The sequence below is a fragment of the Microcoleus sp. D3_18a_C4 genome (assembly GCF_036702415.1).
Taxonomy (GTDB): domain Bacteria; phylum Cyanobacteriota; class Cyanobacteriia; order Cyanobacteriales; family Microcoleaceae; genus Microcoleus.
Genome location: NZ_JAUBTI010000021.1, coordinates 3,033 through 60,703, shown reverse-complemented (window position 1 = coordinate 60,703; position 57,671 = coordinate 3,033). Strand labels below are relative to the sequence as shown.

Annotated in this window: 36 protein-coding genes and 4 pseudogenes; 25 read left to right on the top strand and 15 right to left on the bottom strand. The window is 45.6% G+C overall.

Going from position 1 to position 57,671, the window contains the following annotated elements; all coding sequences use genetic code 11:
• Positions 1–48 precede the first annotated feature (48 nt).
• The 7 genes and pseudogenes from QUB16_RS12590 to QUB16_RS12560 all read left to right on the top strand — a co-directional run.
• Positions 49–345: a hypothetical protein gene (locus QUB16_RS12590; RefSeq protein WP_333316421.1), complete on the top strand. Its 297-nt coding sequence runs from the start codon at positions 49–51 to the stop codon at positions 343–345.
• A 38-nt stretch (positions 346–383) separates the two neighbouring features.
• Positions 384–1,046, top strand: a complete 663-nt coding sequence (locus QUB16_RS12585; RefSeq protein ID WP_333316419.1) for a hypothetical protein — start codon at positions 384–386, stop codon at positions 1,044–1,046.
• Between the two features lie 195 nt (positions 1,047–1,241).
• A complete protein-coding gene (locus QUB16_RS12580) occupies positions 1,242–1,430 on the top strand; it encodes a hypothetical protein (RefSeq protein ID WP_333316417.1) in 189 nt (62 codons plus the stop codon).
• A gap of 93 nt (positions 1,431–1,523) precedes the next feature.
• Positions 1,524–3,698 carry a lipoxygenase family protein gene (locus tag QUB16_RS12575; RefSeq protein ID WP_333316415.1) on the top strand — a complete coding sequence of 725 codons (2,175 nt, stop codon included), beginning with the start codon at positions 1,524–1,526 and terminating at the stop codon, positions 3,696–3,698.
• A 304-nt stretch (positions 3,699–4,002) separates the two neighbouring features.
• Positions 4,003–5,337: a hypothetical protein gene (locus QUB16_RS12570; protein WP_333316413.1), complete on the top strand. Its 1,335-nt coding sequence runs from the start codon at positions 4,003–4,005 to the stop codon at positions 5,335–5,337.
• Positions 5,338–5,659: 322 nt separating this feature from the next.
• Entirely contained in the window at positions 5,660–7,396 is a 1,737-nt protein-coding gene (locus QUB16_RS12565) for a hypothetical protein (protein ID WP_333316412.1), read from the top strand.
• Between the two features lie 140 nt (positions 7,397–7,536).
• Positions 7,537–8,595, top strand: a pseudogene (locus tag QUB16_RS12560) (DUF4419 domain-containing protein); the annotation flags it as partial.
• Positions 8,596–8,667: 72 nt separating this feature from the next.
• Here the strand turns inward: QUB16_RS12560 and QUB16_RS12555 are convergent.
• From QUB16_RS12555 to QUB16_RS12530, 7 genes and pseudogenes are all read right to left on the bottom strand, one after another.
• Positions 8,668–9,882 (bottom strand): transposase, encoded by a 1,215-nt coding sequence (locus QUB16_RS12555; RefSeq protein ID WP_333316410.1) that lies wholly within the window; start codon positions 9,880–9,882, stop codon positions 8,668–8,670.
• Between the two features lie 667 nt (positions 9,883–10,549).
• A complete protein-coding gene (locus tag QUB16_RS12550; protein WP_333316408.1) occupies positions 10,550–15,337 on the bottom strand; it encodes an nSTAND1 domain-containing NTPase in 4,788 nt (1,595 codons plus the stop codon).
• A 791-nt stretch (positions 15,338–16,128) separates the two neighbouring features.
• Positions 16,129–20,997 carry an nSTAND1 domain-containing NTPase gene (locus tag QUB16_RS12545; protein WP_333316406.1) on the bottom strand — a complete coding sequence of 1,623 codons (4,869 nt, stop codon included), beginning with the start codon at positions 20,995–20,997 and terminating at the stop codon, positions 16,129–16,131.
• 687 nt (positions 20,998–21,684) lie between these two features.
• Positions 21,685–23,244 (bottom strand): hypothetical protein, encoded by a 1,560-nt coding sequence (locus QUB16_RS12540; protein WP_333316404.1) that lies wholly within the window; start codon positions 23,242–23,244, stop codon positions 21,685–21,687.
• A 262-nt stretch (positions 23,245–23,506) separates the two neighbouring features.
• The gene (locus QUB16_RS33570) at positions 23,507–23,797 is read right to left on the bottom strand and encodes a hypothetical protein (RefSeq protein WP_445251117.1); all 291 of its coding nucleotides are present in this window, start codon (positions 23,795–23,797) and stop codon (positions 23,507–23,509) included.
• Positions 23,798–23,847: 50 nt separating this feature from the next.
• Positions 23,848–24,021: a hypothetical protein gene (locus tag QUB16_RS12535; protein ID WP_333316402.1), complete on the bottom strand. Its 174-nt coding sequence runs from the start codon at positions 24,019–24,021 to the stop codon at positions 23,848–23,850.
• Between the two features lie 10 nt (positions 24,022–24,031).
• Positions 24,032–24,672, bottom strand: a pseudogene (locus QUB16_RS12530) (IS1 family transposase).
• 185 nt (positions 24,673–24,857) lie between these two features.
• Between QUB16_RS12530 and QUB16_RS12525 the strand changes: the two are divergent.
• Both QUB16_RS12525 and QUB16_RS12520 read left to right on the top strand, forming a co-directional pair.
• Positions 24,858–25,938, top strand: a pseudogene (locus tag QUB16_RS12525) (ISAs1 family transposase).
• A gap of 398 nt (positions 25,939–26,336) precedes the next feature.
• Positions 26,337–26,855, top strand: a complete 519-nt coding sequence (locus QUB16_RS12520; protein WP_333316400.1) for a pentapeptide repeat-containing protein — start codon at positions 26,337–26,339, stop codon at positions 26,853–26,855.
• A 171-nt stretch (positions 26,856–27,026) separates the two neighbouring features.
• On the opposite strand, the gene QUB16_RS12515 is transcribed toward QUB16_RS12520, so the two are convergent.
• Positions 27,027–27,149 (bottom strand): hypothetical protein, encoded by a 123-nt coding sequence (locus tag QUB16_RS12515; RefSeq protein ID WP_006633228.1) that lies wholly within the window; start codon positions 27,147–27,149, stop codon positions 27,027–27,029.
• A 20-nt stretch (positions 27,150–27,169) separates the two neighbouring features.
• Here QUB16_RS12515 and QUB16_RS12510 point away from each other — a divergent pair, with 20 nt between their 5' ends.
• Both QUB16_RS12510 and QUB16_RS12505 read left to right on the top strand, forming a co-directional pair.
• Entirely contained in the window at positions 27,170–27,781 is a 612-nt protein-coding gene (locus tag QUB16_RS12510; RefSeq protein WP_333316399.1) for a DNA-3-methyladenine glycosylase, read from the top strand.
• 49 nt (positions 27,782–27,830) lie between these two features.
• Positions 27,831–28,130: a hypothetical protein gene (locus QUB16_RS12505; protein ID WP_006633230.1), complete on the top strand. Its 300-nt coding sequence runs from the start codon at positions 27,831–27,833 to the stop codon at positions 28,128–28,130.
• A gap of 113 nt (positions 28,131–28,243) precedes the next feature.
• Here QUB16_RS12505 and QUB16_RS12500 read toward each other — a convergent pair whose 3' ends face one another.
• On the bottom strand, positions 28,244–29,740 hold the full coding sequence (locus tag QUB16_RS12500; protein ID WP_333316398.1) for a glycosyl hydrolase family 57: 1,497 nt from the start codon (positions 29,738–29,740) through the stop codon (positions 28,244–28,246).
• A 180-nt stretch (positions 29,741–29,920) separates the two neighbouring features.
• Between QUB16_RS12500 and QUB16_RS12495 the strand changes: the two genes are divergently transcribed.
• The 5 genes from QUB16_RS12495 to QUB16_RS12475 all read left to right on the top strand — a co-directional run bounded on the left by QUB16_RS12495 (position 29,921) and on the right by QUB16_RS12475 (position 34,840).
• Entirely contained in the window at positions 29,921–30,649 is a 729-nt protein-coding gene (locus QUB16_RS12495; RefSeq protein WP_333316396.1) for an AIM24 family protein, read from the top strand.
• Positions 30,650–30,739: 90 nt separating this feature from the next.
• Positions 30,740–30,928: a hypothetical protein gene (locus QUB16_RS12490; protein WP_333316394.1), complete on the top strand. Its 189-nt coding sequence runs from the start codon at positions 30,740–30,742 to the stop codon at positions 30,926–30,928.
• Positions 30,925–31,224: a hypothetical protein gene (locus tag QUB16_RS12485; protein WP_333051746.1), complete on the top strand. Its 300-nt coding sequence runs from the start codon at positions 30,925–30,927 to the stop codon at positions 31,222–31,224. The genes QUB16_RS12490 and QUB16_RS12485 overlap by 4 nt, the downstream gene beginning before the upstream one ends.
• A gap of 198 nt (positions 31,225–31,422) precedes the next feature.
• Positions 31,423–32,898 (top strand): glycogen synthase GlgA, encoded by a 1,476-nt coding sequence (gene glgA / locus QUB16_RS12480; protein WP_333316392.1) that lies wholly within the window; start codon positions 31,423–31,425, stop codon positions 32,896–32,898.
• An 892-nt stretch (positions 32,899–33,790) separates the two neighbouring features.
• Positions 33,791–34,840 (top strand): Fe(3+) ABC transporter substrate-binding protein, encoded by a 1,050-nt coding sequence (locus QUB16_RS12475; protein WP_333316390.1) that lies wholly within the window; start codon positions 33,791–33,793, stop codon positions 34,838–34,840.
• 65 nt (positions 34,841–34,905) lie between these two features.
• Here QUB16_RS12475 and QUB16_RS12470 read toward each other — a convergent pair whose 3' ends face one another.
• Complete coding sequence (locus tag QUB16_RS12470; protein ID WP_333316388.1) at positions 34,906–35,427, bottom strand: pentapeptide repeat-containing protein; 522 nt, start codon at positions 35,425–35,427, stop codon at positions 34,906–34,908.
• 361 nt (positions 35,428–35,788) lie between these two features.
• The gene (locus tag QUB16_RS12465) at positions 35,789–37,495 is read right to left on the bottom strand and encodes an iron ABC transporter permease (protein ID WP_333316385.1); all 1,707 of its coding nucleotides are present in this window, start codon (positions 37,493–37,495) and stop codon (positions 35,789–35,791) included.
• 126 nt (positions 37,496–37,621) lie between these two features.
• Between QUB16_RS12465 and QUB16_RS12460 the strand changes: the two genes are divergently transcribed.
• Positions 37,622–38,710 (top strand): ABC transporter ATP-binding protein, encoded by a 1,089-nt coding sequence (locus QUB16_RS12460; RefSeq protein WP_333316383.1) that lies wholly within the window; start codon positions 37,622–37,624, stop codon positions 38,708–38,710.
• 219 nt (positions 38,711–38,929) lie between these two features.
• Here QUB16_RS12460 and QUB16_RS12455 read toward each other — a convergent pair.
• From QUB16_RS12455 to QUB16_RS12445, 3 genes and pseudogenes are all read right to left on the bottom strand, one after another.
• Positions 38,930–39,040: pseudogene (locus tag QUB16_RS12455) on the bottom strand (Uma2 family endonuclease); the annotation flags it as partial.
• A gap of 145 nt (positions 39,041–39,185) precedes the next feature.
• Positions 39,186–39,956: a TerC family protein gene (locus QUB16_RS12450; protein ID WP_333316381.1), complete on the bottom strand. Its 771-nt coding sequence runs from the start codon at positions 39,954–39,956 to the stop codon at positions 39,186–39,188.
• Positions 39,957–40,090: 134 nt separating this feature from the next.
• The gene (locus QUB16_RS12445; RefSeq protein WP_333316380.1) at positions 40,091–41,257 is read right to left on the bottom strand and encodes an RNA-guided endonuclease TnpB family protein; all 1,167 of its coding nucleotides are present in this window, start codon (positions 41,255–41,257) and stop codon (positions 40,091–40,093) included.
• A 397-nt stretch (positions 41,258–41,654) separates the two neighbouring features.
• Between QUB16_RS12445 and psaM the strand changes: the two genes are divergently transcribed.
• On the top strand, positions 41,655–41,750 hold the full coding sequence (psaM, locus tag QUB16_RS12440; protein ID WP_190660159.1) for a photosystem I reaction center subunit XII: 96 nt from the start codon (positions 41,655–41,657) through the stop codon (positions 41,748–41,750).
• 278 nt (positions 41,751–42,028) lie between these two features.
• Complete coding sequence (locus QUB16_RS12435) at positions 42,029–42,445, top strand: slr1601 family putative cell division protein (RefSeq protein WP_333280242.1); 417 nt, start codon at positions 42,029–42,031, stop codon at positions 42,443–42,445.
• Between the two features lie 223 nt (positions 42,446–42,668).
• On the opposite strand, the gene ctpA is transcribed toward QUB16_RS12435, so the two are convergent.
• Entirely contained in the window at positions 42,669–43,907 is a 1,239-nt protein-coding gene (ctpA, locus tag QUB16_RS12430) for a carboxyl-terminal processing protease CtpA (protein WP_333316378.1), read from the bottom strand.
• Positions 43,908–44,107: 200 nt separating this feature from the next.
• On the opposite strand from ctpA, the gene QUB16_RS12425 reads away from it, so the two are divergent.
• The 6 genes from QUB16_RS12425 (at position 44,108) to QUB16_RS12400 (ending at position 57,394) form a co-directional block, all read left to right on the top strand.
• Complete coding sequence (locus QUB16_RS12425; protein ID WP_333316376.1) at positions 44,108–45,004, top strand: AraC family transcriptional regulator; 897 nt, start codon at positions 44,108–44,110, stop codon at positions 45,002–45,004.
• Between the two features lie 339 nt (positions 45,005–45,343).
• Positions 45,344–52,768, top strand: a complete 7,425-nt coding sequence (locus tag QUB16_RS12420) for a S8 family serine peptidase (protein ID WP_333316374.1) — start codon at positions 45,344–45,346, stop codon at positions 52,766–52,768.
• Positions 52,769–53,107: 339 nt separating this feature from the next.
• Positions 53,108–54,169 (top strand): calcium-binding protein, encoded by a 1,062-nt coding sequence (locus QUB16_RS12415; RefSeq protein WP_333316372.1) that lies wholly within the window; start codon positions 53,108–53,110, stop codon positions 54,167–54,169.
• 599 nt (positions 54,170–54,768) lie between these two features.
• Positions 54,769–55,437: a cytochrome b6 gene (gene petB, locus QUB16_RS12410; protein ID WP_172190423.1), complete on the top strand. Its 669-nt coding sequence runs from the start codon at positions 54,769–54,771 to the stop codon at positions 55,435–55,437.
• Positions 55,438–55,621: 184 nt separating this feature from the next.
• On the top strand, positions 55,622–56,104 hold the full coding sequence (gene petD / locus QUB16_RS12405; RefSeq protein WP_333316370.1) for a cytochrome b6-f complex subunit IV: 483 nt from the start codon (positions 55,622–55,624) through the stop codon (positions 56,102–56,104).
• A gap of 393 nt (positions 56,105–56,497) precedes the next feature.
• Positions 56,498–57,394, top strand: a complete 897-nt coding sequence (locus tag QUB16_RS12400; protein ID WP_333316368.1) for an AraC family transcriptional regulator — start codon at positions 56,498–56,500, stop codon at positions 57,392–57,394.
• Positions 57,395–57,671: the final 277 nt, after the last annotated feature.

Sequence of the window (57,671 nt, the reverse complement as noted above, 5' to 3'; positions counted from 1 at the left end):
CGAGAGCAGGGAAAAGTGCGCTGGCGCACTCTAGCTAACCTCTAAAAATTGCCGGATGATGCCATTGAAGGACTGCGAATTTTACTCAAAGGTGGCAGTGCGCTCGATCGTTTAAAATCCGCCTTTGAAATTCAACGTTCCTTACCCCACGGCCATCTGGCTGCGGTGTTAGGCACGCTCAAAAATATCGGGCTCGAATCATTAATTAGCGATCGAGCCAGCCGCCAACGGGATGCGAGTCACCGCGATACGGGATGGCACGCATTATCGACCCTACCTCAAAATTGGCCAGAGCACGCGGACTATCGCCAGATACCTCTAACAGCACACTTAGTGAAATCTTAAAAGTTCAAGATGCTGATGAATCGGAGCTTTATGAAGCAATGGATTGGTTGTCACAAAGACAAGCAGAAATCGAACAAAGCATAGCAGCCAAACACCTATGTGAAGGGGGCCTAATTATTTACGATTTCACTTCCACATATGAGGAAGGAACCACCTGTACCCTGGCTCAATATGGCTATTCGCGGGACAAAAAGAAAGGGAAATTACCCATCATTTTTGGATTACTTTGTAACGCTGCGGGAGACCCGATTGCTGTCGAACTTGTTGAAGGTAATGTCAATGATGCTAAAATCTTAAGTTTGAGCCTAGAAAAAGTCCGATTTATCATCGCGCAAGCTCACCGAGTGCGATCGCACGTGTTTTTGTGCTTGCTAGCTTATGATGTGGAATGGCAGATGCGCCAGAGATTAGCGCCGTTGCTATTTGAGGAGGAAGATTGGTTAGAGCCTTTTGAACCTACGGAGGTGGTTCTCCCGAATAAATCCCAGACTCCGGCCAAACGGAAGGCTTCAACTCAACGTACTTCGGAAAATTTTCCGGTGCAAAGTTTTCGGACGTTACTCACCAATTTGGCGACGATTACTAAAAATCGAGTGCAGCCTAAATTGGGGCGTGTTTCAGTTAGCTTTGATAAGCTGACGATACCGAATCCTTTACAGCACAAAGCCTTCGATTTACTGGAAGTTGCTCTGACTTTGTAGTCATGTATCACGTGAGGGCTCTCACCCCGAAACACCGCGAGATCGGGGTTTAAAACCTCTGGCGAGCGAGTGTGTGGGGTAAGTTCCGATTAAAGAATGAAAGCTAGTCATAGAGAAGCTTTGAGAGTTTTCGGAGATGTCTAATTAACACCACTCAAGTTTTATCTCCAACACACTCAGGGAATAGAACGAGTGATGAGCTACTATCGCTCTCGCATCGCATCCAACCCCGACGACATCCAATTTTACCATCAGACATTGACAATTAAGCCAGATGATGATACTAGCAATTGGCATCTAGGTAATGCGTTAGCTCGACCAAATCGCTTTGATGATGCGATCGCCTCTTACCAAACCGCACTCCAATATCACGGGGTGAAATGAGCAACCGTACAGAAAGTTATGCGCTTGGCTGAAACGATATGGTAAGCTCAAGCTTAATCGCTAAATAAATCTCTCACCACTACAGGAGGGCATATGCCTTTATCTTCGGGAAATCAAAATTCTGCTTCGAGCAAAAACACCTTAATCAACACTCTCTTAACACTTTATAAGTTCGTCAAATTTGGTTCCAAATTTTTTCCAGGCAAATATAATTATAATTATGATTATATTCCCAGCCTCGCTATGACAACTTCGCCTCCATTGCCTTTGATTAATCTCAACATACCCAGTCAAGAGCTACCCAATATAAAATGGGTAACGCTAGTCATGCAACAAATAACAATTTTGAATGCGAATAAAGCTCGACATTTTGAGAATGACATCCCATCTTTTAGCGTGGGTGATAGCACAGAAGAAAATTCAGGGGTCGATCACCAGATAGAAGTATTAAAAAATACTGAACAAGAAATTGAAGCGGCTGATAGTAAGGAAGATTTGAAAAATATTGCTTGGAAAATAGCCTCTGCTGCCAAAGAAATTACGCAACAGGTTTCTCCTGAGGGAGTATCTTTCAGCGTAGGTGATAGTGACTCAGTAGAAAGTTCTGAAATTGATGAGCAGCTTAGAGAGATAGATGAGCAATTTGCTCAAGCCTACCAATCTAGTGAAACTTCAGAGGCATTAGACTTTAGTATTGGCTCTGACTTGGAAGATACGTCAGGAGACTCGCTGGATTTAGCTTTCAGGGAAATTATTAAAGAAAACATGAAATTGTTGGATTTAGAAAGTGAGCAAAGTGCAGAGGTATCTTTTTCAATAGGAGGAGGTGAAGATTTGCCCAGCCTGGAGGATTACGATCGCTTATTTGTAGATCTCCGCTTACCCCAGATTAGCAAACGCTTTCAAGAAGATTTGATTTTTGCTTATATGCGAGTTGCTGGGCCAAACCCACTTATGCTCCAGCAGCTATCAGAAAAAGATCAACCTTTGCAGGTTACCAACGAAAAATATCAGCAAATAATCCAAAAATTTAAGTTTTCCGACTCACTTGAAGCTGCTCTGCGAGAAGGCCGACTTTATAAAGCTGATTATTCCATGTTAAAAGACATGGCACAGGGGAGTTTTCCAAACAACGTCAAAAAATACCCTGCTGCGCCTGTAGCATTATTTGCGGTTCCCCCAGTTAATAGTTCATCTCGTTCTCTAATCCCAGTAGCTATTCAATGCCAACAACCTTCTGTAAGTAAAAATCCACCAGTATTTACGCCGCTAGATGACGACAACTGGATGGTAGCTAAAACCATTGTTAATATGGCAGATGGCAACTTCCACGAATTAGTTAGTCATTTAGGTCGCACTCATTTATTTGTAGAACCTTTTGTTCTAGCTACTAAGCGGATATTGCCAGAAAATCACAAATTAAGAATTTTGCTAGATCCTCACTTTGAAGGAACTATCTTAATCAATTACGGGGCTCATAAAAAGTTAATTGCTACCGGAGGAAAAGTAGATGAGCTTCTAGCTAGCACTATTGAGAACGATGGAGTTATTGTCGTTGAAGGAGCAAAAAGCTATCTGCAACACTTCAATGATGTAATGTTTCCCAAAACCTTGACAAGTCAGGGTGTCGGCGACAGCGCTCAGTTACCTGATTATCCTTATCGAGATGATGGACGGCTGATTTGGGAGGCTCTTCATACCTGGGTTAGTGATTATTTAAGGATTTACTACCCTAGCAACCAAGAAATACTCAAAGACAAAGATTTACAAAACTGGGCAACGGAATTAGTTTCCGACCAAGGGGGTCGCTTAAAGGAGTTTGGAGAAGATGCTTCAGGTGCGATTAAAACAGTCGATTATTTAATTGATGCTGTCACGAGTGTCATTTTTACCGGAAGTGCTCAGCACGCTGCAGTAAATTTCCCTCAATCCGAATTAATGAGCTATGCGCCGGCTTTTCCTTTGGCCCTCTTCTCCCCAGCACCTACAAGTCCTGAGGAACAAGGGAACTTTATGAGTATGCTACCTTCGGTAGACCGCGCCCAAACCCAAATTGAGGTAGTTGGTTTACTGGGTTCGGTATATTACACGCAGCTAGGTCAATACAACAAAGGACACTTTAAAGATGCCAAAGTCAAGTCATCTCTGGACAAATTTCAAAATCGGCTAAGAGATATTGAAATGGAGATTAGCAAGAAAAACTCTTCCCGGCTCATGCCTTACAAATTCTTGCTACCTTCTCAAATTCCCCAAAGTATCAATATTTAGCTCTACTTTATTGATTCAGGCAGCGCCACCAAAAGTAGATAGCTGCCTGATAACATAGGCCCAGAAGTAGAAACAAAACACCGCCCTCAGAAACCAGGTTCGTTTACCCAACCGTTCATACCAATTTAATGTGAAGTTGCATATATTTCGCTCCCCCTCGCATACCCCCTACTCCCCCTTAATAAGAGGGAGTTTGACCAAGCTCTTGTCCCCCCCCTTAATAAGGGGGGTTAGGGGGGATCAGATTCTATGCAACCTCATATAAAATTGGTATCAGCCAGTTTTTCTTAAATGAGTAAATGCCATGCCAATTGAAAAAGTACCTAATACTTCCTTGAATTACTATCTGATTGCCTGTGATAAGGATGGCAACGAACGCGATGAAGCTGATGGGAAGAAACTCAGCGAACAAATCTTCTCAGCGCTAGCCACTGAGCCAATCACAGATGTATTCCTTATGAGCCACGGGTGGATGGGCGACATTCCCGCAGCGCGACAGCAGTACAACGACTGGATTGGCGCAATGGCTAAACAAACAGCCGATATTGAAAAAATCAAAGAGGCGCGATCGGGATTTCGTCCCTTAATGATCGGGCTGCACTGGCCTAGCAAGCCTTGGGGCAATGAAGACTTGACAAGTGGTTCGGTGTCCTTTGACGTGAACGACGAAGATCCAGTTGAGGGGTTAGTAGATGAATATGCCTCGCGCATCGCTAACACTGAAGCAGCACGGCAAGCCCTGCAAACAATTCTCAGGGCGGCGAGCGAAGACAGCACAATTGATAGCTTGCCACCAGAGGTAGTGAACGCCTACCAAGTGTTGAACCAAGAGGCTGACTTGGGTAGCGAAGGTGAAGGTGCGGCACCGGGTTCGGATTGGGAAGGTTTCGATCCAGAAGCCATCTATGAAGCGAGTAAAGATGAACCAGTAAGTTTCAGCACCGATAGCAGCTCAGTCTGGGATAAGGTTTTAGACCCCCTGCGGGTACTGTCTTATTGGAAAATGAAAGAACGCGCTCGCAAAATCGGTGAAAGCACTGGGTTCAACTTGTTAAAAACACTGCAAGAGAACGCTGCTGAAACGGTGCGATTCCACCTGATGGGTCACAGTTTCGGATGCGTTGTTGTCTCTTCCATGCTCAACGGTCCGCAAGGGAAGGGTACGTTAGTCCGCCCAGTGAATTCTCTGGCGTTGGTACAAGGCGCTCTATCGCTCTGGTCTTACTGTTCAAAGATTTCATACGAACGCGATCGCCCCGGTTACTTTAATACAATCATCGCTCAAGGTAAAGTCGCAGGTCCGATCGTTACAACTCACTCCTACTTAGACTATGCAGTCGGCCGGATGTACCCCCTAGCTGGAAAGACTGCCTTTAGTGCTGTGGACTTTGCCCCCGGTCAATTGCCTAAGTATGGTGGAATTGGCAGCTTTGGTCTAGGCGGAGATGACCTCGCAGCGGAAAACATAAACATGCTCCCCTGCGATGCCTCGTATCACTTTAAACCGGGCAAAATCTATAACCTCGAAAGCAGCGAGTTTATTTGTGCGAACCTGGGAGGGCCAACAATGGGTGCCCATTCCGACATTGCCAAGCCGGAAGTAGCTCATGCTGTGTGGTCGGCAGCTTATTCCAGTTAACCGCCAGAGTTAGACCCAGGAAAACACGAACATCCTCGGCCCACCTGCCTCTTATGATTTTAAACCGGGCAAAATCTACAACCTAGAAAGCAGCCAGTTTATTTGTAACGAGGATCTCGGAGGAATGGGCACAGGCTAATCCGACATTGCCAAGCCGGAAGTCGCTCATGCTGTGTGGTCGGCAGCTTATCCCAGTTAACCGCCAGAGTTAGACCCAATAGAAACTCAGCAAGTCCTTGTTTGAAAGGCTCGTGGGGTTTCTATCTGTTTTATTCACAAATTAAATGCCGATTGTTAGCGCAACCAACAAGGAACCAAAAATATGAACGAACAAGACCTGTTATTTTTCAATGGGATTAATGGCTCGACGGGCGATTATTTGCTGCCTCCTATGACCCCTGAGCAAGTATCTAGGATTGCCCAAGGCGAAGAATTCGATCCAGACCAATTACAAGATATCGAGCTAAAAATTCGAGAAAAACAAGAGCCTGATTTTGCTCCGATAGAGGGAGTAGATCCCAAAGACCTCGCACAAACAGGTTGGGGAGTAGTTTTCCCTGGCGGTGACTCTTCGGAAATAAAGGAAATCCGAGAAGCGCTCAGCGAACTATTAAATCATCGCAAAAAGCAAGCCACCCAAAAGCACGAGCATTACTACAAGGAATACATCGGCGTCAAGGGCTATCGTCCAGGCGAGTCAAAAAAGAACTTCCTGGCGCGTCAGGGAGTAGGGCCAGGTCCTGCCGATCCAGACAAAATGCCGTATTACCTGCTGATTGTTGGCGATCCAGTAACAATTCCCTATGCCTTTCAGTCCCAGCTCAGCGTTCAGTACGCAGTGGGTCGCATTCACTTTGATACGCTACAGGAATACGCGCAGTACGCTCACAGTGTAGTAGAAGCTGAAACTAGCAATTTATCCCTATCCCCTAGCGCTGCCTTTTTCGGTGTGTGCAACCCAGGAGACGCTGCCACTAATCTCAGCACTGAACACCTCATTCAGCCGTTATCTGAATGGGTGGTCAAAGAACATCCCAACTGGGATGTGAAAACGATTCTTAAAGAAGAAGCAACCAAAGCCCGCTTGGGGCAATTGCTAGGAGGCAGTGAAACCCCTAGTTTGCTTTTCACTGCCAGTCATGGCATGGGCTTTGACAAGGGCGATACGCGTCAGTTGCTCCACCAAGGCGCACTGCTGTGCCAAGACTGGCCGGGGCCGGGTCGTCCAGGGGCAAAGCCGATGAGGGAAGATTTTTACTTTTCTGGGGATGATATTGGCGAACAAGCTCGGCTTTTAGGAATGATTGCTTTTTTCTTTGCCTGCTATGGCGCAGGCTGCCCCCAATATGATGAATTCGACGGTCACAAAAAAGCTTCACGACCAGAGATTGCGCCGCGCTCGTTTCTTGCCCGCTTGCCACAGAAACTTCTGAGCCATCCCAAGGGAGGTGCCTTAGCTGTAGTTGGTCATATAGATCGAGCTTGGGGCTGTTCTTTCTCTTGGTCAGATATTAAGGGTTCTACTCGAGATGCCATTCAGACAGCAATAGAGCGCAGGCAGATAGCAGTTTTTCAAAGTAGCGTGAAGCGCCTGCTGGAAGGCCATCCAGTAGGCTCGGCATTGGAGTATTTTGACGAGCGCTATGCGGAAATTTCCTCCGACCTCAACATTGAGTTAGAAGAGATTAAGTTTGGCGCGGAGCCCAATCATGCGAGTTTGGCTGGGATGTGGACGGCTAACAATGACGCCCGCAACTATGCGATTATTGGCGATCCAGCAGTGCGGCTAGTGGTCAGTAGTAGTAAAGATGCCAGCACCACTCGCCCTACGATGGAACCTGTGCAGTTGCCTGCTGGCCTGGAACCAAAGCCCGCAGAAAGCAGCGCGGACTCAGTGGCTGGTGAAATTGACCTCAAGCAGGCTCAGACACAGCTCATAACATCATTAGAGCAATTTGTCAATACGGCGCCAAAGACTCCAGTTGACAGCGCCGAAACCCTGCAAACAGCAACATCAATAGCCATCAATCTGTTGAATGTGTTGAAGGGATTGAGTTAATAGCGATCGCACCTAAGTGACCGGCTGCCGGGACTTCTCCCGCGCAGCTTTCAGGTTGCTAGGGAGCGTGGAACAGCAGACTGCCGTCCTCGTTTTGGTTCGCATAGTGCTACTTGGGTACATAAAGCTGAGTCTAAGATATGGAGTATACGAGTGATTTACCATCTATGTACAATCCAGTCACAAATTCTGAAGGTACCAGCACCGCGATCGCCAGAACTTTTGCTGTTTCAAAGGTATCTCCCACAACCACCCCCTTGCGTGAAATTCCTTACTATGAAGCAGTTGCAGAGTTTTTAGGTAGACCGATCGAGGCTTGTTGTCGATATCGCGGGCAGTTGGTGGAGAGTGTTGATTCGTATCATCCACTCATTGGCGCACTACATACAGCTTTTGCCTTTCATCATCCAATTTGCCTTTCCCCTGACATAATTTGGCTAACGTTAACACAGGGACTAGCACAGCACATTAACATGAATGCCGAAGAACTTCGTCATCACTTTGTGCAGCATTCGGGAAAGTTGAAGATTAAGGTTCGCCGTGATGACTTTGTGAAGGGTTCGGCCGACAACCCTTGGGCAGAAGTGTTCGGGGAGTTTTCCGAACAAATTCACCAACATATTGGCAAAGCACACGAGTTAATTGTGGCTAACTTCTCAACCACAGGCCCTATTGAACGTGCTGCCTCGGAAGTCGTATTGCTAGATGCAATGCAGTCCTACTTTGAGTACGAGGTAAGCAGCTTCTGTGGTATACCTACGATTAAATTGGAGGGAACGGTAGAGGATTGGCGTTCTATTGCACAGAGGGTGGAAGAGTTTGCTCGCTTTGGTTTGGAGTGGTGGATTGAGCCGCTACGACCGATTCTAAAGGAATTTGTAGCCGCCGCTGAAGGCAGTGTGAATACCGAGTTTTGGGATTCCATTTACAAGTACCAAGGACCAGAGGGAAGTGGCTCGCCCTATATTACTGGATGGGTTGCTAAACTATTCCCCTACATTTTGAATAATCAAACATCAAAGTGGGAACGAATGTTTGAAGGCAAAACTCCTGAGCCACCATATCTACGCAATCCCTGGTTAAATTCTGAGCTGTCACCAGCTATAGAAGCACGGGGTGCTTTTCCCAACCTGCCGTCTAAGGTTCCATTCAACTGGGATTACCTCGGGAATGTCTACGAAATGGAGTTTGTTGCTGGATTAATTGGTGTCAGTCAAGAACCAGAATCTCTGTGTCTGCGACCAGAAATTGGCTGGTTGACACTCCTCGACCTAAAGGTGCGAGGATTCTTGCGTCTTCGGGATTCCAATGAATTTACCCTCAACAAGCATCTTGACCGTATGCCCTACGGTTGCAAGTCCGCGTATTGCGACTACTTGAGCGGCTGCAACATCTCTATCAGTTGTATAGCCGCAATTTGAACAAATATGAGTACGTTCTGAAAGCTCTTTCTTCCCTGTTTCAAAACTACAACTTGGGCAGATTTGACTCGTTTTACGGCTATTTACTTTTTGAAAATAGACATCACGCTTCAAACAAGTTTGCTCAAGGATATTGAAGAACTGACCAAACCCTGCATCTAAGCAATGTTTACCCAATATTCCACGAGATAAGCCGACAAGATTTAAGTCCTCAACAAACACCATTCCAACGTTGTCACAGATTTGATGAGACACCTTGCGATGCCAGTCTTTACGGCAATTAGCGACGTACTCATATAACAAAGCAACTTTTTTCTGGGCTTTCTTCCAATTGTTCGAGCCTAATCGTTTTTTGGAAACGCGCTGTTGCAGCAATTTAAGCTTGCGTTCGGCATCTACAAAAAATCTCGGACGGTTAATCAAAAGTCCATTAGAAGTTGCAACAAAACTGGTCAAACCTACATCTATTCCTACTGCATTTCCATGTGGTGTTATTGATGGCACGGATACATCCCATTGGATAGTTAGCATCACATACCATCCAGAAGCCCTCTTAACTACACGCGCTTGTTTTACTACTCCTCCATCTGGGATATCCCGTGATAGACGCATTTTAACTGCACCAATAACAGGGAATTTAACAAAGCCGTTAAGCAATGGGTTTTGCCCTAACTGCGGAAAAGAAAAAGACCTCATCCGTCCAGGTTTTTTAAATCTTGGGAATCCATGATTCTGTTCCCACATAGAGACAAAAGCCTTCTCAAGTCGTCTGAGTGTCTGTTGTAAAGATTGAGCGTTAACACGCTTTAAATACTCGTTATCTTTGCGTACAGCAGTTAAAGACTTACATTGACTTGCAAAGGTTGGACGTGGTGCATCAGCAGGAATGATATAGCAGCTTTGAAGGCTACAAGCGTTAACCTGACAACTACGAGACTTATACCAGTCTTTTCGTTCAGCTAAAGCATAGTTATAAACTCGTCTATGAGTTTCTAACCATTCTTCAAACATCGCTATTTGGCTTTGTGTTGGCTTTAACTTGAATTCGTAAGTTAGGTTAAACACTTTTATTACCTCCTGACCTTATTATATACTATTTATACTAATCGCAGTAACATTTTTTAAAGTCGCCCGCTTAGTGCGAGGCTCTGACCCCAAAATTTTCTGGTAGTAATGGAAGCAGAAAGGGAGGCATTCCCGACGAAGTGAATAAAGTATTTGTAGGGTGTGTCTCCACGCACCCTACAAATGCTGCTACAGGTGAGCGGAAATAAGTTAGCAATTTGAAATACCCACAATCCTTACGGAATTAGCTATTTTGACATACTCCCCTGCCTAAAGGCGAGAGGATTCTTAACACTTCATCGACCAATGCTACCGAAGTAGTCTTACGAGGGCCTCCATGTTCATTTTAAGTCGTGGCAATGCCCTATCCAGACTATATGTATCGTTTTGTTTGAAAAACATTAACAATACTTTTTTTTGCTTCCAGGTTGGATTTTAACCATTGCCCTTGGGTCTTTCCCTATTACTGGATCAGTCCCGGTTTCAACTCAAGATGAGTATATATCGCTGCAATCTTAGGTGGGGATTTCAACCAATTAAACTATAGCATAAAGCCGTCCTAAAAGGACGGGGCTTGCATCCCATTTTCTCGGTCATTGTAGAGATGTCTATTGTTATAGGGCGATCGCCACAGAAGACTTGCGTCCTCGTTTCGGTCTGACGCTTCCTACTTTTTTGGTAAATTACTAGCAGTGCCAATACCATCACAAACGTGACGTTCTTCAGACATAAGTTCGGAATCAGGATTATTAAGATAGTCACGTACCCAAGTGCAACCCCGCACCATCAGCTCATCTAATCCTTCAACCCGCCATAACTTAACAGTCCCATCTTCACCAGTCGTAGCTAAAAGCTTGCCATCGAGACTAAAACCGACGCTCTTGACCTCACCTTTATGACCTTTGAATACAGCTACCTCTTGACCGGCTACATCCCACAGACGAGCAGTTGAGTCAGATCCCGCACTCGCTAGCAGCTTACCATCGTTACTCCAACGGAGTTTCTGTACTGCACCTATATGACCTTTTAATTCCTTTAATTGATTACCTGACAAATCCCACAAACGGATAGTGCGATCGCTACTAGCTGTAGCCAGTTTTTGACCGTCATTGCTCCAAATGACGCTGTTGATCCAGTCTCGATGCGCGGGGAATTCTCTTAGCTTCTGACCAGATAAATCCCACAAACGTACAATGCCATCCGCTCCTGCCGTAGCTAAAAGTTTGCCATTCGGGCTAAAACTGACACTCAGGACGGCACCTTCATGACCTTTTAATTCTCTTAATTGCTTACCAGACAAATTCCACAAGCGGGCAGTGCCATCCTTTCCTGATGTAGCTAAAAATTTACCATCCGGGCTAAAGTTTAGACCCAAAACTGGACCTTTATGACCCTTTAATTCTCTCCGTTGCTTACCAAATAAACTCCACAAGCGAGCGGTGCCATCCTCTCCTGATGTAGCTAAAAGTTTGCCATTCGGGCTAAAACTTACCTTCCAGATTATACCTTTATGACCTTTGAATTCTCCCAACTGCTCACGTGATAAATAATCCCACAGGCGGACAGTGCCATCAGCTCCAGCAGTCGCCAGGATATCGCCATCCGGACTAACACTGACACTCCAGACAGTGCCTTTGTGCCCTTTGAAATCAGTTAACTGCTGGCGGTCTTGCAAATCCCACAAGCGGACAGTGTTGTCGTATCCTGCACTGGCCAAAAGCTTGCCATTTGGGCTGAAAATAACACTTCTAACCGCATCTAAATGTCCTTTAAATTCCTTCAATAGTTTTCCATTCAAATCCCAAAAGCGAACAACGCCGTCTTTGGAACCAGTGGCAAGGTTCTGACCATCCGGACTAAAACTGACGCTAAACACCCAGTCTTTATGTCCTGACAATTCTCTCAACTCTTTTCCTTTCAAATCCCACAACTTGACGGTGCTGTCCATAGAGGCAGTGGCAAGTTTTTGACCATCGGGACTAAAACTAACACTAAACACCGTATCTTTATGGCCTTTAAATTCGCTTAATAGTTTTCCGTTCAAATCCCACAACTTGGCGGTGCGGTCTCCAGAACCCGTAGCGAGAGTCTTACCATCAGGGCTAAAACTGATGCCCCACACTTTTTTATCCTTACTGGTATTATGGGCAGGAAATTCTTTGATTAAATTTCCCTGCAAATTCCACAAGCGAACGATACCATCCTCATAACCAGTGGCGATAGTCTGACCATTAGGGCTGAAAGTGATGTTAAATACCCCCTCCTTCTGCTTAGGAAATTCCCTGATTAGGTTTCCTTTCAAATCCCACAATTTTGTAGTCCCATCCTCACCACCAGTCGCCAGTAGCCGACCATCCGGGCTAAAGTAGATATTTCTAACACGCTCTTTACTCACTCCAAATTTAATTAGTTCTTTGCCATGTAAATCTGACAAACGAACTGTGCCATCAACTCCAGTACTCGCCAGTAGCAGGCCATCAGGGCTAAAACTGACATCAGTAACTGAGCGTTCATACGCTTCTAGGCGATTGAGTTCTCTGACTTCAGAAGTTACTTTGTGCAGCCTGCCCATTACTTCATTGATTAAGGTTGCTTTTGATATCCACAGGTGCTTAACTTCTTTTCCAGCTTGTAAACTTCCTATCAATGCCTTTAATTGATCTGTTGCCAACTTAGCTTCTGAGGAAGCACTTAACGCCTGAATTCGCTCAACTTCTGCTTGCCGCCACTGATATCCCGCAAAGATAGCAAATCCAGCAAAGACAAAAGCTGAGCTGACAGCGGCGAAAAGCAGGCGATGTCTGCGTTGTTTTTCTTGCCTGCGGATGCGATCGCGCAACTCCAAACAAGCCAAGACATATTCAGATTCTTCTTGGTTGAGATGGACAAATTTGGGCTGTTTCAACAGCACTTGTGCATCTTCTAATCTTCCCCCCTGATGGATTAAATAGCTGTTTTGGTCTGGTTGCTCCCGGTGCTGGTGCCAATCTTCTGCCGCCTGATTTATGTTTTCTCGCAGTTGCAAGTCGCTGCGGTTCTGGCTCAACCACTCCTGCAACGTTGGCCAATAGCGGATTAAAGCTTCATGGGCGACTTCTACTTCTTCCTTCCCGGTAGTTTCGTTCCGACTGGTAACGACTAGCCGTACCCCTTCACCAGCTAGCTGCTGTACCAACTTCTTAGTCTCTGCCAGATTGCTCGCACTGGACACGAGATCCTCTAACTCCACTCGCTGGCGGGTGTCCCGTCGCTTCTCTCCCTGTATGGCATTCTTATCCAGGCGAGTTAAGCGCAAGAAAATATTCTGGATTTGCTCTTGTTTCTTAGCTGGTAGGCTATTGTAAAAATCATCAGCAGTTTTAGCGATCGCCTGGTGGACTTTACCAATCGCTTGGTACTCCTCATCGCACAGCCAGCGTCCGCGCCGTCGCTTCCACAGTTCCTGCAACGCATATTGCAGCAGCGGCATCGCCCCTGGCTCCCCCTGCACATCATTGAGAATCGAGTGGCTCAAGCCCGCTTCAAAGCGCAACCCTCCCCTGTCTGCCTGCATCTTCATCGCTGTAATCAGTTCCGCAGGTTCCATCGGCCCAACCAATTTTTGTCGGGTTTCAATCCGCTTTCTCAGTGGGGGGTAGAAGGTACACTCTCCTAAAAAGTCCGCCCGCATCGTTATGACAACTTTTCGGCGTTCGGCAAGGTGAAACAACTTGTCGATAAATTCTTGCCTATTGGCTTTATCCTCGCAGAGGGTGAACAGTTCCTCAAATTGGTCTACCACCAATATTGAATGCTGTTGAGATACCTTTAACAGTATTTCTAATTGTTTCAGCGGCTCGTTGCTCGGTGCGATCCGAACCGACTGTAGGCTTGGCTCCTGCTCTTTAAGCTTAGGAATCAGTCCAGCTAGTACCACCGATGATTTGCCGCTGCCCGAAGTGCCGATAACAGCTAAGAAATTATCCTTAGCCAGTTCATGTTGTAAATCTCTAATCAGCTCATCGCGCCCAAAGAAGAACTTGTGGTATTGTTCCTGGGCAAAGGAAGATAGACCGGGAAAAGGACACTCCGCCTTGTATTCTGGTGGTTGTTTGCCCAAAGCGGAGAGAGCATCAAAGCTAATTTCCAGGACTTGATCGCACAGGTTATCTATCTCTACTATTGCCTGCTGGCGCTGTTCACGCGCTGTGCGTGACTCGGCTCCTTGGGTATCTTTGAGGATCTCTACCTGCGTTTTAAACCTCTGCTTTAGTACCGAAGCATTAGGGGCGCGTTCTACCAGGAGTTTGCTCAGCTTTTCAATACCATACTCGATTTCCTCGTCGGTTAAATCCCGATCGTCAAGCCGATCGCTAAATAAGGGACGCCCACCCAAGCGACTAAACAGAGCCGGGACAGCAATATCGTGGCGTTTTCCCAATCCGGCTGTTGCCTCTTGTAGCGCCGTATCTACCTCTCCTGACTCTCTGAGTCGTCGGTAAAAGTTCTGTCCTAGAGCCAAGCCTGTCTCTACGCTCACCTTGCGAGTCATCGCTACTACCGCAGGCATCCCCAAATTTCTTACCAATCTTTGACCTAATCCACCTAATCCTGCTTCTGCTCTGGGGTCGGCACTTTCGCAAGTGCACAGGAAGGTAAAGTGAGGTAAGCTCCTCTGATGATTACCGATGTTCTTGAGCTCTGCCAGAAAATCTTCTCCCGTAACTGGCTGAACTTGGTTATCTGCTTTTGCCCAGTACAGAACAGTTTCTCCGTTATCCAGCAGCTTGCCGTGGGCGACAAAGTGCAGCAAGGTGTATGGCTTCTTGGCGTTAGTCAGTTGCTTAGACAGTTCTTGTAGGGTTGGGGGCCCGATCGCACCTGCAACATCATTTGCCAAAATTTCGTAAGGAATTTCACCAAGCGCTTCCTTGACTCCAGATAAAACAGCTTCAACGTCAAAAGGTGCTAATTGAAACTTGCCTATATTAGAGGGACTCGCTACCAGCACCAGTGCCCGCAAGTCGCGCCGTCCAATGGGGGGAAAGCGCCGATCGATAATAGTAGGAATGTACAAGGAAAAGGGAACGCGCTGGTTGCGGGCTAAAAGATGCCACTCTCCATCGGCATCAATCGGAGCGCACAGCCTTTCCCAATGCAAGGTTTTGATAGGGTCATTGTCAGCCGCTTCGATCGACAGCAAAATCCGTAACAAGGAGTCCTGACTACTTTTGGATAGGGCACGAACAAAGGTGTCGTACACAGCCCCTTGAAACAAAGCTTTGCCAAGATGGGTGCCGTATTCCCTCTCGTTTTCTTGCTGTTGAGTGAGTTTGTTCAAGTCCTCCTGATTTAGCTCAAGAGTTTCTTTTGAATGGATGGTTAGTCCGTCCGGTTGCTTACACCTGACAACAATGGGCCAGATACTCTCGCCTGATTTGCTCTGAATGGTAATCTCAAACTCAAAGACGTTCATGGGTCATTTCCTCTCATTATTTCTCGCTCTTTATATGGTCAGATAACGAATTATTTTCCATTCTTAAAACTAATTGATTATTAAATATAAAACTGGCATAACCTAATTATTGAAATACCTAGGAACATAGAGAAGGAAGTACATCGCTTTTATTTGTTGATAAAAACCTATTCATGTTTCTCTCTTAACAAAACTTACCCACTTTAAGTTAACATGTGGTAAAATGAGGGGATAAATCCACTGCTATTGAATATATCGACTTTTCGATGGCGACGCAAAACGCATATAGCTGTAACGAAGCACATCGCATTCAACTGATTTAAATTAACGTGACACAACGGATGCAAAAAAAAATGGCAGAATGCGTTGCCAAATTGAAAAATTACACCGCGCACTCAAACACTTAACAGCTAGAGAAGCTTGTCAATGTCGCAAAGCCGTGATTCAAATAAATCATATGGTTTGTGCAATTAGAGGGTGGAATTTCCTCAAAATAACAGCGCGCTTGATGGGAAAAACAGTAGATTACTTAAAGCATAAATTACTGTCCGACTACCCTAAACAAGAAGTTAAAAACTCCACTACTATTATATATAGTCTAATCCTTTAACAGGAAAGTCGGTATTTTTTTGAGCAGTTAAATTTTGATTTTTATGACGTTCGCTCACTTATTTTTCCCAGCCTGCGGAATTTTTAGCACGCTATATAATATAGCGTGCATACGTAAGTCTTGAGGTTTTAGGGGGCGATCGCAACAGAGGACTTGTGTCCTCGTTTCGGTCTGACGCTAACTACTTTTTTGGTGAACTACTAGGAGGGGGGATATCCTTACAAAGATTGCGATCGCTACTGAGAGCGACATCGGGGTTCTTCAGATAGTCGCGTACCCAATGGCAATTCATTGCTAGGAGTTCATCCAGTCCTCCTCCAATCTGATACAGGCGAACAGTGCGATCCTCTCCACTGGTAGCCAGGAGCTTGCCATCCGGACTGAACACCACGCTTTTAACCATGCCTTGATGTCCCTGGAACTTGGCTAAAGGCTGACCTTCGATGCTCCACAGTCGGGTAGTGCCGTCCCTTCCACCAGTGGCTAGGGACTTACCATCCGGGCTGAATGCCACACTTAATACTTCGCCTGTATGTTTCGCAAGTTTGTCCTTCAACTGCTGGCCTTGATTGTCCCACAACTGGATAGTGCCGTCTTCTCCACCAGTGACTAGAAGCTGACTATCCCGGCTGAACGCCATGCTAGAAACATTCTTTGCCTTGAGTTTTGACAACATTGGATCTTTGGTGTCCCCCAGCCAGACGCTACCATCATTTCCACCAACAGCCAAGTGCTGACCATCCGGGCCGATCGCCACGCTGACGATGATCTCCTGTTCTTGTCCTTGATTTCCTTCGAGTTTGATTGACTGCTTGTTACCTTTGATGTCCCCTAGCCAGACGCTACCATCTATATTTTTACCAACAGCCAATTCCTGACCATCCGGGCCGATCGCCACCTCAGCCCCGGCTTGCTCCCCCGAAAGTGTAACCAGCGGATTGTATTTGGCGTCCCACAGGCGGATGATGCCATCATCTGTCGTAGTGGCAGTTAAGAGCTGATCGCTTGGGCTGAATGCCACGTCGTTGGCCGGGCCTTGATGCTTTGGGAGTAAAGGCAAATCCTTACCTTTGGTATTCCACAACTGGATAATGCCCCCAACTCCCAAAGTAGCTAGCCGCTGACCGTCCGGGCTGAACGCCATTTTCATGACTGGTTCCTCCGTCTGGATTATCGGCCACTGCCGATTAGAGAAGTCCCACAGACGGACGGTTCTATCATTTCCACTCGTGACCAGGCTCTGACTATCTGGGCTAAACGCCACACTATAGACCTCTCCTTGATGTCCTTGGAGTTTAGCCAACACTCGGCCTTTGATGTCGAACAGCCAGATGTTGCCATCCTTTGTAATGGCAGTCAAGAGCTGACTATCTGGGCTGAATGCGACGCTATCGAGCTCATCTTGGTATTGATCAAAGTTTTGAGTAAATTCTGGGACTACTTTCTTGGTTTTGGTATTCCACAACAAAATATTGGATTTGCCATTGTCGTCAACTCCAATAGTGGTCAAGAGCTGGCTATTCGGGCTGAATGCCACTTTAAAAACCTTCTTTTGACTTCCGTTCTCCTCGAGTTTGTCCCGCTTCTTGGTTTTGGTATCCTCTAGGTGGACAGTCCCATCAACTCCAATGGTGGCTAAGAGCTGGCCATCTGGGCTGAACGCCACGCTAGTGACCTTTTCTTGACGACGCTGGAATTTTGTCACATTCTTGGTTTGGGTATCCCACAGCTTGGCAGTGCCGTCATTTGAACTGGTGGAGGCGAGGAACTTGCTATCAGCGCTGAACACTACCTCATAGGCTCCGGAATTGCTTTCCTGGAGTTTGTCCGACTGTTTGGTTTTGGTATTCCACAGGTAAACGCCTCCTCTTGAACCTTGACTTCTTCTACTGATGGCCAGGAACTGGCCATTTGGGCTGAACGCTACCGAAGTGCCTTCATAAGTATTTCCAGAATAATTGCTCTTTGGGAGTGTCTCCCAATTCTGGGTTTTGGTATCCCACAGGCGGACATTGCCCTCATCATCACCAGTAGCCAGCCAACCATCCCGGCTAATCGCCACGCTCGTGACCGTACCTCGATCGATTGTTAAACGATTAATCTCCTGTCCTGCATAAATTGTGCTGGTCAACTTACCGAACACTTGATCCTCTAACCCAGCATGTGGCAACCGGCCTTGCCAGAATGACTGCTTGAGTTCTTTCCCTGCCCGTAAACTGCCTATCCTTGCATCCAATGTTTGATGAGTGACCAAGCCCATCTCAGCGGATTGTAGAAGAGCCTGAATTCGCTCCATTTCTGCTTCCCTCCACTTAATTCCAGCAAAAATGGCAAATCCACCCAAGATAAAAGCGGCGCTCGCAACAGCCATGAGTTGGCGCTGTTTGCGTTGTTCCTCAAGCTTGCGTCGGCGCTCGCGCAACTGGACACAAGCTAAAACATATTCCGCCTCAAGTTGGTTGAGATGCACAAATTTGGGGTGCTTCCACAACACCTCTGCATCTTCTAATCGTCCCCCATGATGGATAAGATAAGTGTCTTGGCCTGGTTGCTCTTGGTGCTGCTGCCACTCCTGAGCTGCCTGATTGATGGTTTCTCGCAATAGCAAGTCACTGCGGTTCTGATTCAACCAATTTTGTAACGTTGGCCAGTAGCGGATTAAAGCTTCATGGGCGACTTCCACCTCTTCCTTCCCCGTAGCTTCGTTGCGACTGGTAACTACAAGCCGCACGCCTCCCCCAGCCAACTGCTGCACCAACTTTCTTGTCACTGCTAGATCGTCGCCTGTTGGCACCAAATCTTCTAACTCCACTCGTCGGCGTGTGTCCCGTCGCTTCTCCCCAGGTAGGGCACTCGCATCCAAGCGGGTTAAGCGCAAGAAGATATTCTGGACTTGTTCTTGCTCAGGGGCTGACAAGCTATTGTAGAAATCATCGGCAGTCTTAGCTATTGCCTTTTGGACTTTACCGATCGCCTGGTACTCCTCATCGCACAGCCAGCGTCCCCGCCGCCGTTTCCACAGTTCCTGCAACGCATATTGCAGCAGCGGCATCACCCCTGGTTCCCCCTGTACATCATTGAGTATCGCGTGGCTCAAGCCAGCTTCAAAGCGCAGTCCCCCCCTGTCTGCTTGCATCTTCATTGCTGTAATCAGTTCTGCAGGTTCCATCGGCCCAACCAATTTTTGTCGGGTTTCAATCCGCTTTCTCAGTTCGGGGTAAAAGGTACACTCTCCCAAAAAGTCTGCCCGCATTGTAATTACGACTTTCCGCCGATCGGCAAAGTTTAATAACTTTTCAATGAACTCGATCCGCTCGGCTTTATCTTCACAGAGAGTGAATACTTCTTCAAATTGGTCTACCACTAATATTGAATGATGCTCTGATACCTTCAATAATCTTTCTAATCGTCTTTTTAGTTGCCTCAGCGGCTCCTTTCCAGGCGTCATGTAAGCCCACTGGAGGCTTAGCTCCTCTTCTTTGAGCTTAGGAATCAGCCCAGCTAGCACCACCGATGACTTGCCACTACCCGAAGTACCGATAACAGCTAAGAAATTATCCTTCGCCAGTTCATGTTGTAAATCTCTAATCAGTTCATCGCGCCCAAAGAAGAACTTGTGGTATTTTTTATCACCGAAGGAAGACAGCCCAGGGAACGGGCACTCAGCCTTGTATTCTGGTGGTTGCTTACCCAAGGCTGCCAGAGCGTCGAAACTGATTTCGATTACTTGCTCGCAGAGGTTGTTGAGTTCTACTATTGCCTGCTGGCGCTGTTCGCGCGCTGTGCGTGACTCGGCTCCCCGTGTATTTTTCAGCGTCTTTACCTGCGTTTCAAACCTCTGCTTTAGTACAGAGGCATTAGGTGCTCGCTCTTGGAGAAGCTGTCGCAGCTTTTCAATACCATACTCGATTTCCTCGTCGGTTAAATCCCGATCGTCAAGCCGATCGCTAAATAAGGGACGCCCACCCAAGCGACTAAACAGAGCCGGGACAGCAATATCGTGGCGTTTTCCCAATCCGGCTGTTGCCTCTTGTAGCGCCGTATCTACCTCTCCTGACTCTCTGAGTCGTCGGTAAAAGTTCTGTCCTAGAGCCAAGCCTGTCTCTACGCTCACCTTGCGTGTCATCGCTACTACCGCAGGCATCCCCAAATTTCTTACCAATCTTTGACCTAATCCACCTAATCCTGCTTCTGCTCTGGGGTCGGCACTTTCGCAAGTGCACAGGAAGGTAAAGTGAGGTAAGCTCCTCTGATGATTACCGATGTTCTTGAGCTCTGAAAGTAATTCTTCCCCAGTCACTGGCTGAACTTGGTTATCTGCTTTTGCCCAGTACAGAACAGTTTCTCCGTTATCCAGCAGCTTGCCGTGGGCGACAAAGTGCAGCAAGGTGTATGGCTTCTTGGCGTTAGTCAGTTGCTTAGACAGTTCTTGTAGGGTTGGGGGCCCGATCGCACCTGCGACATCATTTGCCAAAATTTCATAAGGAATTTCACCAAGCGCTTCCTTGACTCCAGATAAAACAGCTTCAACGTCAAAAGGTGCTAATTGAAACTTACCGATATTAGAGGGACTCGCTACCAGCACCAGTGCCCGCAAGTCGCGCCGTCCAATGGGGGGAAAGCGCCGATCGATAATAGTAGGAATGTACAAGGAAAAGGGAACGCGCTGGTTGCGGGCTAAAAGATGCCACTCTCCATCGGCATCAATCGGAGCGCACAGCCTTTCCCAATGCAAGGTTTTGATAGGGTCATTGTCAGCCGCTTCGATCGACAGCAAAATCCGTAACAGCGAGTCCTGACTACTCTGGGATAAGGCACGAACAAAGGTGTCGTATACAGCTCCTCGAAACAAAGCTTTGCCAAGATGGGTGCCGTATTCCCTCTCGTTTTCTTGCTGTTGAGTGAGTTTGTTCAAGTCCTCCTGATTTAGCTCAAGAGTTTCTTTTGAATGGATGGTTAGTCCGTCCGGTTTCTTACACCTGACAACAATGGGCCAGATACTCTCACCTGATTTGCTCTGGATAGTAATTTCAAACTCAAAGACTTTCATTCGTCATTTCCTCTCATTATTTCTCGCTCTCTCTATGGTCAAATGACAAATAACCTGCCGTTATCAACACTAATTATAACGTAAATATAAAACTCCTAGAACCTGAGTGGAGAAGGGCAGATAAACATACATCTTTAATTATTTTTTTATGGCTAACAGGACTAAACAAATTTTAAGCTCCAACTAACAAAAAACTAGCTTTATAGATAGTAAATACGTCTCTCTTTTCTTGCAGCCCGCGCACAAATCTATAAAATATAGCTGTTTTCAAAGCTGACAAAGCAGAGCGTAAGTATTTCTAGAGCCTTTCTCAGATACATGAGGTCTAATAGCAGAAGTGGGTAAACCACAAGACAGAGGTCTAGTTCGCCAAGAGAACTCACAGGCGATCGCCCAGAACCCTTCGACAATGGTTTATATGTTCTCGTACTCTGACAACAAACAATACCTTTAACTTTTGAGCGTGCATTCTCTGGAGGTAAAAAAATACAAAATAGGGGTAAAATTATGAATTTTTCCCGCATCTTAGAGTTTTTCCTTACTACCCAAACATATTTTAATAGTTTTATAACCACCAGCGTTATAACTATTAAAATATCGAATGTATTCCATCTCTTTCACCTAATAAGTTTACTACTTTCAACACTTAATCGAAAAATCATTTTCTTGAGACCAACGAAGTTAACATCATTTTAATCCAGGTAAACTCCACCCCTGCACCACCTTTGTAACAGCATCTCTGGTAGCCTCGGCTCCAAAACCCCAAGCCATCAGCGCAGAGTAATCGTTCCAAGGATTATCTCCAAAAGTAGGTTTATCAACATAAAGTTGGCTAAAACCTGCTCCGGCTAAAAACACGATCGCAATTATATAGCTAGTCACAGTAAAAACCTTCAAACGTACATTCGCACCCGACGCTTGCTCTTCCCAACTCACTAAGCTAGTAGAGGGTGCGGCTCCCAGTAAATTTATCATTATACCCCGGATTTGGGCTCCTCGGGCCATCATCCCCCCCGCATTTACTCCGAAATCGAGTTCTGCCGGATTTACCATATCTGCTTGCTGGGAAAGCAGTTCTGTAATTTCCGCGATCGCCCCTTCTACCTCATCTCTTAAATTAGCATCTTTTGTTAAATCAGCAGGCTGTAAGCTTTCTATACGCTGTTCTAAATTCTGTAGTTTAGGCTGCCAATTTTTTGCCTGTTCAACAGACAACTCCTCGCTCAAACTATAAAGTTGTTTTATCTTAGCTTGGAGTGAAAGGTAAGAATTCACTTGTTCAGCTAATCCTTGGAGGCGATCGCGCAATTGCACGGGACTGTCTAAATCGGGAGCGTCTCTTAGCGCATCTTCCAAACTGCGATACACCGTCTGTACAAAAGGAACGCTCGGCCCCATATCCTGTAACTGCTGCTTGATTTCATCAGCATAACCTAACTGTGCCAACCAATCAGCACGACCTTTGAGCCATTTACTCTCGACTAACTCTGCTTGCTGAACAGAATTTATAGCCTCGTCCCAGCGTTCCCCTTGAAGCGCCATTTTTACATCAATTAAATGTGCTTCCACTCTCGCTTTAAATTCCTCAAATTTTATAAAATCTGCATCATCTTGCATTTGGATGCGAACTTGGCTGACTCGGACTAAAATCTCATCGCGCGGTCTCCCTTGAGTCCGATAAAGAGAAACACTGATGCCTAATGCTGACCCTACTAATAAGATGAGTAATGGTAAAAACCAATGGTCTTTCACTTTTATAGTTAAAGGGATAACTTGCTCTCCATCTTGGTAACTCAACCACAGCTTTCCGTTAAATTCTCCACTTCTAAGGACTTTATTCAGATCAAACTTTACCAAGGTCATCATGAGATTCTGGTTGGTTGAACTGACCGAAGGTTTTTCCACACTAATTGCCTGTGCCGGAAAAATACTATCCCCATCACTCCTATTCAAATCCAAGGGGATTAACTGCAAATTATTTATCGGCGTATTAGTTTGCAGGACGATATTGCGAGTTGCAACAGTTCCACGCATCCCTGACACTGTGACTTGAGCAGGCTCAGCCACGACTTGACCTTGAGCATTAGCACTCGTAGGTGCTAATATCTCCAAACTTGCTACTAATAATCCAATTGTTACTAACTTCCAATTCAGGGAGGAGAATTTTTCCAAAGTTTTGGCAATAAAACTTGGAAAATAGGTGACAATTTCGGCGATTTGGGTAATTCTTTCTTTGAGGTTAACCATACCTAACTCCTTTTTTTGTATTTATTAGCTAAACTTCTCTAATTGAGAATAAGCTTGAAAGCAAACGCTCTCCCATTTTTTTCACTATTCGCTAAATTTAGCCTGAGAGCGTGGCCCTAACTTAAAGATTCAAGATTGGCCTGTTTATATGGCAGATTACCATACTTTGGTTCCGCTAACACGCCCTAAAAATAGAGACTTTATGTAAGTCCTATATTGTTGATAAAGCTGATACTAGGGGCAAAAAAGTATTCACCGCCTTTCATGGTAACCCGCAAGCTAAAGTCATATTGTGCGGTTTCCGCTTCCCCCACTTTTCCGGCCATTTCTGAGTTCCTATGGGTTGACCAGATCCCTTACCGCTAACCTGACAAATCAGCGGATCAGGCCCCACATTGATTTGGCAGAAGTTTTTTTGATTAGCCCATGCTGATTGCATAAAATTGAATTGATTTTCAATATCAGCTTGAAAGCACAAAAATAGCAATCCTGACCCTGTTTCAGGTTCTTTGGTAACGTCATCTTCTCCATAACTAAGACCACGACGAGCGATGCGATGTCGCCTTTCTAATTGTAAGGAATCTTCGTAACTAACCGAAGATTCTATACGTCCTGTATCTCCTCGCGGGTTACTTTTACGGAGGTGAGAGTGAAAAGGACACTTGGTTCCTTGTGTATCATCACTGCGATCGGGGCGATCGCATCTAAACTTGTTAGTCCTGCACCGCCAGGAAAATCCAGGCTTTTAATTGATAGATAAACGGGCGTTATACTCATGAATCAAATACTAAATAGCCCCAATATGATGGGAGATTTTTTGGGAGAATGAAAGAGTTTTATTTCCCAATCTAGATATTCTTTGTCTCATCGTATTATTAAATATTTCTAGATAGTTTGTCATACCAGTCTCCTTTCCTACTGCCTTGTGTCTTTTTTGAGGAAAAACTGTTCCAGAGGAAATGACAAAAGTCTGTATAACTTACGGCACAGTGACGATAAACGGGTCGCACGTGAATCCCATAATCCTTGATCGCCAGCTTGATCTCTTTTACCAATATACACTCCTACAATTTATGAAAAGTTGATACATCAATTGCCAGCTCTTTCCACTGCTTGTTATCCTTATTGCCTACAAATAACCACATTTCATCACATTGAATTGTGAGCTTCCCTTTCTTTTTGGACTTAACTTCTAATTCTCTTTTTACCGAGCCTCAATTTTTATTAACATAGTATTGCAACCACCGTTCCGAAACCCCAGTCGCCCTCACAATCCCAGCCCGAGATATCTTTTCTAATAAAAGTCGATCGCTCAACTCTTTTGTTGCTAATGAAATCGGTTGATGTCTGGGAGTCATGAGGAATTGTCTTCCACAATCTCGACATTTAAAATTTTGCTAATCGCTAGCGAGTGCGACCATTTTTCAATCGGTTTTCAGAGTTACACTTGGAACAGTTCCTAAGCTAAAATTCAAGGTAGGTTATAAAGAATAAAATTATAACACATTTTCATTGCTATGCAGGACTAACCTAAACTTTATGTTAACATAAGCTCGTATATGGGAGAAGAATTATTGAGTACATACAAAACATTTAATTAGAGTTAACCATGCCTGAAACTTAAACCTAAAATCAGCATCGCTGACCATTTTTTTGACTTAGAACCTCCCAGAATTGAGCGGACTAAACATCATCAATTAATTGACATTATCAGCCTCTCACTTTGTGCCGTGATTTGCGGTGCTGATACATGGGTGGATCTCGAAAGTTACGGGCGAGCTAAATACGAAGGGTCAAATAAAATTTTAGACTAGCCGAATGGCATACCTTCACCTGACACAATTTCACGAGTATTTTTTCGCCTCAACCCGGAGCGATTTCAGAATTTTTTTTGAGTTGGATTAAATCTATTAGTTGCTTCCATCCAGGAGAAGTAATCGCAATTGATGGCAAAACTCTTCGCCATTCTTACCATCGGGGAGGAAATAAAAAAGCACTTCATATGGTCAGTGCTTGGGCGACCAGTCAAAGATTAGTTTGAGGACAAGTTAAGGTTGATAAAAAATCTAATGAAATTACAGCTATTCCGGCTGTACTCAAAGTATTAGAATTAAATAAAAGCATTGTCACCATTGATGCTCTGGGCTGTCACAGGTCAATTGTGAAGTCAATTGTCGAACAATAAGTAGATGGTGAAATCACATTAAAAAAGAACCAAGCATCCCTGTATGCCAGAGGAGACGAGTTGTTTAAACAAGCAATTAGAGAAGGATTTTCTGGAGTTCAACATAGAGCTTATTCGACAAATAAAGAGAGCAATCACGGTCGTTTAGAAATTCGCAGTTCCTTAATTTTAAGTGACATTAAAGAGCAGATTGACATCCAATTAATGGGAAAAATTCATACTAGAGGTTTGATATGATTAGTGAAATAGTGAAAAAAACACCTCTTTAAAGTCGTTATTATATTAATAAGTTACCCAATGATGCTCAAAAAGTTGGTGAATCATTCCGCAGCCCTTGGGGAATTAAAAATTCTTTACAGGGGGTATTATATGTGAGTTTTCGTAAGGCTGATTGTCGGATTAGAAAAGATAAGCCTCCGCAAAAATTTGCTATAATTAGAAACATCTCGGTTAATTTTTTGAATCAACAAAAAACCTCACAAAACACAGCAAGAAATAACCGACTTTGAGCCGGGTGGGATGATGAATATTTGACTAATGTTCTCGCTGTTGCAGTTAACTAAATTTTGAGAAATAACTCCTGGCTAACTATTATACAAGTTGTAAACAGTGCGTGTAATATTTTTAGGGTTTCAAAACTAGCATTAAGTCAAAACCACCATTAATCCGTTCCTTTTTGCTCTAAAAAGTCAGTATAAATCGTGTCTGTAGCTTCTAAAAAGGGTGAATTTATTTCCAAATATACTCACCACTGATGAATAGTGTTCAATAAGATGCGTTCCCCCTGGGGTTGAACTGCTGCTGGGAGATGCCTGCATTTTTTTGGGGAAATTGTGGAAAGGTCGAGCGCACTCTTGTAGAAATGTATTAACCGCGATATAAAGCCCCCGAAGCTTTTCGGATATTTATGAAATTAAAAAATTTAGTTACTGCTGGATTGTCGATCGCAGTTGTATTTACTGCGGTAAAACATCTAACATTTTCCCACCAACAAAACCAAGTCAAGGAATTGCTGCAAACAAAACAGTGTCCGGAATGCAATTTCAGCAATGCCAACTTACAACGGTTAGACTTGCAAGGAGTCAACTTGCAGGGAGCCAACCTAGAAGGTGCTAACTTATCAGGAGCCAAGTTGACCAATGCCAACCTCAAAAATGCCAACTTAAATAGAGCCAACTTGACCGGAGCTGATTTGGGATGTAGCGGCATCACTTTCAACCTTGATGCTAATAGTCAAGGAGCAAATATGGATGTTAATGTCACTGCTGTTCCCGAAAAAAATAACCCAGAAAATGCAGTAGTTGGCTTAAATATGAAAGCAACGGAGCGGGGAGCGACAGTTCGCTTTAATTTGCCGGGATGCGCCGACTTCGAGAATGCTAGCTTGCAAGAAACTAAAATGCCCGATGGCAAAATTCACCCTTAATTGCAGCAAATACAGCAATCTGCTGTGTCATCATTTGTCAACTTATTTTGATTCTTTCCGCTCTCTCTTTCTCTTTCTCTGTGTCCTCTGTGGCCTCTGTGGTTCATAAAAAAAAACCGTCGCCTGACTGACAGGCGGCGGTTTTTTTAAGCAACTAACGATCGCCTAAAATTAGTGAGCAGAACCGTTACCATGATACTTGTCAGTATCGTAGAATCCGTTTTTTGTGCCGAAGAACAGACAGCAAACCGTGAAAACTGCTGTCAAGACTGCTAAAACTAACTTAACGTCCATAATTTACCTGCTGTTGTTGAGTGAGTGCAAATACTCAGATTGTAGAATCTTTTTGGCTGGCGCGGCCATCTACCAGCGTAGCGCCAGATTTGCTGGGCTGTACTCTGGTGCGGCAGTTTCCTGACGGCGAGACGATTCGGGGAATGATTGTCGAAACCGAAGCTTACGGCCCGGGAGATCCCGCTTGTCACGCTTACCGAAAGCGCACTTCTCGCAATGAGGTGATGTTCGGGCCTGCGGGTATGAGCTACGTTTACTTAATCTACGGGATGTATCACTGTTTTAATGTGGTGACGGATGCAGAGAGAGTTGCTAGTGCTGTGCTGATTCGAGCTTTGCAGCTAGATGCGGTTCCCAAAGAATTCGCTGGAATTCCCGATAAGAAGCGATCGCGCCTCGCCGCCGGGCCTGGGAAACTGTGTAAGGTACTGGAGATCGATCGAACTTTAAGCGGTTTTCCCTTGGCTGCAGGCCAACCGCTGCGGTTGGAACACCGGAGCGAGCAATTTCAGCAAGCTGTGGAGGAGGGTACAATAAATTTTGTGCAAACTACGCGGATCGGGATTTCTCAAGGCATGGATTTGCCTTGGCGCTGGTATGTAGGGAACTGTACCGCTGTGTCACAACTCTAGTAATGTCAAAGGTATCAGTGTAAATTTTGTCGCTTATCTTCGTGAAATTATGGCTTACTCTTCTGAAAACCCGATCGTACAACTTAAAAAATGCCTAAGCCTGGTTCAGGATGTTAGCACTCACACCGAAGCCAACCGGGCCTTCGAGCAATTGTGTGGGATTATCGATGCTGAAAACCCAATGGCGGCGCAACTTTTGGAGATGTTGTGGGAAGAAGCAATTATGGCGAGGCGATCGGCTTTATTTTGGCAACAAATGAGCGATGTTGAGAAAGATATGGCTAATAGAATGATGGAAAATATGACGCAGATGCGGCAGAATTATTTGCGGTTGATGCAGGAAATGTAAGATTGGGGAATGGGTAATTGTTCGGACTTTGCCAACAGGCGTAGGGTGCGTCCGCGCTGATATTTGAGGAGGCTCAAACAGTTTGTTTCCGGGGCACCCTACAATAAATTCTGCTACTTCATTAAAGCAGCGCCGCGATTGTAAAGTTCCCGCGCGTAATCAGTCCAAGTTCCCTGTCCCCAATAGCGGAAACAGCTTGTTTGCACCAACAGATTGTAAAGCAAAGCTTGCTGGTATTCAAACTGCTTAGTAACGGCGGCATCTTGCTGCACCAGCGAGTCGTATTTTTTGTGGAATGCAGCGCTGAGTAGATTCATCGGTTCCAAGACGTTTTCGTAGCCTTTCACCCAACTCAAATCGTTAGTCCAAGAAGCACCATCCATGTGAAAATTATGGTCTGTTTGCTTGAGTTGCGCGATCGCACTTTCCACTTTTTCCGGCGTCGCACTATCAGGATCGACTAGGTGCCAGATTTTGTGCTGGTTAATGCCCTGACAAACAGGATAATCATCAGGATTAACCCCCGCCGCTTCAATTATCTCCAAATATTCAGTGCCGTTTAAACCAACCACACCAGATTTCCCCCCGCCTTGTTCGCGGTTTTCGTGCCAAGCTTTGACAAAGGCGCTGGGAAATTCATTCATCATCACGCCACCATTTTCGCCGTCAGCAATCTGAGTAACTAAAGAAGGAACTGTGACATTGCCAATTTGCTGTTTATTGCGTCCTTTCGCTTCGTAATAAGGCTGCATTTGACCCACCAATTTCGTATCCGAACCTTGGGTTTTAATCAAAGCCGTGATGCTGATTGTTTCGCCGCGAGAATTGCGCGCAACCAAACGGTTGGGAATATATTTTTGGTCTTGCGACAATCCCGAACCGTCGGAATTTTCTACAGAATGTTCTTGCACCATCAGCCAGCGATAGCCGCATTCTTTCAAAGCTTTGATGTATTCGTAAAGTGTATCTGGGTGATTGGGAAAGTGCATTTCTGGGGGCGAAAAACCTTTAACGCGCTTGAGGGCATCTATGCCAAAAATGGCAGCAAAATGATGTTGCCATGCTTGAATTTGGAGTTTGATGTCGGGAATGGGAGTTGAGGGAATGACGGCGTGACTCCACATTGTCCCCAGCCATTCTACGTGGGGTTGATATTGAGGATTGCAGGTAATCCGCTTGAGATTGTCGAAGATATCGTCGCGTCCCATTTGGCGCAATCCCCACAATAAGTTGCCCGAATAGTCGAGCATAATGCGCGGGTTGCAGCCTTCCGCAATCAGTTGGGGGATGAATTCTCCCATGCGAGAATAGCACCAAGCAAAGACTGCGGCGTTGTGGTTGTCTCCTTGGTTGGGATGTTCAAACATATGCTGAAGATTGCAGATCAGTTCGCCGTTTGCACCGGCAGGAATTGTGGGTTGGTGCATATGGAGGGCGCAGGCGAATCCGGCTTGAATGTTTTCCAGGCGCAGATTTGTGGTAGGTAGAAAGATTGGTTCGTTGCTATTGGCTGCGGCATTAATTTCTGCTTCGGAGCCGCAAATATTGGGTAATCCTGAGTTGATTTCTTGTAAAATGGGTAAATTGGGAGATTGTGCGATCGCAGGCATAAATTTTTCTCAACAATTGTGGAGGGGCGTTGTCTGCTATTGCTAAGATAGCTAGATACTTTAACAGTAGCAGAGGATGTCTGCAAAAGATAAACTTCACAAGATAAGTCCGGGAGCGCGGCAGATCCTAATCTTGGGTAAAATGTTTAACACATTTCACGTAAATAGGCGAGGTAAATTATGAAATACGAAATCAAGCTTTTGGAACCGACGGATTTGTGGTACGTTCAAAATAACATCAATAAAGAAACCAACAAGTTTTACCATCCCACTAAAAATATTCCCTTGGTTCAGCAAGCGGAAATTAACTTGAACAATTCGGGAGTGATTATTCAAAAAGGTGCGCTGCATTGGTGTATGGGGAAATTGACTTCCGGTGTTTATAAAACGGATAACCGTTTAAAAGATATGTGGGTATCTTTGACAACGGAAATGGACTACAACGCTCCTGTATATCAAGGAACTGGTACGGTGAAACTGGAACCGAGACAAAAAGGGAATTTCCTGCATTATACGCCGATCGAGCTTTTGGATGCAGAGCAGTGGGAATTTGATGACGGTATATTTCAGTTTTGTTCAGACAATGTAGTTATCGGTGCTAAAAAACTGAAATTCCGACAAGTGGCTGCTTCTAATGACGGTAGGTGGAGAATTGCTGTTACAGCTTTGCGCGAGCAAAAAGCTATAGTTGTAGCTGCTACCAATTCACCGGCTAAGGTTGTCGAACTCAAACAAGGTGAAACTTTGATAGCTGATTGCGATTTGGTGAAAGGATTTACCAAGGGGATTGAAGAAGATTATCGAAAATTAGGTCATTTTGGCAAAGGCGGTGGAGAGGGTTATGTTTGGTATTATCAGGGGAAAGGTAAATTATTAGTATGTGAAAATGATGCTATGGGTTTGGGATAAGTTGTTGCATTTTTGTCGAGCGGTATGAGAATGATGAGTGGGAGTTATGTAAGATAAGGAGGAAGAAACATCGCACACAAATTTGCAGGCATGAAAGTGTCTGAGATTCTCAAAGGTAAAAAAGGTAGTATAAAACAAGCACAGCTTCCGGCAAATTCGCCAAGTTGGGAAGAATTTAGCGAAATGATATGGGAGCAAATAGAAAGAGGTGCTGAAGAAAATATCCCCGGCTTTAAGATGGTTCGCAAATTGTTGAGCGATGGGAGATTTGATAGATGAAAAATAATGGATTTGACCAAGTAATATTATTTTTGCAAAAATTGCAAAAACAGGCTATCGATTACAGTTTAGCGCATCATCGCGATGAAGCTCTGATGGTAATTGTAGCTGTACCTGGGGAACGGTGGGAAATTGAATTTTTGAGTGATGGTTCGGTGGAGGTAGAGAAGTTTGTCAGTAATGGAGAAATTGTTGGAGAAGAAGCTTTGAGTGAGCTATTCGATCGCTATTCGGAACTAGACGAGACAAATGGCGATTTGACTCAAAAGATTGAGTTGACAAATGCGAGAAGATGAGTTATGTTTTGCGGAATTTGCGATCGAGTTGCAGCCATGCCGAAACGATATCGCCGATCGCAACCGCCGCAAATTCGGCTTCTGGGAGCCCGATCGCCCTGTATTCCCAATGGCCTACTTGCTTATTTGGCGAGAAACCATATACTTTGTCATGTTAAGAAAATATCTTTTTGATTCATCCAGGAGCGAGAAAAAAAAATGTACATTGTACAAATTGCCTCGGAGTGCGCCCCAGTCATCAAAGCAGGGGGTTTGGGCGACGTAGTTTACGGCTTGAGTCGGGAGTTGCAGAATTCCGGCCACTGCGTCGAGATTATTCTACCGAAGTACGACTGCATGAGGTACGACCACATTTGGGGACTTCACGAAGCCTACCGGGATTTGGCTGTGCCCTGGTACGGCGGCGAAATCCTCTGCGATGTGTTGTGCGGCTGGGTGCACGGGCAGTTGTGTTTTTTCATCGAACCTCGCTCTCAAGATAACTTTTTTAATCGCGGCTGTTATTACGGGTGCAATGACGACAATATGCGGTTTGCATTTTTCAGCAAAGCCGCTTTGGAATTTTTGCTCAGAAGCAACAAACGTCCCGATGTGATTCACTGTCATGATTGGCAAACTGGTTTGGTGCCAGTCTTGCTGTTTGAAATTTACAAATACAATTGGATGGAATATCAGCGAGTCTGCTATACCATTCACAATTTCAAACATCAAGGAATGGGAGGTAGCGATATTTTGGAAGCAACGGGTTTGCACAGACCGGATTATTATTTTGATTACGATCGCCTCCGAGATAACTTTAACCCTTTTGCTATCAACTTTATGAAAGGCGGCATTGTTTACTCGAACTTTGTCACCACAGTTTCGCCGCACCATGCTTGGGAAGCTCACCTCGGCGAGTGTGGCTACGGTTTGGGCCACACATTGCATTTATATCAAGAGAAGTTTCGCGGCGTGCTCAACGGCATTGATTATGATATCTGGAATCCCGATGGCGATCGCTATATTCCGCACCACTACAATCAGGAGGATTTGGCAGGAAAAGCCAAAACTAAAAAAGCTTTGCGCGATCGACTTTTCCTGCGCGATGCTGACAAGCCTATTATTACCTTTATCGGTCGTTTGGACGACCAAAAAGGCGTTCATCTCGTCCACCATGCAATTTATTACTCTCTGAGTAAGGGAGCGCAATTTGTTCTTTTGGGCTCCGCCACCGAAGCGGGAATTAACGCGCATTTCCAGCACGAGAAACAGTTTTTAAATGACAATCCAGACTGCCATTTAGAACTAGGTTTTAATGAGGAACTGTCGCACTTAATTTACGCCGGTGGGGATATGATTGTGGTTCCCAGTAATTACGAACCCTGCGGGCTGACTCAGATGATTGGGTTGAGGTACGGCACTGTTCCTGTAGTGCGGGGAGTTGGCGGTTTGGTGAATACTGTGTTCGATCGAGATTACGACACCCGCCACCTCCCGGAAGAACGCAACGGTTACGTGTTTTACCAAAGCGACTACGGCGCTTTAGAGTCGGCGCTCGATCGGGCGATCGGATTGTGGTATGACTATCATGATGAATTTGAAAAACTCATGCTTCAAGGCATGAATTGTGACAATTCGTGGAAATATCCAGCTAAAGACTATGTGGAAATTTACGAGCTAATTAGACACAAATAATCCGTAGGATGCCAGTGTGCAACTTACTAACTGTAGCTGTGCACTGGTAGCCCGCGTCTTGGTGAGTGTTGAGCCTGGTCGAGAATTCGGGCCGTTGATACCTAGTCAGCAAAAATCTTTGTCAAAAATACAGTCCTGGACGCATCAAGACCTTGATCAGCAAATTTTTTACCTAATTTGCGGGCTAAGGAATGAGAATTAAATAACTTACAATGCGTGATGGTTCTTGTGGGATGGGCGTCCCGCCCGTCCAGAAAGGGCGGGATTTCTGGCCCAACCCCTACTCCCCACAAACTTGTGTAAATTATTTAATTCGCGATCCTAAGCCCAGGCCCATCTAAATTTTACAGTCAAGTTTGATGAAACTGAGATGTTGCACCATTCTCGCTTAACAGGCTTTTCGGCCTGTTCCACCATCAAGTTTATTTTTTGTGGAACGGGCTTCTAGCCCGTTGCTGATATTGGTGCAAGATGTGAGTTTCATCTCACATCTTGCACGATTCTCGCTTAACAGGCTTTCCGGTCTGTTCCACAAGAAACTTCACTCTTTGTGGAACAGGCCGGAAAGCCTGTTCATAAAAGGCTTATTGAGAATGGTGCAACATCTCAGATGAAATTGTTGTGGGGAGTAGGGGTTGGGCGTCCCGCCCGCCCGAAAAATACAACGCAAGATGCCCGACAGCTTATAACAAAATCTTTTCGGAAAAAAATTGCCGGTTGAGCGAAGTCGAGACCGGATTTCTGACCAGCAGTGCGTCAGCCCTAAAATAGTTACGATCTCGATCATCAAATAAGAATTACTTGCATTAATATAGTAAAGCACTGACTATAGATGGCTGTAGAGAGACCATCGTGTCAATTACCAGATGAAAAAATCTATCATTATAGAACAATGAGCATTTCTCGGCGTATTTTTCTTGCCAGCGGTACAGCAATGGCTGTCGTGGCACTGGGGGAACTCAGCAAAAAAGCCCCTGTCGCAGCCCAAACCGGGACTCTCAACCTTTATTCAGCACGTCACTACGACACTGATAATGAGTTGTACCAAAGCTTCACCAAAAAAACTGGGATCAAGGTTAACCTCGTTGAAGCGGATGCTGACCAACTAATTGAACGGATCAGAAGTGAAGGTGCAAATAGCCCCGCTGATGTTTTCATCACGGTGGATGGTGGGCGTTTGTGGCGGGCAAAACAAGCAGGTATTCTGCAACCTGTGTCTTCAACAGTCCTGACATCGGCAATTCCAGCAAGTTTGCGAGATCCTCAAGGTTTCTGGTTTGGCCTATCGCGCCGGGCACGGGTGATTGTTTACAACAAAAGCAAGGTGAACCCTACCCAATTGTCCACCTATGAGGCGCTGACAGAACCTCGGTGGAAAGGCAAAGTTTTAGTGCGATCGTCCACTAATATCTATAATCAGTCTCTGGTTGGGGCTATGTTAGCAGCTCATGGAGCTCAAAAAACAGAAGCTTGGGCGCGAGGATTGGTGGCTAATTTTGCGCGTCCTCCAGAGGGAAATGATACGGCGCAAATCAAGGCTGTTGCTGATGGGGTAGGCGATATTGCCATTGTTAATACCTATTATGTAGCTCGCTTAATGAAATCGAAAGATCCAGCAGAAAAAGCGATCGCGGCGAAAGTAGGTGTATTTTTCCCCAACCAGCGCGATCGCGGTACCCACGTCAACATTAGTGGTGGGGGTGTAGTCAAAACCTCCCGTAACAAAGCAGGCGCGATCAAATTCTTGGAACACCTAGCCAGTCGCGAAGCGCAACAAATTTTTGCTAGGAGTAATAACGAATACCCTGTGATTTCAGGTGTGGCGATCGATCCTGTAGTGGCAAGTTTTGGTACATTCAAATCTGACCCTCTCAACCCTGATGTGTATGGGAAAAATAACCCCGAAGCTTTAAAGGTTGCCGATCGCGCAGGATGGAAATAGAGGCTTTTTGAACAAGAAGCTACTCTTTGTGATTCGGCGGTTGAAACCGCCGAATCCCATCAACTTTAATTTTTAATTTTACCATCCGGCATTATAGCGCCTTTCAGGTTGGCCCCTTTCAGGTTGGCCCCAGTCAAATCAGCACTATTTAAGTCAGTTTCACTTAAATCGGCATTACTAAGATTGGCATTATTCAGTTTTGCCCCTCGCAAAAAAGCCCCCTTGAGATTTGCATTACTCAAATCAGCATTTGTGAGATCGGCAGAAAATAAACCTGCTTTTTCCAGAGAAGCACCTTTTAAATTTGCACCTTTGAGATTGACGCTATCGAGTAAGGCTTCATTAAGTTTGACATTTTCTAGCATAGCACCTTCCAACTTAGCACCGTTGAGATTAGCGCTGGTTAAATCAATGTCACTTAACTTGGTATCAGTCAGGTCACATCCTGGACATTGCTTAGTTTTTTGTAATGTTTCCAGGGGGCCAGCCGCCTGTTTTTGGCATCCAAAGGTGACAAAAATAGTAAGCAGTAACAAGGAAATTGTGCCAGTAGTGCGGTTAAACATTGCTGAATTTTTATTAATCATCTTGATTTATGAAAGAAAAAGGAAGAGGGAAGAACGGTTGATACATTCTCCTGAAACCCGCCAGGGAATAAATTCCCTGTCTAATAGCTAAAGTCGGTTGTAACCGACATCTTGCACCATTGTCAAGAACGGGCAAGATGCCCGTTCCACAAAGAGTAGATTTTCTTGTGGAACAGGCCGGAAAGCCTGTTCCTAAAAGGCTAATTGAGAATGGTGCAAGATGTCAGTTGTAACCGACTGAAATCCTAGCTGTATAGTCGTCTTCAGACGACTTTCGCTATGAGACAGGGGTTGAAACCCCTGTCGGACTATAGCTTTAAAAGAATCAATCACCTCTGCAAGCAGGGAATAGATTTGGGGGTTATAGTGTTGAAGACTTGCGCGATCGCGCAATTTTCCAACTTAATAAAATAACCGGTAACATCCCCACTAAAACAATTGCCAAGGCTGGGCCAGAAGCTTCCGCCAATCGCTCATCTGAGGCAAGTTGATAAGTTCGCACAGCCAAGGTATCAAAGTTAAAAGGTCTAATAATTATAGTAGCAGGTAACTCTTTCATTACATCAACGAATACTAACATCATGGCAGTTAGTAAACCTCCCGTCATCATTGGTGTATGAACTGTAACTAAAGTTTGCATCGGGCTATAACCCAAACTTCTCGCCGCATCATCTAAATTAGGCTTAATTTTGCTCAAACTTGACTCTACCGCATTTAAAGAAACAGCTAGGAAGCGAACTATATAGGCAAATACCAAAGCTGCGATCGTACCACTTAACAACAAGCCTGTAGAAATTCCCCAGTTTTCACGCATCCAACTATCAAATAGATTGTCAAATTTTCCAATGGGAACCATAATCCCCACTGCAATCACAGAACCAGGTACAGCATAGCCCATTGCCGCAACTCTAGTTCCTAACTGCACTCCTAAATTAGGATATAACCGTAAGCCATAAGCCATAATCAAGGCAATAACTACCGCTAAAATTGCTGTCAGGGTGGCCAAAATTAAACTATGACGGGCAAACATCCAAAAACGTTCATCTAAAGTGAGTTGCCAATTAGCTAAGGTCAACTTGAGTAAAAGACCCGCTGGCAATAAAAAACCAAAAAATAGCGGCAGGAAACAAGCCATTACCGCTAAAATTTCCCGGATTCCTTTAAGTTGATAAGTTTGTAGTTGGCGATAGCGACTGCTAGCTTGATAATATTTAGTCCGACTGCGCGACCAGCGTTCTAGTAAAATTAAACCCAGAACAAATAATAATAGCAGGGCAGCTAATTGATTGGCTGCAATTCGTTCTCCCATGCCAAACCAAGTCCGATAAATACCTGTGGTGAATGTATCAACTCCAAAATACTGAACAGTGCCATAATCGTTGAGAGTTTCCATCAAAGCCAGTGCTAAACCTGCAACAATTGCGGGTCTAGCCATTGGTAAGGCAACTGTAATAAAACTCCGCCAAGGGCTACAGCCCAGTATTCTACTCGCTTCTAGCGTACAAGTGGATTGCTCCAAAAATGCAACTCTTGTTAATAGGTAAACGTAGGGATATAAAACTAAGATTAGCATTAAGATTGCTCCAGGGAGCGATCGCACGTTAGGAAACCAATAGTCTCCATAACTCCAGCCAAAAATATAACGCAAAGCACTTTGAACTGGGCCTGAAAATTCTAAAAAGTCTGTATAAGTATAAGCTAACACATAAGCTGGGGCCGCTAAGGGTAACAGTAATGCCCATTCAAATACGCGACTGGCCCGAAAGCGACACATTGTTACTAGCCACGCACATCCTACGCCGATCGCGACAACACCAAAGCCTACACCGATCATTAACAATAAAGAGTTGATGATATAACGGGTTAAAACTGTATCGGTTAGATGTTGCCATGTATCTTTAGCTTCAACAAAGATACTGGATAAGACACTGAAAACTGGTATGGCGATCGGCAATGCTAAAGCGATAACCGCAAGTGTCCACCCACTAGCGGATAAGCCGCGTAAGGTCGATCGCCATTGGATTGTCCTAATTGCTGTTTTTTGTAGTGATTGTTGGGAATTTTTCATCGCTAGTAAATTGTCTAGCTTGCTAGTTTATCAGTACGTGTAAACATTTGTCAAGTCTTTCTGACAATTTATATCACTAAACAGGTTTATTGTAGAATAGTAAGTTGTTGATTATTTATAGCAATAATGGTTCGACCTATAATTCTGCATTTGGATGGTGTAACAAAACAGTATGCCCAAGCAGCATCACCTGCGGTGGCATCTGTCACCCTGACCTTACATCAAGGAGATATACTGGGGTTGTTGGGGCCATCTGGTTGTGGGAAAACAACTTTGCTGCGGTTAATTGCTGGTTTTGAACAGCTACAAGCAGGGACGATCGCTTTAGCAGGAAAAACTGTAGCGGGTGTTAATATGTCAGTCCCGCCGGAACAGCGAGACATTGGTATGGTGTTTCAAGACTATGCACTCTTCCCCCATTTGACAGTCGCGAAAAATGTAGCTTTTGGCTTGACGCATCAAGGAAAAGAGTCAAAGCATAATATTCAGAAAGGTGTCACCGAAGCATTAGCGTTGGTGGGATTAGAAGGATTAGAAAACCGTTATCCCCATGAATTATCGGGGGGTCAGCAACAGCGAGTGGCCCTGGCCCGTGCTTTAGCGCCTAGACCTGCGATTATTTTACTAGATGAACCGTTGAGTAATTTAGATGTACAAGTACGGTTAAGATTGCGTCAGGAAGTCCGCGAGATTCTCAAAGCAACGGGAACCTCTGGTGTATTTGTCACCCACGATCGCGAAGAAGCACTTTCGATTTCAGATTGGGTAGCGGTGATGCGTCAAGGCCAATTAGAACAGTTTGGCACTCCAGAGGAAGTTTATCAAGAACCAGCATCTAGATTTGTGGCTGAGTTTGTGACGCAAGCTAATTTTGTGTCTGCATCGCTGAAGCAGGATTTTTGGGAAACAGAAGTAGGTTGTTTTGCTGTTAAACGAGATTCATGTTCACAAGTTCCCTGTGATGTTTCTACTCAAGGAGAATTGATGATCCGGCAGGAAGATTTAAGTTTATTCTTAGATGAAGATTCGCCTGTTGTGATTTGCGATCGCCAATTTTTAGGTAGAGAAAATCGTTATTGTTTAAAAACACCTTCTGGCGAAAAGTTATATGCACTCACAACCACAGGAAATGTTTTTCCGATTGGTTCTAAAGTTCGGTTATCTTGTGGTGATAATTCTCCCTTAGCTTTCTTTGTCGGTAAGCCTAGGCCATAGCTAATGGCTAATTGCTAATAGACATCTGGCAAAAAAAATCTAAAACCGTTGCCCTATGTTGAAAAGGTTATTCGCAGCCACTCAACAGGAAGGTTACATTTTTTCCCGACAGGTGAAATGCGATCGCCTGCAACTCATTCCCATCGATCGCCCTCTTTCCCTATCCTAAAAAAATACAGCCACCACCAAGGATCAAATCAGATCCGGATCGATCGCCAATCCCGTCAGCCACAAATTCCCCTCGCTATCCCACCAGCGCAACCATTGCTGAGTCTGATTTTGATAACTGCCTTCCCATAGGCCCAATTTTACTTCCATAAGTTCGATCGGCTACTGAAGAAAACGATCTCACAAAATAAAAGCCTTTCATCCCGGTGACTTTAGTCTGGGGATGAAAGGCTTTCGCAGGTTTTAACCAGCCTTTAATCTGGTTGGTTTGACAGATTTAAGCTAATTTTATTCAAATGAAAGTATGTTAATTTTCGGACTTCTGTCCTTGCGATTCTCGCACAGCAACTTCTGAATCCGGCTGAGTGAGAGCCATTTCTAGAGATTTTGCAATCTCGACTGACTCAGGATTACGCTTAGAAAATCCCCAGACAAACATCAACACGATACTGGAAACTAGCAGCCATTGCGGAGGAACTAAATCGGGATTAATTACTTTCACCAACAATCGCATTCCCACGAACCCAACTGTGATGTAACCAGCACTTTCTAGGTGAACGAATTCATCCAGCCAGCGGATGAACAATCCGGCCATGAATCGCAGGGCAATAATTCCAATAGTAGCGCCTGTTACGACGATAAAAGTGTTGTCAGAAACAGCGATCGCAGTAGTAACGCTATCCAATGAAAACGCTAAATCCGTAAAAGCAATCATGGGAATTGCTTGCCACACAGTCGCAAATCTGGGCCCGTGATGTTCTCCTTCGGAGTCTGTCTCTGAAGTAAAATGTTGGAAAACAAGCCACAGCAGGTAGAGAGCACCAAGCAGCTCAAACTGCCAGTATTGGATCACCCAAGTAGCAGTTAAAATTAGGGCTATCCGCAGTACAAAAGCAATTATCAAACCCAAGTTGAGAGCTCTTTGCTGATCCTTGGCATCTTCTAAACCTTTAGAAATAGACGCCAGGGCGATCGCGTTGTCAGCCGAAAGTACAGCCTCCAAAGCCACCAAAACCAACAATAATAAAAAGCCGTCAACTCCAAAATTGGGTGAAGCGTCGAGAAATTGATCTAGCATTAACTATTTTGTGCACCTAAAATTGGCAAGGGTCGAGCGCAGCGCAAATTACCCGCTCTGTCTAACATTAGTGTCACCTTCACGTGAACTACCAGACGCTGACCACTTCATTGGTACAGCGCTGGCTTCCTGATTCAACGGGGCGGCGCGTCCAACAAAACCGAAGTTTTGCCAGATCGACTTACATCCCCTCCACAGGCAGAAGCGCTAGTTCCTAACGCCAAAATCCGCAAGGCTTCATTTCTAATGTTGAGGGCTGCATTTACATCACGGTCATGATGAGTACCACAATGTTTACAAGTCCATGCCCTAACATCAAGAGTGAGATGCTCAACTTGATTTAGGCAGGCATGACAAGTTTTTGAGCTAGGAAACCATCGATCGATCTCAATGTATTGTTTACCTTCACTTTGGGCCTTGTACTTAAGCATTGTGCAGAACATACCCCAGCCAACATCACTAATGGCTTTGGCTAAATTATGATTCTTGACCATGCCTTTGATATTGAGATTTTCTACTGCAATAACTTGGTTTTCGTTAACTATCTTGCGGGATAGCTTTTGTAGAAAATCTTCCCGGCATCGGGCAATCTTGGAGTGAACTTTTGCCACCGCCCGTCTTGCCTTTTTCCTGTTTTGACTGCCTTTCTTTTTGCGATCGAGCTTTTGTTGTTTACGTTTTAAGTTTCGTTGACGTTTGACGAAATACTTGGGATTGCCGAACTTAGAACCATCACTGGTAATCGCAAAATGAGTTAACCCTACGTCAATGCCAATAGCTTTATCTGCTGGGACTAACTCAGGCTGTTCTTTCCCATCGTCAATCAAAACAGAAACAAAATGTTTACCGTCCGGGTTGCGAGATACGGTAACGGTCTTGATATCGCCCTCAAAATCACGATGTCGCCGACAGAAAACTAAACCAATCTTAGGTAGGTTGATATAGTCACCGTCGAATTTGACATTTTGAGGGTAGCCGATCGACTGCCTGCCATGCTTGGCTTTGAACTTGGGCAGCATCGCCATCTTGTCAAAGAAGTTTTTGTAGGCAGTAGATAAATTCAATGCAACCACCTGCAAGCATTGAGAATAAGGTTCTTTTAACCATTCGTATTCTTTTTTGAGTGCAGGGAGCAAGCCTTGTATGTATGCCCTAGATAGTCCTTTGCCAGTATTCTTGTAAGTTTCTTGACATAGATTCAAAGCATAGTTCCAGAACCATCTCGCACAGCCAAAAGACTTTGCAAGCAAGACATCTTGCTCATCTGTGGGATAAATTCTGTACTTGTAAGCTTTATACATTTATCAAGGTTGCAGAATACCGATAAAATTATCATAGCGCACAAAAAGGATATTGATTCGCTCTCGCTCAATTTATTTTCGGGCTGCGTTTTCATCCCGACGCTCACCTTCGGTAGAGCGCAAGACTTCCCATTCGCATTAGTTAAATCTTAACCTAACGCGGTAGTTCTGTGCGAGGCGATCGTCCCAACAACGTCCGAAGGAAGCAGTCCCAGGAAACAAGGAAAAATTCTCCCCCTCCGACACTCAAAAACAGCGCCACTGCGCCACTGCGCTACTGCCCCACTCCTCCCCGGAGGCAGCATTTGTGTTGCAAGTTGTAACAAATGATTCCCAAAAGCGCCAATTTGTCTCAAATTAGTGAAAGCTCGTCCCCGCGAAAAGGAGTTTTGCGAATATGTCTTTAACAGATACCCAAGTCTACGTAGCGCTCGTAATTGCTTTGATTCCCGGAATCATGGCTTTCCGGTTGTCAACTGAACTGTACAAGTAGTTTCCAGGCACCAGCCGCGAACCGCAAAACGCCTGCCTGACCAGTTAAATCTCTCGCATTACAGACAATTGCTGCCCCAGTGCAGTAGATTGTTTGTGTTCCGCAAGACGAGACTGCAAGGGCAGGCATTTTTATGGGAAAATTCCGTCTTAAGCCGTCACCTTTGTCTCAACAATTTTGGCTGTTAGCACCCTGACAAACAGCGGCGAGTGTGCGTTAAGCTCAGAATTTGCTCTTGTGAACTCTAAAACGTCAGTCTCAGGTATTTGAAAAAAATTATGCAAGCGATTCAACCCACCGTTACCCCACTGCGTCCTGTAAAAAACTCCCCTCGGGTTACTCCTCGTCGCAGCAGCAGCCGCCAGCGTTCCTACCCTCACCAAACCCTCGCGGCCGAAACAGGAGTCAAATTCGCAGTCAACATTGTACTTTCAGTCTGTGCCACTTCTGCTTTGGTTCAGCTTTGGCCTCACTACCGGGCGGTGCAAGAAAAATTGCACGAAATCCAAGCTGAAGTCAATCTTACCCAAGGGCGAGTAAATCAGTCGCGATCGGATTTTAACCGCTACTTTGACCCCAGTCTTGCTAAAACTGTGATGCAAGAGCAAAGCAACCAAGCTGACCCGCAGCAGCGTCCGGTGATTTTGCAAGAAGCCGAGGTGCCTGACGCCGAGGAATCAACCCCCCAACCTTAAGGGAAGGGCTGTTTTGGGTTTTGATATCACGTCCGATGTGCATCATTCTTGTATGTCATTGGTTCGCACAGCGAAGAATGACAGATGAATCTGTCGGACTTGATATCACTTTTAAATAAAAGAGTTTTTTTGATGATTCTTGTCTGTCGTGGCGAAGCAAACGCAGAGACAGACAGACCTGCGTATTGTCACCTATTGCAATCTCAAAACTTCCAACTCAGGCTTATACTGACTTGGCCAGCACGGTTTTTTCTTTCAGTAGTTGCAGTGCAGCTTGATATTGCAAGTCTGCTGCGGTGCCGATTTGATCGCGCGCGATGGGTTCCAAAGGCACTACGCGATCGGGCGAAATCCCCAGCTTGTTAATATCTTTATGGTTCGGTGTCTCGTACTTAGCAACAGTCACGGCTAACCCGGAACCGTCAGACAAATCAAACAGCGACTGAATCAGCCCTTTGCCAAAAGTCTTTTCTCCTACCAGTTGAGCTCTGCCGTTATCTTGCAGCGCACCCGCCAAAATTTCGCTAGCACTGGCAGTTCCCTTGTTCACCAAAACAATCAGCGGATCGTTAGTTAGGGCTTGTCCAGAGGCTTCAAAACTGCCGAGAATGCCTTGTCTGTTCACCGTGTAGACGATCGTCCCGGAATCGAGCCACAGGCGGGCAATTTCAATCCCCGCTTGCAGCAGTCCGCCCGGGTTGTTTCGTAGATCGAGAATGTAAGCGGCGGCTCCTTGTTTTTCCAAGCGGTCGATCGCGTGAGCGACTTCTTCAGTGGCGTTAGCGCTAAATTGACTCAAGCGAATGTAGCCCACCGGCAAATTCTCTGACCCCGACTGCAATTCGGCGTAAACCGGATTCAGAGCAATGCGATCGCGCACTAGCTCAATGTCCTCAGCAACGTCCCTTCCCTCGCGCCCCAAGGTCAAGGTAACGGGAGTGCCGATGCGGCCGCGCATTCGAGTTGCTGCTTCGTCTAGGCTCAATTCTGAGGTAGGAGTGCCGTCAATTTTCAGAATGCGATCGAGGGGTTGGATACCAGCTTTATCTGCCGGTGAGCCGGCCAAAGGAGCCACCACTGTCAGGGTATTTGTCTGGGGGTCGATCGCAATTTGCAGCCCCACACCCGTCAATTCTCCCGAAGTGTTGACCTGCAAACTGCGGTACTGTTCGGGTTTCAGCAGTCGAGTGAAGGGGTCGTCGAGATTCGCCAGCATCCCCTGAATCGCCGTGTAAGTCTGCTGTCTGTCGTTAAGCGGTTGCTTGACAGCTTTTTGGCGAATCGACCACCAGTTTTGAGAGTTGAAACTGTCGTCCACATAAGAGCGATTGACAATTCGCCAAGCTTCGCTCAATAGCTGCTGTTCAGGAGTCAGCGCCGCCGCAGGCTGCGCCCACCCACCTAGAACTAGGACGACTTGGAGGCAAAGTACAATAGCAATCTGGAAAACTCGTCTGTGCATGATTTTTCTGTAAAATACCAGTAAGTATTACATTTTATGTATTTTACGTTTGTACGCTCGGAACGCTGTTGCAGATTTAACTCAGATTTGTTTCCCGACGGTCAGTCCCGAAGGCACTCGGATGCTTAGAAGAATCCTCGCCGTAGAACGGCGAGGAGTTGTCAACTACAAAATAGCAACTCGTCCAGTCGGTGCCAGTTATGTCCCCACAGAAACCATTAATTCTTGATTTTGCCAAGACAGACGGGATGAAAGTGATTCTCCCGCGCCCCGCAATCCTGTCGAGTCACGGCACAAAGTGGCAAGGAATTCATGTCGAATATCACTCTCAGCCGCCAAACGAATGTCCCGAACACTGTCTCGAACAGCACACGGTTGGCTTGATGCTCAATTCAGCCACACTAAAAGGAACAGTGAACGGGAAAAACTGCGGTAGCGAATCGTGGCAAAGTGGGCAGATGTTCATCGCTGCTGCTGGTACTTATTTCCAGTCAGTTGCAGCCGCAGACTATGAATTTATGGCGATCGCTCTTGAACCTACCGACTTCGACAATACAGTTGGCGAATCGCTCAATTCAAATTCCATTGAAATTATACCGCAATGGCAAACCCGCGATCCGTTGGTTCACGGAATTGCCTGGGCTCTCAAAACCGAACTGGAATCAGGCGGATTAAACGGTACTCTTTATGTCGATGCACTGAAAAACGCGCTTTCACTGCACATACTGCACCGCTATGGCGCGAAAAAACCGAACCTGCGAGATGTTGGAGGCGGTCTTGACCCCGGCCAATTGCAGCTAGTTATTCACTACATTAATGAATTCATAAACCGAGATTTGCACTTAAGTGAACTTGCTAATTTAGTTAAAATTAGTTCTTATCATTTCAGCCGTATGTTTAAACAATCGACTGGATTCACCCCCCATCAGTACGTGACCCAGTGCCGAATTGAAAAAGCAAAACAGTTGTTGAAAAAACCGAAGTTATCAATAAAATATATCTCCCAGCAAGTCGGATTTCACGACCAAAGTCACTTTAGCAAGACATTCTGCAAAATTGTCGGTTTGACTCCTAAGCAATATCGCGATCGGCTTTAACAAAACTCAAGCCTCAGTCACATTAAAAGCAGTTTGTAGTTGCCAAGTATTTTTGCCTAGGGCTTGCGGGGATTCAGAAACCGGGTTTTTTACCCGATCGGGAAACCTGTGTATTTTGGTACAAAACCCGGTTTCTTTGGTATTTAGGCGTAAGTTTTGTCGTATAAAAACCCCAGCCCGTCGGCGCTGTTACAATTCTTCATCAAATAGGGGTAAATTCCGCAAGAAAATTATATTTTTCGCAAGTTTTCCGCAAGAATTTACAATACAGCAGAGCTAGTGCTTTTGTACACTTGCTGGCATCGCATAAACCAGAAGTATCAGCTAGGTAAATTAATCATGTCTACTTTCAGTACCGGTACCAACTTTCCTGCAGGCCCAAGTCCCCAACCCCTCACTGCCGAAAACTGTAATAATGATAACATCCCAGACTTAAACATCCCAGACTTAGGGATCGCCCCAACGGCTGTTTCCCTAAAGTCAATGACTCAGCTTTCCTCAAAAGCGATCGCATTTATCGATGCTGCCGTCCCCGACCCTCAAACCTTAATCGACGGCGTTATCCCTGAAACCGAAGTAATTAAATTAGAAACTAACCGCAACGGCCTGGAACAAATTGCCGAAGCTTTGCAGGGAAATAAATTTTCAATAATTCACATTATTGCCCACGGGCAACCCGGTTGCGTGCAACTGGGGAACGTTGAATTGAGTTGGGAAAATTTGAGCTATCGCGCGGGTAATTTCGTGCAAGCAGTCCAAGCATGGGCGCGATCGCTGACACCAAATGCCGAAATTATGATCTACGGCTGCAATGTTGGCCAAGGAAATATAGGCAAAGCATTTGTAAACAGCCTGCGTCAGCTAACAGGGGCAAGTGTTGCTGCTTCTGAGAATCTGACAGGTTGTGCGGCAAAAGGCGGCGACTGGGAATTAACAGTGACAGCGGGGACAATTAAAGCTGGCCTTGCATTTCGGCCAGAAGCGATCGCAGCTTACGGCCACGTTCTGAATACGTTTAAACAAACACCTACTGGCTTGACAACAGGAACTTTCCCTACAGCTATTGTTAGCCGGGACTTTAACGGAGATGGTCGTCTCGATTTAGCCGTAGCTAACAGAGGTTCTGACAGTGTTTCGATCTTGTTGGGAACAGGTCAAGGTAATTTTGGAACAGCTACTAACTTGACCTTGGGGAGTGCAGGATCTCCCAGCGGTATTGTTGCAGGCAATTTTAATGGGGATTCGCTTCCCGATTTAGCTGTATCGGTAGCAATTGGCGGCGATATAGGAGGAGGGGTTTATGTCTTTTTAGGAACAGGGCAAGGCAACTTTAGCAATCCTAACAACTTTGGCCCTGGGAGAACTAAACAGGCGATCGCTGCGGGAGATTTTAATCAAGACACCTTCGCTGACTTAGTTGTGGCAGAAGAGAACCAAGTTTCTATTGCTTTAGGCAATAATCAAGGAACTTTTGGTGAGTTTAACAATGTGGGGACTGCAATCAGCCCCTTAGCGATCGCGATCGGAGATTTTAACGGCGACAACAATCTAGATGTCGTTGCCACTAACAGGAATCCCGCTAACAGCGTTTCTATTTTTTTCGGTACGGGTCAAGGCACTTTTGGCAATCGAACCAACTTGAATACCGGCACAAGTCCCAGCGCGATCGAAGTTGGAGATTTTAACGCTGACGGCCGATCCGATCTGGCTGTAGCCAATGCAGGCAATCAGAACGTATCAATTTTATCAGGGACAGGTCAAGGCACTTTTAGCAATCCTGCTAACTTTAATGTTGGGGTAGATCCTAATGATATTGCCGTTGGTGATTTCAACGCTGACGGTCAACCCGATTTAGCTGTAGCGAACGCCAGTTCTAATAATGTTTCAATTTTAACTGGAACCGGTCAAGGAACGTTTAACGGGCCGTTTAATTATAATAGTGGGGGAACCACTCCGAGCGCGCTCGCGGTTGGAGATTTTAACTCTGATACCAGACCAGATATTGCTGTCGCAAATACCAACAGTAACAGAGTTTCAATTCTGTTGAATGTGCTATTGAAAGCAAGTTTTGGTAATTCGGCGTACAGCAGTCTTGAAGGAGACGCAGATGCGACTGTTAATATTCCTGTGACAGTCGAAGACGGTTTACGATTTACAGACTTGATTGTACCGATCGCAACTGTCTTGCCCGTTCCTCCTGCTACCTCACGAGCGACTCAAGGTTCGGATTATACTCTTTCTACTAATACTCTCACTTTTCCCGCAGGTAGTGGCAGTTCGACTCAAAATATAGCTGTCACTATTAAACCCGACAACCTTGCAGAAATGGATGAAGCAGTTGTCTTGAGTTTTGGTACGAGTCCGGGAGGGTTTGCAGGTACAATCCCTCAAACTACCCTAACAATTCCTGCTAACGATCCGATTATTTACACAGTTGGTGCTAGTGCTGGTAGTGTTCCTGAAGGCAACTCCGGCACAAATCCGCTGATATTTACTGTTAGTCGCAGTGGCGGTACTGATTCAGCAGGGACTGTCGATTATGGAATTGGGGGAACTGCAACCAACGGCAGCGATTACAATAATATCGGCGGTACTTCGGGCGCAACAAGTACAAATGGAACTATTAATTTTGCATCGGGAGAAACATCAAAAACTGTCACCCTTGATGTATTAGGTGATGGTAGCATTGAACCAGACGAAACTATTACTGTCACTCTCTCAAATCCCGTGACATTGCCTAATGGTGGTCTTCCCAGCGGCATCTCAACAATTGGTTCTGCTAGTGCGACAACTACTATTACTAATGACGACTCTGCTGGAATTGCCGTCAATCCCGATAGCGGATTAATTACAACAGAAGCAGGAGGAACAGCAACATTTACTGTCCAACTCAACTCTCAACCAACGGCTAACGTGACTGTTGGCTTAAGCAGTTCCAATGTTGCCGAGGGCACAGTTTCTACACCCTCGCTGACATTCACTCCCGCCAATTGGAGTGCGCCGCAAACTGTAACTATTAGTGGCGTTGAAGACAATATTGCTGACGGCAATCAAACTTACAATATTGTCACCGCTGCGGCTGTTAGTACAGACAGCAATTACAGCAATTTAAGTGCTGCCGATGTCAGCGTTACGAATAGCGACAACGAAACTCCCGGCATTACCGTTAATCCCACAGCAGGATTAACGACAACAGAAGCGGGAGGTACGGCTAATTTCAGTGTTGTCCTCAACACTCAACCTACGGCACCTGTTACCGTAGCTTTAAGTAGTTCCAATCCTGCTGAGGGAACAGTTTCTACTAATACCTTAAGTTTCACTCCTAATAACTGGAATCAGGCGCAGACGGTAACGGTGACAGGTGTTGGCGACAATATCGCTGACGGCGATATTGCTTACACTATTGTCACTGAGGCTGCTGTTAGTACAGACAGCAATTACAGCAATTTTAATCCCTCGGATGTCAGCGTTACTAACAGCGACAGCGATACAGTCGGCGTTACCGTTAATCCGGCCAGTACCACAGCAGTAGAAGGCGGTGCAACGGGAAGTTATACACTTAACCTAAATTCGCAGCCAACAGCGCCCGTAACAGTCAGCTTTGACGGGGGGAATCAAATAAGTGCGATCGCCCCCATTAGTTTCGACGCTGCTAATTGGAATATTGCCCAAACTGTAACTGTGATTGCGACGGATGACACAGTTGTAGAAGGTACTCACACTGGCACAATCAATCATGCGGTAACAAGTACCGACGCGAAATATAGCGGAATTGCGATCGGGCCTGTTACTGTCGCCATTACTGATAACGAAACTACGCCAACACCAACACCGCCAACACCAACACCGCCAACACCAACACCGCCAACACCACCGACACCAACTCCGCCAACACCAACTCCACCAACACCAACACCGCCAACACCAACACCGCCAACACCAACACCGCCAACACCACCGACACCAACACCACCGACACCAACACCGCCAACACCAACACCAACACCAACTCCACCGACACCAACACCGCCAACACCAACACCAACACCAACTCCACCAACACCCACACCAACACCAACTCCACCAACACCAACTCCACCAACACCGCCAATACCAACACCAACTCCACCAACACCAACTCCAACTCCACCAACGCCAACTCCACCAACGCCAACTCCACTACCGCCAGTAATCATGCCGCCGACGATACCTGCTGGCATTACTGTCGATCCGACATCAGGATTAGTCACCACAGAAGCGGGAGGTAAAGCAACATTTACAGTCAAACTAAATACTCCGCCAACTGCTGATGTCAGAATTGATTTAGAAAGTTCCAATCCAGCAGAAGGCATAGTTTCTCCACCCTCGCTGAACTTCAACTTTGCTAATTGGAATCAAACGCAAACGGTGACGGTAACTGGTGTTGATGACAAGGTTGTTGACGGTGATAAAACTTACAGCATTGTTGCCAAACCTTCTGTCAGCAACGATCGCAATTATTCCGGTTTAAATGCAGCAGATGCGATCGCGGTCTCTATTGATAACGATCGATCGAATGATAACGGCGGTCAATTGCCACCAATCGATCCTGTCACTGGTTCACAATACAAACCAGGCGAACTTTTAGTGAAACTGAGACCCGGTGCAAGCAATGATTTTCTAGGCAATTTTCAAGCTAATGGAGAGATAGCGCTAGAAAACCTAGTACCATCAAGCTCCCAATTTGACTTCACACCCAGTCCATTAGATCGGTGGCGAATTGTCAAATTTTCTTCAGAATTAGATTTGCTGCAAATTCAAGAAAACTTAGCTCGAGATCCCAACGTAGAGGCAGTAGAACTGAATTACCAAGGTTCCTATGATTTCATACCAAACGATACCAGATTTAGCGAACTGTGGGGTTTAAATAATACTGGATTAGAGGGAGGTACATCAGATGCTGATATCGATGCCTCGGAAGCTTGGGATAGTCAAACAGGTGACAGAAGGATAATTGTTGCAGTTACGGACAGTGGCGTAGACTACAACCATGAAGATTTAATAGCCAATATTTGGACTAACTCGGGAGAAATTCCTGGCGATGGTATTGACAACGACGGTAACGGCTACACAGACGATGTTCGCGGCTATGACCTTTATAACAACGACAACGATCCAAGTGACGATCTCGGTCACGGAACCCACATTGCTGGAACCATTGGTGCAATTGGTAATAACCGCATTGGCGTTACTGGAATTAACCATAATGTTAGTTTGATACCTTTGAAGATTGGCAGTCGCATAGCACCAGATTTAGTCTCTATCACCAGAGGGATTAGTTACGCTACCACTAAGGGTGCAGATGTCATTAATGCTAGTTGGAGTGTTCCTGACTCTAGAGCTTTATTTGACGCTATCAGTGAAGCTAACAGTGCAGGAGTTCTCTTTGTGGCAGCAGCAGGTAATAACAGATCTAATAATGACATCAGACCTTCTTACCCAGCTAACTATGACCTTCCCAATGTTATTTCAGTTGCAGCAACAGATCGCAATGACCAACTAGCATTTTTCTCCAATTTTGGAGCCAGTACCGTAGACTTAGGTGCGCCCGGAAGAAACATTTTGAGCACAGTTCCCGGTAATAACTACGGTTTCTATGACGGAACTTCAATGGCAGCACCCCACGTAGCAGGTGCGGCGGCGTTGCTGTTAGCCCAAGATCCAACCTTGACTGTCGCCCAACTAAGAAACTCTATTCTCTCAACAGTTGACCCGTTGCCTTCTCTCGCAGGCAGAACTGTTAGCGGAGGACGTTTAAATCTTCGCAATGTTCTCAATCCTGTCAACCGCCCGCCTGTTTTAAACATTCCGTTCCGCGAACAAGGTTTGCGTTTGCAACCGGGTGCGAGTCCTCAATTGCAGTTTACTTTTCAAAACAACACTTTCACTGACCCCGATCCGGGCGATACGCTGACTTACACTGCTGATTGGTATGAAAATGTCACCAATTTCGAGTGGCGAAATGTCAGCGGCGGACGATCGCCAATCCCGACAAGTTGGAGTCGCATTAGCCCCTTACCAACTGGCATGACTTTCGATCCTGCCAGTCGCACTTTCAGGGTTGATGATAGCTTGCAGCGCCGCAACTACTGGATTCGAGTAACAGCAAGGGATGCTGCTGGTGCATCGGATATAGCATTTTTCGATCTTTATAATCGAGGTCGAGGTTCTGTTATTGACGGCTACATCGCTGGGGCTACAGTTTTCTTAGACGCTAACAAAAATGGCGAACTTGATGCTAGCGAACCCTCTGCAACAACTGGCCCAAAAGGTGAATACGAACTCGATATTTCCTTGGAAAATTTTGACAAAAATCGCAACGGCGAACTCGATCCGGAAGAAGGCAATATTGTGGCTTTTGGTGGCATTGATACGGCAACTGGTTTGCCTTTGGAAACGCCTGTCACTGCCCCGCCTTACGCTACAGTTGTCACCCTGTTAACCAGTTTAGTAGCAGATTTAATTGACAAGGGAATTGAGAGCGATCGCGCCGAATCTCTCGTCAAATCTGCTCTTTCAATTCCCGCTAATGTTGACATCACTGACTTAGATCCGATCGCAGCTACCGAAAACGCGATCGCGGGTGGAGTAGAAACTTTGACTGCAATGGTCAAGGTACAAAACGTCATTACCCAAACTGCTGCTTTAATAGACGGTGCGTCGATTCTGGAAAATACCGACACCGTAAAAGCAGTTGTAAGTGCGATCGTTCAACAAATTCAATCGGGGACAACTCTCAATCTCAGCGATGCCAACCAGTTAGCAACCATTGTCGATCGCGCCACCACAGCAGCGCAACAATTTGACTCGGATTTAAACACTCAGCAATTGTTGCAAATTGCCCCGGATGCAGCTAAGGTAATGGCCGAAGCAAATCAGCGCATTGACAAAGTTGTATCCAACACTGCAACAGCTTCAATTAACCGAGAAGTTGCCCGCGTGCAAAAAGTAGCCCTAGGCGCAACCTCTGAAGACTTAAAAGCAGTCGGTACAGGTACGAAATCGATCGCCCAAGTTATTGCCGAAAATACTGGTACTGCCTTAGATACCACAATTCAACAAACGACATTGCCCGATACACCTGCCGTTGCGGTGATTGAAGGAGAAATAGATGCGATCGCAGCTAACTCCAATCTCACGGGTACTGACGGCGACGACAGCCTCTCCGGCGACAGCGGCAGCGATACAATGGCCGGCCAACGCGGCAATGATACTCTCAGCGGTTTGGGCGGCAACGACTGGATACACGGCAATCAAGGCAATGATTCCCTCGACGGTGGCGACAGCAATGACACTGTTTACGGGGGCAAAGAAAGCGATAATTTGTTCGGCAATAATGGGGAAGATATCCTATTTGGAAATCGCGGTCAAGATAGCTTGAGTGGAGGTGAAGGCAATGACAGTCTTTACGGCGGTCAAGCTAGCGATATTCTCCTCGGCGGTAACGGATCAGATTTTCTCAGCGGTGAAAACGGCGATGACAGTTTGATAGGAGGAAATGGGAGCGATCGCTTCTTAATTTCAGCCAATTCTGGCAGCGATATCATTTTTGATTTTGAAGCCGGTATCGACTTCCTAGCACTTGCCGACAATTTAACCTTCTCGCAACTTTCTCTTATCCCTAGCAACAGTGCAACTTTAATCAGCTTGACAGAAACTGGTGAAATTTTAGCTGCTATCAATGGCGTGACAGCTAACCAAATTAGCATCGCCAATTTCATTTAAAATATTAGGGACACAGGATTTGCCTGTGTCCCTGAAATTCGTTCAACAATCACGGATGGTGCAACCGGAATCGCTCTAATTCATCGGCGTTAATCTGTGTTTATCTGCCATCATCTGCGGTAAAAAAAAGAGAATGTATTAACCGCCCCGGACAAGGGATGGACGCTGATTCACGCAGATGTCGAGAAGAGAGATAGGAATAATTCCGATGCTAAGAGACTTGATATCAGGACTAAAATCTTTACAAAATCCCAAATTCAAAATTGAGTGGACGGGAAGAAGCCAAAATCTAAAATTGAGTGACTGTAATTGTGAAATAGTTTTCAGGAGGACAAGTTTATGGTAGTTATATGCGGTGACAATTTCGATAATTTGCTAGCCGGTGAAATTGGCGATGATTCCCTGTGCGGGCTGGGAGGCAATGATACTCTATCTGGTTTGGGTGGTAATGACACTTTAGATGGCGGAGAAGGAAATGATAGTCTCGCAGGTGGAGTCGGTAGCGATCGCCTTTTGGGCTACTCTGGTAACGACAGTCTCAGCGGTGGCGAAGGCGATGACAAAATTGAAGGAGGTGTTGGGAATGATCTTCTTGAGGGTGGCGAAGGCGCTGATTTAATCAGAGGAGAAAACAATAACGACAGTATCTTGGGAGGGGCTGGCAATGACTGTCTTTACGGCGGTCAAGGCAATGATACGGCGATCGGAGGAGATGGAGACGATCGCTTGTTTGGTGGCAGCAACAACGACTTGCTAATGGGCGGCAAAGGTAACGATCGCCTGTTGGGAGAAAGTGGGAACGACACTGTAAGAGGTGACTTAGATAATGACTACATTAACGGCAATGCAGGAGACGATTTGCTTGAGGGAAATGAAGGCAGCGACACCCTGATTGGCGGGCCGGGTAAGGACATCATATTGGGTTACAGCTTTTCATCAATAGGAGAACAAATCGATTATTTAATCGGGCAAAGTGAAGCTGACGTATTTGTTCTCGGTTCGTCAAATGCCCGCCCTTACCTCTTCTATGGCGGTGAAGGTCGCCATGCCGTTATTGAGGATTTTAACCGGGTCGAAGGTGACAAAATTCAAGTCGTTGGTTTCGTACAAGATCGTAATGGTCCTAACTTCTTCTCTTACCGATTTGAATCTTATGATGACGGTATCACACGGGGAACTCGGATATTTGTCGGATCGGATTTAATCGCCGACGTTAAAAATGTTACAGATGTGAGTCTATCCGATTGCGCGATCGTTTCGACTGGATTTACACCGCCATCGCGAGACTTTCCATCCTTCCCGTCTCTTCCTGAAATTCCCTTCCCGATACCGCCGCGTCCCACTCCTTTCTCGCCAATACTGCCAGTTTTTGTGGAAAGTTTGCTTTCTTTTCAATTGTGATAGGACTTTACGGATGGGGGCAATCACCGGCTTTTTTTACGGAAATACGCAGGTTGCCGCCAGCAGATTTTGTTAGTAAAGACTGCAGTCCTGACTACAAAACAAGATTCGATTGTACGATCGAGCCGGTTCGGGTTACTCGATCGACAATGAGGGCGTTTGGGCCCAAAAGGTAAAGTTTTACGATCGAGATGAAATTTGGCCTCTCCCGGCAAACCGGTTTCCGGCTCGGACTGCTTTCTGTAGCTCAGCCCTACCCGCATAGTAGCTTGGGCGGATGTTGAGATTCCCAAAAAAGCCTTTTAAGTGTCCAAAAAGCGATCGGGGGCGTGAAAATTGCACGGCAATTATGTTACATTTTTTATCACAGTCTGGAATTCGATCGGGCAACGCCAGCGAGTAGGGACAAGCCACCGCTTAGTTTCCCAGGGCTTGCAGGCGATCGCACAATAGAGTTCCTTTCGTCAGCTCCAAATTTAAAAAATAGCCTCAGGCATTTGCTAGTAAAAGCAAGCTGCTCGGCGCGGGGCGACAAAAAACCTTGTGGCTGCTGCCCTGAACCTCAACCACAGCAATATTCTTTTAGGAATTCTGGCTCCATGTTTTCTAAACAAATCACCGACTCAAAAACCTACCAGTGGTTTGAGGAACGCCTGGAAATTCAGGCGCTCGCCGATGACATCACTACAAAGTACGTACCCCCGCACGTCAATATTTTCTACTGCTTGGGCGGAATTACTTTAGTTTGCTTTCTGATCCAGTTTGCCACCGGCTTCGCCATGACTTTCTATTACCGTCCCACGGTAGCAGAAGCTTTTTCTTCAGTGCAATACCTGATGAATGAAGTCAACTTCGGCTGGCTGATCCGCTCCATCCACCGCTGGTCTGCCAGCATGATGGTACTGATGATGATTTTGCACACCTTCCGGGTTTACCTGACCGGCGGCTTCAAAAAGCCCCGCGAGTTAACCTGGGTGACAGGAGTAATCTTGGCAGTCATCACTGTTTCTTTCGGCGTGACCGGCTATTCGCTGCCTTGGGATCAAATCGGTTACTGGGCGGTTAAAATCGTTTCGGGCGTCCCCGAAGCCATCCCGTTTGTCGGTTCTTTGATGGTTGAACTGCTGCGTGGCGGTGTCAGCGTCGGTCAAGGCACTTTGACTCGCTACTACAGCTTGCACACTTTTGTGTTGCCTTGGCTGATTGTAGTGTTCATGCTGGCTCACTTCTTGATGATTCGCAAGCAAGGTATCTCTGGCCCGTTGTAAGTTTTGAGTTGTGGGGGCGGTATTTTTTTTGCCCCCCCGCTGAATTGTGAGTTGAAAATTCAGAATTCATCACTCAAGATATTTATTTACGGCTAATACTTCCTGCGATCGCCCCGCTGATTCAGACTAACGAATACAGCGGAATGGCAGGCCCGGGTAAAACTAAAAGGAGAACACTCTCACTATGTCTATTATCAAAAAACCAGATTTGAGCGATCCCGCGCTCCGCGCTAAGCTCGCTAAGGGCATGGGTCACAACTATTACGGCGAACCAGCTTGGCCTAATGACTTGCTCTACGTTTTCCCTATAGTAATCATGGGAACGTTTGCTCTTTGCGTCGGTTTGGCTGTACTCGACCCGGCTTTGGTTGGAGAACCGGCTGATCCTTTTGCTACTCCGCTGGAAATTCTGCCGGAATGGTATTTGTGGCCTGTGTTCCAACTCCTGCGGGTTTTGCCTAACAAATTGTTGGGTATTGCTTGCATGGCTGCTGTTCCCCTTGGCTTGATTTTGATTCCGTTCATCGAAAGCGTTAACAAGTTTCAAAATCCGTTCCGCCGCCCTGTTGCTACTACAGTTTTCCTGTTGGGAACTGCGGTAACTCTGTGGTTGGGTATTGGTGCTATTTTCCCGATCGACAAATCTTTCACACTGGGTCTTTTCTAAGATTTAAGTTTGCTTGATATTGACGCCTGCGGGTTTCCTGTAAAGTGCTTTTGTACTGCTGGGAAACTTTAGCGGGCGTCATTTTATTTTAGATTTTAGATTTTAGATTTTAGATTTTAGATTTTAGATTGGTGATTTTGGATTTTGGATTTTAGATTTGGGATTTATCGCTCTAAAAGTTAAGAATTATCAGTAATTAATTGTAGGCACAACGGCTGGTATGAAAAAGCCGACTATCGATCGACTCTACACCGCCCTAGAGTCAAACTCCATTAATTTTTATTGCGGAACCTTGACAAACAGAGCTAGAATATGTAAATGGCTGGCTATCTTTTGTATACCTGCGGGAACTTCAGAGCTCTAGAATAACAGCAACTGCCCCAGGTGCAAGCTATGTCCTCAGAGAAAGCCTTAATTCTTGATTTTGCCCAGCCAGACGCGATGAAATCGATTCTCCCGAGTCCCTCAATCCTGTCGAGCCACGGCACAAAATGGGAGGGAATTCACGTCGAATATCACCGTCAGCCAGCAGACGAAACTCCCGAACACTGTTTCCAACAACACAACATTGGGCTGATACTCAATTCAGTTACAGTAAACGGAATACTCAACGGGAAACACTACGGTAGCGAACCGTGGCAAAGAGGAGAGATTTTCATTGGTGGTGCTGGTACTGATTTCCAGTCAGGTGCAGTCGAAGATCCTGAATTTGTCGCGATCGCGATCGACCCTACCGACTTCCACAAAACAGTTGGCGAATCGACCCATTCAAACCTCATTGAAATTATACCGCACTGGAAAATCAGCGATCCTTTGATTCTCGGCATTGGCTGGGCCCTCAAAACCGAACTCGAATCAGGTGGATTAAACGGTACTCTTTATGTCGATGCACTGAAAAACGCGCTTTCAATGCACATACTGCACCGCTATTGTGCACAAAAACCGCATAGGCGAGATTTTGAAGGCGGTCTCGATCCTGTCAAATTGCAGATTGTTATTAACTACATAAATGACTACCTAAACCGAGATTTGCACATAGCTGAACTGGCTAACTTAGTGCAGATTAGTCCTTATTATTTCAGTCGTTTGTTCAAACAATCAATTGGAGTCACGCCCCATCAATACGTCACCAAGTGCCGGATTGAGAAAGCCAAACAGTTGTTGAAAAGGCAAGATTTATCAATAACATATATCTCGGAGCAAGTCGGGTTTCACGACCAAAGTCACTTTAGCAAGACTTTCTGCAAAATCGTCGGTTTGACTCCTAAGAAATATCGCGCTCAACTTTAACAGCGATTTGTTGTTGGGTGGGGGCAGGTTTATGAGATTGTCGGTTTTAGGCAATTATTGTCGGTGAGGGGATCCCCTACAGGAATTATATCTATATTAATCCTGTAGGGGCGGGTTCACCAATATCTCTAATAGAAACGAGAAAGCCTATAAACCCGCCTCCTAAGAAATATCGCGCTCAACTTTAACAGCGATTTGTCGTTGGGTGGGGGCAGGTTTATGAGATTGTCGGTTTTAGGCAATTATTGTCGGTGAGGGGATCCCCTACAGGAATTAT

What these genes read in the sequence shown, in the direction of transcription:
- QUB16_RS12460 (WP_333316383.1), top strand. Translation starts at nt 37,622, where the DNA reads ATGGTTCGACCTATAATTCTGCATTTGGATGGTGTAACAAAACAGTAT.
- QUB16_RS12505 (WP_006633230.1), top strand. Translation starts at nt 27,831, where the DNA reads ATGGCTTACTCTTCTGAAAACCCGATCGTACAACTTAAAAAATGCCTA.
- QUB16_RS12490 (WP_333316394.1), top strand. Translation starts at nt 30,740, where the DNA reads ATGAAAGTGTCTGAGATTCTCAAAGGTAAAAAAGGTAGTATAAAACAA.
- QUB16_RS12550 (WP_333316408.1), bottom strand. Translation starts at nt 15,337, where the DNA reads ATGAACGTCTTTGAGTTTGAGATTACCATTCAGAGCAAATCAGGCGAG.
- QUB16_RS12585 (WP_333316419.1), top strand. Translation starts at nt 384, where the DNA reads ATGGATTGGTTGTCACAAAGACAAGCAGAAATCGAACAAAGCATAGCA.
- QUB16_RS12470 (WP_333316388.1), bottom strand. Translation starts at nt 35,427, where the DNA reads ATGATTAATAAAAATTCAGCAATGTTTAACCGCACTACTGGCACAATT.
- QUB16_RS12520 (WP_333316400.1), top strand. Translation starts at nt 26,337, where the DNA reads ATGAAATTAAAAAATTTAGTTACTGCTGGATTGTCGATCGCAGTTGTA.
- QUB16_RS12535 (WP_333316402.1), bottom strand. Translation starts at nt 24,021, where the DNA reads ATGAGTATAACGCCCGTTTATCTATCAATTAAAAGCCTGGATTTTCCT.
- QUB16_RS12465 (WP_333316385.1), bottom strand. Translation starts at nt 37,495, where the DNA reads ATGAAAAATTCCCAACAATCACTACAAAAAACAGCAATTAGGACAATC.
- QUB16_RS12420 (WP_333316374.1), top strand. Translation starts at nt 45,344, where the DNA reads ATGTCTACTTTCAGTACCGGTACCAACTTTCCTGCAGGCCCAAGTCCC.
- QUB16_RS12495 (WP_333316396.1), top strand. Translation starts at nt 29,921, where the DNA reads ATGAAATACGAAATCAAGCTTTTGGAACCGACGGATTTGTGGTACGTT.
- QUB16_RS12540 (WP_333316404.1), bottom strand. Translation starts at nt 23,244, where the DNA reads ATGGTTAACCTCAAAGAAAGAATTACCCAAATCGCCGAAATTGTCACC.
- QUB16_RS12570 (WP_333316413.1), top strand. Translation starts at nt 4,003, where the DNA reads ATGCCAATTGAAAAAGTACCTAATACTTCCTTGAATTACTATCTGATT.
- ctpA (WP_333316378.1), bottom strand. Translation starts at nt 43,907, where the DNA reads ATGCACAGACGAGTTTTCCAGATTGCTATTGTACTTTGCCTCCAAGTC.
- petB (WP_172190423.1), top strand. Translation starts at nt 54,769, where the DNA reads ATGTTTTCTAAACAAATCACCGACTCAAAAACCTACCAGTGGTTTGAG.
- QUB16_RS12415 (WP_333316372.1), top strand. Translation starts at nt 53,108, where the DNA reads ATGGTAGTTATATGCGGTGACAATTTCGATAATTTGCTAGCCGGTGAA.
- QUB16_RS12445 (WP_333316380.1), bottom strand. Translation starts at nt 41,257, where the DNA reads ATGTATAAAGCTTACAAGTACAGAATTTATCCCACAGATGAGCAAGAT.
- QUB16_RS12500 (WP_333316398.1), bottom strand. Translation starts at nt 29,740, where the DNA reads ATGCCTGCGATCGCACAATCTCCCAATTTACCCATTTTACAAGAAATC.
- QUB16_RS12425 (WP_333316376.1), top strand. Translation starts at nt 44,108, where the DNA reads ATGTCCCCACAGAAACCATTAATTCTTGATTTTGCCAAGACAGACGGG.
- QUB16_RS12475 (WP_333316390.1), top strand. Translation starts at nt 33,791, where the DNA reads ATGAGCATTTCTCGGCGTATTTTTCTTGCCAGCGGTACAGCAATGGCT.
- QUB16_RS12435 (WP_333280242.1), top strand. Translation starts at nt 42,029, where the DNA reads ATGCAAGCGATTCAACCCACCGTTACCCCACTGCGTCCTGTAAAAAAC.
- QUB16_RS12565 (WP_333316412.1), top strand. Translation starts at nt 5,660, where the DNA reads ATGAACGAACAAGACCTGTTATTTTTCAATGGGATTAATGGCTCGACG.
- QUB16_RS12485 (WP_333051746.1), top strand. Translation starts at nt 30,925, where the DNA reads ATGAAAAATAATGGATTTGACCAAGTAATATTATTTTTGCAAAAATTG.
- glgA (WP_333316392.1), top strand. Translation starts at nt 31,423, where the DNA reads ATGTACATTGTACAAATTGCCTCGGAGTGCGCCCCAGTCATCAAAGCA.
- QUB16_RS12575 (WP_333316415.1), top strand. Translation starts at nt 1,524, where the DNA reads ATGCCTTTATCTTCGGGAAATCAAAATTCTGCTTCGAGCAAAAACACC.
- petD (WP_333316370.1), top strand. Translation starts at nt 55,622, where the DNA reads ATGTCTATTATCAAAAAACCAGATTTGAGCGATCCCGCGCTCCGCGCT.
- QUB16_RS12400 (WP_333316368.1), top strand. Translation starts at nt 56,498, where the DNA reads ATGTCCTCAGAGAAAGCCTTAATTCTTGATTTTGCCCAGCCAGACGCG.
- QUB16_RS12515 (WP_006633228.1), bottom strand. Translation starts at nt 27,149, where the DNA reads ATGGACGTTAAGTTAGTTTTAGCAGTCTTGACAGCAGTTTTCACGGTT.
- QUB16_RS12450 (WP_333316381.1), bottom strand. Translation starts at nt 39,956, where the DNA reads ATGCTAGATCAATTTCTCGACGCTTCACCCAATTTTGGAGTTGACGGC.
- QUB16_RS12580 (WP_333316417.1), top strand. Translation starts at nt 1,242, where the DNA reads ATGAGCTACTATCGCTCTCGCATCGCATCCAACCCCGACGACATCCAA.
- psaM (WP_190660159.1), top strand. Translation starts at nt 41,655, where the DNA reads ATGTCTTTAACAGATACCCAAGTCTACGTAGCGCTCGTAATTGCTTTG.
- QUB16_RS12545 (WP_333316406.1), bottom strand. Translation starts at nt 20,997, where the DNA reads ATGAAAGTCTTTGAGTTTGAAATTACTATCCAGAGCAAATCAGGTGAG.